Source organism: Dehalococcoidia bacterium, from assembly GCA_030018455.1.
Taxonomy (GTDB): Bacteria; Chloroflexota; Dehalococcoidia; order DSTF01; family JALHUB01; genus JASEFU01.
On the sequence record JASEFU010000002.1, the window covers coordinates 57,672 to 115,342 of the forward strand.

The following is a 57,671-nucleotide window of genomic DNA, read 5'->3' on the forward strand; positions in this document are numbered from 1 at the left end:
GCTCCGGCGTCGATCGCAGCGTCGGCGACGAGCTGGCGTCCGGGCGCGAAGGGCATCACCTGCACGGACTCGGCCATCGTGTGGCGGGGATCGTAGTGCCAGGTGGCGACGCCGGTGAACGCTTTGTGAGGGATGCGCACGAGGGATTCGTCACGCAAGGCGATGCGGCCGCGCACATCGTCCGGCGATTCGAAGTCAAAGCGGGCAAGCGGCCCTTCAACCACGCCCGGCGCCGTGTGCGGCAGCGGAAAGCATTCGAGCGTCAGGCGGGAGGCGTCCGGCCCGTCGCGCCAGGCCGTGACCGAAGCGCGGCGCGGCTCCCAGTACGGCAGCTCGACCGGCTCCGCGCGCACGTTCTCGAGACCGAGCTCCCGGAAGCGCTCGAGGCAGAAACGCTCCGTCCATCTGTCGGCGGGGGAGCCGGGCCGCCGCTCGCCCTGCGCGAAGATCTGCTCGACCCAGCGGAAGACGGCGTCGTTGTCCGGAATCAGCTCGTGGCGCACGTGCGGTCCCTCCTTTTTGCTCCGTCCGATGTCACAGGCCGCCCCGCAGGGGCACGCCCTCCCAGGCGTCGAGCTCCTCGCGGTAGGGGTCGGTCTCCACGCGGCACGGCACGTCGAATATCATTGTCGCGCGGTTGGCGGCAGTGTAGGGCTCCCAGTGCGGGATGGACGGGTTGTTGGGGTCGCCGCTGCGGGCGAAGGCGCGCCACGTGCGGCTCATGATGTCGCACAGCTCGTACTTGTCCTGCCGGCTGCCGGTCAGCGGCATGTGGTCGACCGTCTCAAACACGAAGGGGATCTCGAGAGCGTGGGTGGACTTGAACAGGCCGCCCAGGTAATCGGTCTCCCAGGTGAACAGGTACATGAACACGGGGGCTCCGCCCGCGGCCGCCTTCCGCTCGGCGAGGACGATGGACGCCCGCCGGAACCCTTCGCTGGTGATGCCGACAAGCAGGTCCCAGGGCGAAGCGCCTGGCCGCGTCCGCCTGTAAGTGTCGATGATCGTGTCCGTCCTGTCGCCGAGAACGGGCGCGAGGCGTTCCTTCAGCTCCTGCTCGGTGAGCCTGCGACGTTGCGGGTCGGCGGCGAGGAAGAGCGCCGCTTCGTCGCGGTTCGTGCCCACGATCACCGGCACGTCGACGGCGGTCGGCGCAGCGACGGGGTCGAACGGGTGGACGGGCAGGTAGCGGCCGTCCATTACAGGCGCGAACCCCATTAGCGGCGTTGTGGGCGTGATCATCAGGGCGCTGCGGCGTCGCGGCGGCGGAAGCCGGATGACGGCGTCGAGCAGTTGCCGCGGGGGCAGCGCCTGGAGCTTTTCGGTCTCGTTCGGGCGGATGTCGAGCTGTGCCAGCAGGCGCTCGGTGTACTCCGTGGCCTCGGCGGGCTCGAGCGCGCGGATGCCGGGTCCGCTCTGGATGATGGCGCGGTGGAAGAGGCCTTTCGCGGAGGGCATCGCGAGAAGATGGCTGACCTTCGCTCCGCCTCCGGATTCGCCGAAGATCGTAACGTTGGCGGGGTCGCCGCCGAACGCTTCGATGTTGTCGCGTACCCACTCGAGCGCGAGCACCACGTCGAGCAGCCCGGCGATGCCTGAACCGGCGAACGCCTCGCCCGCGAGGTCTGCCAGGTGCAGGTAGCCGAAGACGTTCAGCCGGTGGTTGATCGTCACGATGACGACGTCGCCGTGCGCGGCGAGGGCGGCGCCATTGTACGTCAGCTCGGAGCCGGCGCCCTGCGCGTAGCCGCGGCCGTGCAGCCACACCATGACGGGGCGCTTGCCGCCGTCACGTATGCCGGCGGTCCACACGTTCAGCACCAGACAGTCCTCGCTCTGCGGGAGGTGGCGCAAGACTCCCATCACGCGTTCGTCGATGGCGGCCTGGTCCCAGTCGGTCAGCGCCCCTATTTGCGGGCAGATCGGGCCGTAGTCTGTGGTGTAGCGCACGCCGGTCCACGGCTCCGGCGGCCGCGGCGGCAGGAAACGCCGGTCGCCGCCGGTGGGAGCGCCGTAAGGCACGCCCTTAAAGGAGAAGACTCTTCGCTCAATCGTGCCCCGGATGGTACCCGCCGTAGTCTCGACCGTAATGTCGTTCACGTTTTGCTCCCTTCTTCGGGGCCTGCCGTTCTCACTCCAGTTCCGACCACTCGAGGACGGAGTTGCCTGTTATCTCCTGGAAGACGGCCCAGATGGTGCTGCCCTGCGGGCCGAGCAGTCCCGCCCACGGCTCGCCGGGGTCGGCCCTGACCGTAGCCGAGCCGGTGGTGGTCGCCGTCTTCTGCTCGCCTGAGGGGGAAGACTTCACTTCGATGATGCCGGGCCCCTCTCCTGGCGGCATCAGGTTGAAGAGAACGCTCGTCTCCCCGGCGCCGGTCTCAGTCGACGGCTCGCCTTCGGGGGTGAACGTGACCTCCATTACGGTCCGTCCCCCGTGGACGACGCGGCCCGTCCAAACGCCATCCTTCTCCTGAAGCGTGATCTCATCTGCCACGTACTTGTCGAAGCCGATGGCGCGGCCGCCGGCGTTCGCTGTCTCGTCGTCGACGGGCATGGTGTAGGTGTACCAGCCGGTGCGCCCCTGGTACTCGCACTGCAAGAGCACGTAGCCCTCGCGGTAGGGCACAAGGGGGAGCGTCACGTCGTAGTAATCGGCGACGGTGACAACGACGAGGGGCTCGTCAGGCATGTCGAACTTATCGGGCAGGAGCGAGCGGTAGAGCGCGAGGTCGGCCGGTGGGAAAGCCGTCCTGACGAGGCGCGTTCCCAGGAACGCCCACGGCCGCTCCGGCTGCGACGTCGCGGTCGGCGCGAGGGTCGGGTCCGGTTGCGACGGCGCGGTGGCCGTAGCTTCAACGGCCGCCGGGCCCGACTCGTCGCCGCCGCCGCAGGCAGCGAGGAGGATGCAGGCGCTGGCCGCAAGCGCCATAATCATGGCCCACGGCGCCACCATGTGCGGACGGGTGACAGATTGCCGGACACCCCGACGTTTCATGCTGCCCACTCCTTTCCCGAGCGCTCGACCGGACGCCGACCGGCCCCGGCTCAAACCGTCGCCTGGATTCTACCACGTACCCTCGAACGTGCCACACGGCGCCGGTCGCATCTCCGGACAGGCGATGATGCGGGGATGGCAGTATCGCCGCTCTTCCAGTATCGTTCGTGGGTGGGAGCGCGAGTTCCAGACAGAGCATGGGGGTCAAGCATCATGCGCATCGTCACCGGCCGGCTTGTCCTGCGCGAATTCGCGGCCGATGACTGGGCCGACGTCCTGGCCTATCAGCGCGACCCCCGGTACCTTCGCTTCTACCCCTGGTCCGAACGTACGGAAGGTGACGTACGGGACTTCGTGCGGATGTTCGTCGAGCAGCAGCGGGAGGAACCGCGACGCCGGTTTCAGCTCGCCATCACGCTGCCGGACAGCGGTCTGCTGGTTGGGAACTGCGGGATTCGCCGCAAGCCTGAGAGCGACTGGGAAGCGGACATCGGCTTCGAGCTGGCGCCGGAGTATTGGGGACAGGGCTATGCCACCGAGGCGGCGCGCGCGATGGTCGACTTCGGCTTTCGGGAGCTGGGGCTGCATCGCGTCTCGTCCTGGTGCATCGCGGAGAACACCGCCTCTGCGCGCGTGCTCGAGCGGGCAGGGTTGCGGCTTGAGGGCCGGCTGCGGGAGAACGTGTTTTTCAAGGGCCGCTGGTGGGACACGCTGCTGTTCGGCCTGCTTGAGAGTGAATGGCGGGCCGCGAGGGACGGGAACGTCTGGACTATGCCCAGCGCCGGATTTGACAAACGGCGCGGGTTCTGGTAACGTGCCCACAGTCCTGTGGCGGGCGTAAGGGAGCGAAGGGAAGCCGGCTGACTAGCAGGAGGCGAGGAGCATTAGAGGCACGCTCGGCCCGCGCACTCTGAAGCCGGGCATCCGGTTGGAGTCGCGAAAACGCCCTGGGTCACGGTCCCCTATCGGCGTGGGAGTCTGTAGCGCCTACAGGCCTTTTCTCCATCTCTTCGTCCTGGCCCTTGTCCTCTTCGCCATTGCGTCTGCCGCTCTCTTCGCGGGGCGCCTCCAGTTCAACCCACGGGTCGCTTCCTTCGCCGCAAACAAGCTCTCCGTCTCCGGCGTCGCCGCTGCCGTAGTCGAACAAGAGGAGCACTTCCTCCGTGCGCCGCTTCTGCCCCTGACCGCCGCTTCGACGTTGCCGGCGGAGCCTTCGACGTCGCTGGAGGCGCAGGCGGCGTTCCTCCTGGGCGCCGTCGCCTCGCCGCTGCCGCCGCCCGAGGGCTTGTCAGGCGAGGGGACGATTGAAGCCGCGGCCGCCGGTCTTCCGCTCGAGGAACCCGAGCCTTCCGCTCCGCCGCCCGTCTACGTCGTCCACATTGTGGAGGAAGGCGATACGATAGGCGGCCTTGCTGCGGCTTACGGCCTGTCGTCGTCATCGATACTGTGGAGCAACCCGGGCATCAAGAGCGCCGACTCGCTTACCCCCGGCCAGGAGCTGCGCATCCCCCCCGCCGACGGCATCGTCTACGACGTCGCGGCCGGCGACACCCTGAGCGACATCGCGGCCCGGTTCAGCGTCGACGTCCAGGCGATTATCGACTTCGCGGGGAACGGCCTCTCGGAAGGCGACGCCATCGCTGAGGGCCAGACGGTCTTCGTGCCGGGCGGGACGATGCCGGACCCCGTCGCAACGCCCGAACCCGCGCCGCTGCCGCAACCCGAGCGCGTACCGGAGCCGCCCGCGCCGGAGCCGGTCGCCACGCCCCTTCCCGTGGCCCCATCGGGTGATCCGTCTGAGCTGGGGGCGCGGGCCGCCGATCTCGCGCGTTCTCGCATCGGTTCGCCCTACGTCGCCGGGGGCGCCGGCCCCGGCGCCTTCGATTGCAGCGGCCTCGTCTACTGGGTCTACCGGCAGCTCGGCGTGCCTGTGCCGCGCACGAGCTGGGAGCAGTACTCCTGGGCGACCCCTGTGGGGGCCTCGCAGATGCAGCCCGGCGACATCGTCTTCTTCACCAACACGTGGTCGGGCGGCGTCAGCCACGTCGGCATCTACGCCGGCGGCGGCATGGTAGTGATGGCTGTCGACGAGGGCGATATCGTGCGGGAGGTGGCGCTCGCCGAGGCGTACTGGAGCGCCCACTTCGCCGGAGCCGGCCGTCCCCCCTGATCCGGGTCTGCGTGCGGCCTCTGAGAGTCAACCCTTTCGTCCCCGCAGATAGTCGATGAGCGGCTGCGTCACGAGAGGGACGACGTCGCCTATCATGTGGGGCATCAAGCTGTCCATCACCTTCGGCATCAACTCCGGCACCTGTTCCGCCATGTAGTCGGGCATGGGGATGCGCTCGGCTACGCGGTCCAGCATCACCGGCATCACCTTTTGCATCATCAGCGGGAGGAGACGCGGGAAGAGGACGGGGAACATGGGCTTCATGAGGTTGAGGGCGCCGGGGACCTTGCCCATTACGCGCATCATCCGCCCCATGCCCAGGGGCATCGCGTCGACAAGCTCGGGCCACATTGTTGTCATGAGAGCGGCGAAGCCTTCGGGCGTCATCAGCGCGATCATCGCCTCGAAGACCGCCCACTGTTTCTGCACCTCAGGGTTTGGATCGGGGAAGTCGTAGCCCAGCGCCGACGCCGCGTACCGCGCCAGGTCGACCACCTCAAGGGGCAACTCCTTTTTCTCGGCGGTGACGCGGAACTGAAACTCGCAGCAGGGGCAGAGCGCGAGCACTTTGTCGGCGCCCGCTTCGATCGCCTCGTCGAGCCGCGTCTTGCCGACGTCTGCGGCGACCGGCGGGTCCTTGATGAGGGTGAGGACGCTGCCGCAGCAGTGCGCGGCCTGATGGTGGTGGCTCATCTCCACGAGGCGCGTGTTGGGCACCGCCTCGATGAGCCGGCGGGGCGCGTCGTAGACCCCCGACACGCGCCCGATGTGGCAGGAGTCGTGCCAGGTGACGGTGCCGCGCTGTTCGCCGCTCTCGGGGAACTTGAATTCTCCCGATTCGATCTTCTCGGCCAGTATCTCGCTGTAGTGCTTTGCCGTTATCCCGTACTCGATGCCCAGCTTCTCCGCCCACTGGGGATAGACGTGCCGCCACATCATGTCGCAGGCGGGGCAAGAGCAGACCACCGTATCGGCGCCGGCCTCTTTGACGGCGGCGATGTTCTTCTTCATTGTCTCCGCGAACAGCTCCCACTTGCCGGCGACGAGCATGGGAGTGCCGCAGCAGTTCTCCTTGTTACCGAGGGAGGTGAAATCAACGCCGGCGGCGTCGAGAAGGCGCACGGCGGCCATTGCGATGTCCTGCTCGACATAACTCGCAGTGCAGCCCGCGAAGTAAACCGCGTTCGCCCGGCGCTGCGGGCCGTGCGTCTCCTTGAGGTCTTCCGGCAGCCACGCTGAGCGGTCTCTGCGATAGCCCGCCCAGATGTCGCCCTCCTTACGCAGCGCCTCCGCCATCATTTCGAACGGTGGGAAGGTCATCTTCTTCTTCTCGTCCACAAGCTGCCCGCGCAGCTTCATCCACGAGGGCTCGATAGGCAGGGCGGCGGAGCAGCGCAGGTTGCACAGCTCGCAGGTGGTGCAGACGAGGATCGTGTCCACCATGAACTGGTTCCATTTCTCGCGCCCCTCCATGTACTCGCGGAGCCAGTACCACTTGCCGCGGGGGCTCTGGCTCTCCCAGCCGCGGCCATAGAACTGGTCGCACTCCTCGATGCAGTAGCCGCACTGGGAGCAGCTGTAAGCGTACCACGCGACATCCGACGGGATGTCGCGGACGGGCTTTGAGGGCCTCTCCCCGATCTGAGGAATAACGCGGTTGCCGAGCGGCCGCGCCAGGGCTTCGAACGGGCGGGCCAGCCCTAGGGCTGCGCCGACGAGCCCGCCGCCGAAAACCTTGAGGGGGTTCAGGATGCCCCTGGGATCCGCCTCGCGCTTGAACGCCTTGAGACGGCGGGCCCGTTCCTCGCCCAGCACCTCATCCGACTTCCGGGCGAAGTAGAGTCCCGTGGCATAGGGCCGGCCGCCGTTCTTCTCGGCGATCTTCATGATCGTCAGGACGAGGCTGAAAACGAAGTTGTAGCTGAAGCGGCGCTGGTCGCTGGGGATGAAGCCGAGGATCACGACCTCCGGCTCGCCGTTCAGGCCGTCGCGGATGACGACGCCCTCCTTAACGACCGGCTGATGCACCTTACGCTCGATCTCGGTCATCACGTCGCCGAGAGCGGAGAGGGGAATGACCACCTCCGCCGGGACGAGGCTCGGCCCGAGACGCTTGACCACCATCAGCTTGAAGCGGTGCTCCCATTCGTGCCGCGCGATGCGTTCGCTCAAGATCTCCGCCTCGCAGGCCTTCAGCACCTGCGTAAGTCCGTTCGAGACCGCCTCGTAGTCCCGCTCGCGCACGGCCAGGGTGACCACGTACGCGGCCGGCAGCAGGACACGCTCCTCTACAGGGTGTCCGTGGTGCTCCATGAGAGGCGCTCGGTTCTTCAGTTCCGCCATGCGCGGGTTGATGAATACGAGCGACCAGATAGGAAGCTTCTCGTCGACGAGGGAACGGAGGAGACGCTGGAGATCGTAAGCGTCGGGACAGCCGATGGCGATTAGCTTCAGCGCTTCGAGGGGCTGCACGCGGATGGTCACTTCGCTGATGAGGCCGGTGATCCCTTCCGCGCCCGCGATCAGGTCGAGCTCAGGGCCGGCGAAGTCCTTCACCGAGCCGTCGCCGAGAACGACGCGGGCGCTGACCACGTTATCGCGGAACCACCCCGCCTCGTAGGAGCCGATGCCGGCGCCGCCCTGAGCCAGCCAGCCGCCCACGGTGGAGGCCGGGTAGCTGGTGGGGTAAAGGCGCAACGTCAGCCCGTGCTTCGCAAGCTCGCGGTCCAGCTTCTCCCATACGACGCCCGCCTGGACGGTGGCCGTCCGGGCGCCGGCGTCGATTCCGATGACACGGTTCATGCGATAGAAGTCGATGACAAGCCCCTTTTTGACCGGCAGGACGCCGCCGTAGCCCGACGACGCCTTGCCCCGTGGCGTCAGCGGCAGGCGCCGCTCCGAGGCCCAGCGCACGAGCTCTACCAGCTCTTCTTCGGATTGGGGCTGGACGACGGCGTCGGGCGTGGTCCCTCCGATGAGCGGCTTGATCAACCCCGGCACGGCGGCGATGTCGTGCCCGTACAGCTTACGCTCCGTCTTGCGGAAGCAGGCCCTATCGCCGAACCTCTCCTCGAGCCACTTGCGCTCGTGCCTCCCGATCCTGCCCATTTCAGCGGCCTCCCTAATGCTAAGAAGCGGGCCTGCAAGAAGATCTCAGACCCCCTGGATCAAGCTTGCGACACTGGGAATGCCGCCGTCAAGCATCGGCTCGAGGGCGGACGCTCGCGTATCCGGAGAACGCTGGAGAGCGCGCCATGGGAGAACGATGCGGCGCGTGAGGGGGTAAGTCGGCGATACCCGTGCTCGCGCGTGCGGCTGATGACGCCTCGTTACCGCGCACGGGAAGACTCAGGGTAACGGCAGTTCTCCCAGCGACATCCGCGCCAGCTCTATGATGTGGTAGTTCGCCAGCCCTTTGCCTTCGGCATCGGAGGCGAGGACGCGGCGGCACATGGGGCAGAGGTAGGCCATCGCCCGGGCGCCCGCAGCCTTCGCGTCCTCGAGGTTGCGGGCGCGGATCGCCCCCGCGCGGTCTCCATCCCACTGGGCGATTGCACCCGAGCAGCAGAGAGCGTTCTCTCGGTCATAGCGTCGCTCTACCCGCTCGACGCCGATTAGCTGAAAGATCGCGTCGAGCGCCGGCTCCTTGCCGGGAGAAAGACGCGATGCGCACGGACGCTGATAGGCGACACGCAGATTCACGGGCCGCAGCTCACTCTTGTGGCTCTCCAGGTAGTCGCGCAGGTATTCGACCACGTGCACCGGGTGGAAGGGGACCTTCACGCCGATCTGCGGGGCAGTGTCAACCAGCGCGCCGTAGCAGTCGTCGTGGAAGAGGATGATCTCCTTCGCGCCGCTGGCCGCCAGAGTGTCCACGTACCCCTGGATGTGCTTCTTCGTGATGGAGCCCGCTCCCAGGTGGTCGAACAGGATGTAGCAGAAGAAATGCCGCCCCCTCAGCATGGGCAGGCCTTCGAAGAGGCGTCCCTGGAAGAGGTCCGCCTCCGTGTTGCTGAATACGCAGGCGGAGAGCACCTTCTCTCCGGTTTGTTCTATCTTGACGGGAGTGGCGGGAGTGAAGAACTCCTCCTGGCTGGCGACCATTTCGGCGGGAGCGGGAAACGTCTGGTACTGTTCCATGCGCTCCAGGATGAGATCGAACGGCCGCGCCTCCTGCGGGCAGTACTCGTTGCAGGCGTAGCAGGTGATGCAGCTCGACAGTATGGGCGCCTTCTCGCCGTTAATCAGCGCCCGGATCTCGCTTGCCGCGCGCTCCTTGTCGTAATCGACGTAGGCGCATCGCGCCAGACAGTCGCCGCAGAAGTCGCACTTTTCCTCGTAGAACATCTTCCGCTCCTCTCTCTCAGATCGTCCTCGCCACCCGCAGCCCGTCGAGGGTCGACTCAAGCATCTTCCGCGGCGCCAGCGCCTGTCCGATCAGGTATAGCTCCTTGACCCGCCCCTTGAGTGACTTGTAGAGGCCGTCGTTGGCCTTGCTGCCGCGCGAGACGACTATCGTATCGATCCCTTCCCTCGCTTCGACGCCGCTGCCGAAGACGCCGCCCAGGACCAGTGTGCTGCCGTCGAACGACGATATGTCCAGGCCCATCGTTATCCTGCCGTTCTTGCGGGCGATCCTCATCATGATGAAGCCGAAGGTGATCTGCTCAGTCGCCAGCGGCGCTATCGGGTGGGGAATCAGCAACTCCACTTCGTGGCCGGCTTCCAGCAGGTAATCGGCGGCCGTGAATCCTTCGGTGGAGCGGTCCATGGAGTAGACAATTACCTTCTTGCCGACCTGCGCCTTCCCGGCCAGGACGTCCCTCGCGAGCACGACGTTCGGATTGTCGGAGCCGGGGAAGGACCCGCGGGCAGCGACGCCGCCGGTCGCGACGACCACGGCATCCGGCGCTTCGCGCTCGACCACCTCGGGCGTGACCTCTGTCCCCAGACGCACGTCGACGTTCAACAACTCGAACTGCCGCGTGTAGTAGCGCACGGGCTCCGCCATGTCCTGACGGCCGGGAGCGCGCGCCGCTATCTGGAGCTGGCCGCCGAGCTCCGGCCCCTGCTCGTACAGGGTGACGGTGTGGCCTCGCAGGGCGGCCACCCGCGCCGCCTCCATGCCGGCGATCCCTCCGCCGATGACCATCACCTTCTTCTTCAGCGGCGCTGGCGTTATCTTCATCTCCTCTTCGCGCCCCACCGAGGGGTTCAGCGCGCAGCTTATGGGGAGCTTTTGCTGCGACCTTCCCCAGCAACCCTCGTTGCAGCCGATGCAGTAGCGGATCTCGTCCAGCCGCCCCTCCTGCGCTTTGAGCGGCAGCTCCGGGTCGCAGATGCAGGCCCGGGTCATCGCTACCATGTCGGCCTGGTTCTTCGCCAGGATCTCCTCGGCCTTGAGGGGATCGACGACGCGTCCGGCGCAGAACACGGGTATGTCGACTTCCTCCTTGATACCGGCCGCCAGGTAGACGAAGGCGGCGGAGGCAACGTACATCGGCGGGATGACGGAGCCGCCGACGCCGATCGAGACGCTTATGTAGTCGACGTCCCCCGTGTCCGCGAGGGCGCCGCAGACCCGTTTCATGTCGTCGAGCGTGAGGCCGCCCTGCTGGAACTGGTCGCCGCTGACCCTCATGCCGACGGTGAAGTCAGGCCCGACCGCCTGCCGCACCGCGGCCAGAAGCTCCCGCCCGAACCGCAGCCGGTTCTCCTCGGAGCCGCCGTACTCGTCGGTCCGCCGGTTCGTGCGCGGCGAGAAGAACTGTTCCATCAGGAAGCCGTGCGCCCCCATCAGCTCCACGCCGTCGAACCCGGCGCCCTTCATCCGGACGGCGCAGGAGGCAAAGCTGTCGAGTACCTCCCGGATCTCCTCCTTGTCCATTTCGTGCGTGGACTCGACGTGAAAGCCGGCGGATATCGGCCCCGCAGACCACAGGGGCAGGCCCTCCTCCCGCGAGGGGAAGAAGTTGCTGCCGGGGTGAAAGAGCTGCGCCACTATCTTCGCGCCGTGCTCGTGGACGGCGGACGTGATCCGGCGGAACGGCTCGATGCACTCGTCGCGGTAGGCTTGGATCACGAACGACTCCGAGCCGCCGCTAGGATGCACCGCCTGGTCTTCCGTCACTATGAGCCCGACGCCGCCCTTCGCCTTCGTCACCCAGTAGTTGAAGTGGCGTTCCGAAGGCAATCCGGCCACGGCGAAATTGCTGAGATGACCGGTGCTGACGACGCGGTTCTTTACCGTGAATGCGCCTATCTTGAGGGGGGTGAACAGGTGCTTTAGCTGGGGAGCGGGCGTCGTCATCTTGTGCCTCCTCCGAGGGGCTATCGGCCGCGACTCGCATTCTATGCGCAACACCAATTCGCGTCAATTTGCAGCGCGCCTCCACGTGAGGTCCCACCGGTGCTACGAGCGGGGTTGCGGGCGTATAATCGGGCCGTGAACGGAGAGAAGAAGACGGAGGTCTGGGTCGTCATCGGCCTCAGGGACGGTGAGGTGGAGGACGCGTCGCTGGAACTCCTCGCGGAGGGACGGGGGCTCGGCGAACGATTGGGCGCCACCCTGGCGGCGGTCGTCCTTTGCGACGACGCGGGGCGCCTCGTGCCCGTCCTCGGCCAGCACGGGGCGCAAATTGCCTACCTCTGCGATCATCCCGACCTGTCGCGTCAGCACCCCGACGTCTGCCTGCCCCTTCTCGAAGCGGCCGTCCGCGAGCGCGGGCCCCGCGTCGTCCTGTTCCCGTCCGACCGCACGATGCGCGCGCTTGCCGCGAGGCTGGCCGCGAGACTGAACACGGGCCTGGCATCCGAATGCACGAAGCTGGACATCGACGGCGACGGTTGCCTTTTTGTGACCAGGCCGGTCTACGGAGGAAGGCTGTCGGCGCGGGTGGCGTGCAAATCGTTCCCGCAGATCGCCACCTTTCAGGCCGGATACGGAAAGCGCGCCGCGTCGCCCTGTGAGACGGAAGTGGTGCGGTTGCCGGTCTCGGCCGTCGGCGCACGCAGGTCGGTCGTGGAAGCGGAGGTGCGCGACCCGCCGGGCGAGATGGACCTGGCAAGCGCGGACGTCATTGTGGCCGGCGGCAGAGGCGTCGGCGGGCGGGATGGGTTTGCGTTGCTGGAGAGGCTTGCGCGGTGTTTGGGGGGCGCTGTGGCGGCGAGTCGCGCGGCGGTGGACGCCGGCTGGGCGCCGTCGCACCGGCAGGTGGGCCTATCGGGGAAGACGGTGGCGCCGCGCCTGTACGTGGCCTGCGGCATCTCGGGCGCGACGCATCACGTCGTGGGAATGAAGGACGCGAAGTCGGTGATAGCCATCAACAGCGACCGGGCCGCGCCCATCTTCAAGATCGCCGACGTCGCTATACTCGGCGACGTTCGCCGCGTCATTCCCTCCCTTCTGGAGAGACTGGAGAAAACAGTCAGCGCGGAAGAAGACGCGCGGCAGGCGTTGCGGAGCCTTTCGGGGGACGGCGTATGAGCCTGACGATTCTCGCCTGCATCACCAGCGCCGTCGACACCCAGGAGCCGCTGGAAGTCGAGAGGGGCGCTCTCAAGGCCGATGAGGCGGCGCTGCCTCGCGTCCTAGACCCGGCCGATGCCAACGCCATCGAGGCGGCCCTTCTTTTGCGCGACCGGCTCGCGGGCGCCCGCGTCGTCGCTGTCAGCGTGGGGCCGCCCTACCAGGAAGTCGCCCTGCGGGAGGCGATAGCCCAGGGCGTGGACGAAGCCGTCCGTCTCTGGGACGACGCCTTCGCCGGATCGGACTGCCTGGGGACGGCGCGGGTACTGGCGGCAGCCGCGGCCAGGGCGGTCGCGGACATCGTCGTGTGTGGGGACCTCTCGCTCGACGGCGGCAGCGGCGCGCTCGGCGGGCAACTCGCGGAGCTGCTGGGGATGCCGCTGGTGGACGGCGTGGCGACGGCAGAGTTCAGCGCTGAAGGCGAGACCCTGTTGACGGAGCGGCGCGCCCGCGGCGGGCTTCGCACGATGGAGAGAACGCCGCTCCCCGCGCTGATTACGGTGCCGGCGGGCGCGAACGTCCCCCGCTACCCGACGGTTCGCGCCAGACTGAAGGCGCGCTCGTCTCCCATCCCTTGCTGGGGAATGACTGAACTGGGACTGCAACCGGCCGCTGTAGGGGAAGCCGGATCGACGTTGCGGGTGGTCGCGCTGAGACGCCCTCCTCCCGACCCCCGCGGCCTCGTCGACCCCGGGAGCGATCTGCCGCCGGAACAGCGCTGGATGATGGCCATAAGCGGCGGCGTGCGCGAGCGGGAAAGCGCGCTCATCGAAGGCGAGCCGGATGAGGTTGCAGGGCGTCTGGCGCGGTATCTGGAACAGGGCGGCTACATCCACAGGGCAGGCGGGAGGACAGCGTGAACGCCGCCGCCGACGAGGCCTACGCGCGCAAGCTCCTCCTTTCGGACGTACTGAGGGAGCCCGTCATCCGGGCGGCCATCGAGGCGCTGGAGCTTCCCCCGGGCAGCCGGGGGCTGGACGCGGGATGCGGCATCGGCAGCCACACCCTGTTGCTGGCAAAGGCTGTGGCGCCGACGGGCCACGTCACAGGGGTCGACATGTGTCCCGAATTCCTGGCCCGCGCGAGGGAGCGGGCGGCGAAGTCACGCCTGTCGGAGCGCGTCACCTTCCGAGAGGGCGATATCAGCAGCCTCCCCTTCGCAGATGACTCCTTCGACTGGGCGTGGAGCGTGGACTGCGTCGGGTTCATTCCCACCGAACCCGTGGCGTTGCTGAAGGAGCTGATGCGCGTCGTCAAGCCGGGCGCCAGCGTGGCCGTCCTCGTTTGGTCGTCGCAGCAGTTGCTCCCCGGGCACCCCTTGCTGGAAGCGCGGCTAAACGCCTCCTCTGCGGGCATCGCCCCCTTTCGAAGAGGCGACGGCCCGGAGTCGCACTTCCTGCGCGCCCTCGGCTGGTTTCGCGCCGCCGGCTTCGAAGCGACGGTGGCCCGCACCTTCGCCGGCGACGCTTGTGCCCCGCTGAGCGGCGACATCCGCGACGCGCTGCTCTCGCTGATCGAGATGCGTTGGGGAAAGCCGCAGTCGGAGCTCGCGGCGGCAGAGTGGGAGGAGTTCGCGAGGCTTTCCAGGCCGGAATCGCCCGACTTCATCCTCAATCTCCCCGACTACTACGCGTTCTTCACGTATTCAATGTTTCGGGGCAGGGTACCCCGATAGTCCGGCGGGCGTTTCCCGGCTTGCCGCTTAGCTTAAGATACGTCGAGATGGTAACGGGGCGTCCCGTTGTCGTCGTAGACTGTGAACGTGACCTTGCGGCCGCCGGCCAGTAGCGGCTCCGAGATGCGCCGCAACTCGCGGAAGTCGGCGGTCTCGAGGAACCGCCGCAGCAGCTCAGTCCGCTCCGCCAGGCCCGGCGCATCCTCTCCCTCGAGGAGCAGACGCATGCCGCGCTCGAACTCTTCCCGCGCCACCGTTTCGACGCAGCGCGCCAGGTCCGGCTCCAGCGTAATACGAGTTGGGGACGACGGAGGCATCATCGGCGCGTTTCTCACCGTCCGGCCATTGGAGGCCTCTGCTTGTATCAAACTACTCCCTGACTCGCGGGTCAATCCGGCGAAGGCGGGCAGCGTATCGCTTCTTGTCTCCCGCTCTCTCTGTTAATATTCGACTACGCCGACCGATGGCGGCGCGCCCGTCGCTGTCCCCTGGGCTGGAGGCACGTGCAATGAAGGGGTATGCACACCCGGTGTCACAGAACACGGTGGTCTTGAGACGCCTGCGCGCAGAGCACGGCCGGGACGGCTTTACCCGCTATCTCCCGCTCGGAACTGAAGTGGTGGGCGAGATCGAGAAGGCCGTCAAAGACGTCTTTGACGCGCTCGGCGGCGCCTCCCTCATCAAGTCCAGCGGCGAAGTCTACATCAAGCCGAACGGGGTCGGCCAGCAACCGTACGCTTTCACCAGGCCCGAGGTCCTCGAGGCTGCCATCAGGTACTGGCAGTCCGCCGGCGCGAAGAGAGTATACGTGCTCGAGAACAGCACGCAGGGCGCCTTGACGAGGACGGTCTTCGAGTTCACCGGTTACGGGGAGGTCTGCAAGCGCACGCGCGCGCAGCCCGTATATCTGGACGAAGAGAGAACGGTGCCCTGTCTCTTCTCAGGCAAGGGCCCGGCGGGCGAAGGAACTCCGGACGGTTACCACCGGACCAGCTTCGGCATGCCGGCAGTCGTTGCGGAGAAGCTCATCGAGGAGAAGGAGCGCAACCTTTACGTCAACATCCCCAAGCTTAAGACCCACCCCATGGCGGTGGTGACGCTGGGGATCAAGAACCAGTGGGGACTCGTCCCTCACGGCGACCGCATCGCCGACCACAACTACAACCTCCACAGCAAGCTGGTAGACGTTTTGGCGCACGTGCGGCCCGACGTGACGCTCATCGAGGGCGTCGAGGGAACGATCTACGGGCATTATCCGCCCCTCGCTCTCGCCGACAAGTGCGTCAGGCCGTTCCGGGTCCTGATTGGCGGGCTTAACGTCGTCGCTGTCGATGCCGTGGGCGCGAAGGTCTTCGGGATGGGGATCGAGGACGTGCCCCACATCAAGCTGGCGATCGAACGGGGACTCGGCGGCGGCGTTGGAACTCTCGACGACGTTTCGCTCGCCGGGGACTTTGACGACGTGCAGCGCATCGACCTTCTCGACGAATTGGCCGATTTCGGCGGAAGGTACCCCCATGCACTGTATCCGGCCTTCCCCACGGATGTCGCGGTCGTAACCGGAAAAGAGATGGCGTGCAACGACGGCTGCCTTGGCGGGGCGCTTTCCGGCATACAGCTTCTTTACCTGGACAGCGGAGGAAAGGGCGGCTGGACGCTCGTCGCGGGGAAAGGCTTCGACGCCCGTGAGATCGACGGGCTTGACGGGCCCGTCATGGTAGCGGGCGGATGCGCGGTCGAGGAAGTCGGCGATAGGCTGGCGAAGCGGCTGGGAAGAAAGAAGGTCTATCTCGTCGACGGCTGTTGCGACCTGACGGGAACGACGGAAGCCCTGTGTCATCTAATGCGGGTCGACGCCGTCCGGGTCGGCAGCAGCCCCCGTCGCATAGGCCTGCTCAAGGCTTTCGAGATCCTCCTGCGGGCGAGGCTGAACCGCTCGAGCGGCAGGCAGGTCAGCGTGTTCAGCAAGGCCTTCAAGAAAAGGTAACCAAAGACCGGTGGACAGCGTTTTGAAGGGGACTACTTGAAGTGAGACAGACCGCTGGAGATGACACCCTGATTCTTTCCATCGACGCCGGCACGCAGTCGGTCCGCGCGGCCCTCGTCGACCTCGCCGGCCGCATCCGCCATCTCGTCAAGACCCCCATCGAGTCGTACTTTTCGCAGCGCCCCGGTTGGGCCGAGCAACAGCCGGAATACTACTGGCAGACGCTGTGCGAGACCTGCCGGAGGCTGTTCGACGCCGCTGGTTCCCCGAAAAAGAGCATCGCCGCTGTCACGCTGACGACCCAGCGCGGGACGTACATAAACGTCGACCGCCAGGGCAAGGCGTTGCGGCCGGCGATCCTCTGGCTCGACCAGAGGAAGGCTAGCACGAAGGGAATCCTCGATGCAGGCCTCGTCTCTTTTCTCAAGAGCGCGAAGCTCTATGACCTCGTCCGCTTCGCCGTCCGTTACTGCCGGTCGAACTGGGTCCGGCAGAACGAGCCCGACATCTGGGAGAAGACCCACAAGTTCCTCGGCGTCTCCGGCTACCTGACGCACCGGCTGACGGGCGAGTTCAGGGACTCGGCGGGGGGTATCGTCGGCACGATGCCGTTCGACGTGAAGACGTTCAACTGGGCGGCAAAGGACGACTTCACGTGGAGGCTGTTCCCGATCGAGGAGGAGAAGCTCCCGGCTCTGGTTCACCCCGGCGACCTGCTGGGGCACGTGACGCGCGAGGCCGCGGAAGAGACGGGCATTCCCGGCGGCCTGCCGTTGATCGCGGCCTCAAACGACAAGGCGTGCGAAATACTGGGCGCGGGCTGCCTCACGCCGGAGACAGCCTGCATCAGCTTCGGCACCATCGCCACGATCAACACCCAGAACAGCGAATACGTTGAGCTCCGCCCGTTGATGGCCCCCTACGCGTCGGCGATCCCTTTTCAATTTTACTCGGAGGTCGGCGTGACGAGGGGGCTGTGGATGGTATCGTGGTTCAAGGAGGAGTTCGGGCTGCAAGAGAGACTGCTGGCGGCGGAGAAGGGAATGCAGCCGGAGGAGCTGTTCGAGGAGCTTATGCGGAGCGTGCCGCCGGGCTCGATGGGCCTCGTTCTCCAGCCCTACTGGACGCCGGGCCCCGAGTTGGCATCCTACGCGAAGGGCTCGATAATCGGCTTCGGCGACATCCACACGAGGGCGCACCTGTACCGAGCGATCATCGAGGGGGTGGTCTTCGCGCTCAAAGAGGGAGCGCAACTGACGGAAGAGAAGAACGGCGTTCCCATCACGCAGGTCAGGGCGTCCGGCGGCGGCTCTCAGAGCGATTCGATCATGCAGGTGACGGCCGACATCTTCGGTCTGCCCGTTCAGAGGCCGCACACCCACGAGACGTCGGTCGTGGGGGCGGCAATCGACGCCGCCGTTGGGCTCAAGCTCTTCCCCGGCTTCGAGCAGGCGGTCGCCGCGATGACGCGGGTGCGGGACGTCTTCGAGCCCGTTGGGGAAAACGTGGAGATATACCGGAAGCTGTATGAGAGGGTCTACCTGAAGATGTACAAGAGGCTCCTGCCGCTGTTCCGGGAAATCCAGCGGATTACGGGCTATCCGGACTGACCGTCGCGCCGGATAGGACGTCGGCGGCTACGCCGCGCGGGCCGTCCCTTTCTGGAGCCGCTGCAAGAGCTCAGCCAGTCGGCCGTAGATCTCGTCCATGACCTCGGCGGGTCCGCGCCCTTCCTCCTGCATCGACTGGAGCATCCCGTCGCGATCCTCGACCGACTGGAAGACAGACTGAGCGATCAGCCTTGTCTTGCCGTCGATGTCCTCCAGTCTCACGGTCTCGAAGCTCACGTGCCCGGGCATGCCTTCCCATTCGAACGTCTGGACGATGCGTTCGGGCGTGACGTCGTGGTAGACGCCGTGGAACCAGTACTCGTTCCCCTCGGCGTCACGGTTCACGATTCGCCAGGAGCCGCCGGGCCTGGCGTCCAGCTTCTCGACCCCGATCGTGTACATTGCCGGGCCCCACCACTGGGATATTAGGGCGGGGTCGGTGTACGCCTTGAACACGAGGTCGCGTGGCGCGTCGAACACCCGCGTGATGACGACCTCTTGCTTCCCGGGTTCGGCAGAAAGCGTGATTTCCGACATCTCTCTTTCTCCGTTCTCCGTTTCCAACGGCCAACATAAAAGTGTAACGGCGCGCCGTGCAGGAAAGGTGAAACCGCGGGTGTGCGGTGTGCAATAAATGTGAAAGCGAGCGCGCGTCCGCAGCCGGGAGGCCTGACGGGGGTGGGCAAGAGGCGGCGGCGACGTCCGGGCAGCGGGCCGGAACAAGCGCTGGGCACGCCCCCATTGTCGGGTTCGGTAGACTAGGTAGAAATACTTAGAGAAGTAGGCCAAATTACCTAGTCGCCACTAGGCAAGTAGCACGTCTCCTTAGCGGTTCCCCTTGCGCTTATTGACATCAAGGTGACACCATGTGATACTGTGTGAAGAACGTCACAAAGTCCTCTTGCTCGGGCCGCCTCCCAGGGGAAGGCGGGGTGAAAGGCGCAAGGCCTGGCAAGAGGATGAGGGGGGACGGAGGCCTGTATGAAAGCTCCACCTTTTCTTCAAGGCAAGATCACGTTTGAGAACCAGGTAGTCCCCGGCTTTGCGGCTGAGGTGGCCGCCATCCCCGGGGGGGAGGGCATCTTCGAGTGCCTTCAATGCGGAACATGTAGCGGCGTATGTTCTGTGGCGCCCTACATGGACTATACGCCGCGCCGCCTGATCAACATGGTGCGGGCCGGCTTCAAGGACGAGGTGCTTCACAGCCGCACTGTCTGGCTCTGCACCGGCTGCTACGCCTGCGCCGTGAACTGCCCCGCCGGCATCCACATCACGGACGTGATGTATGCCCTCAAACGGCTCGCAATCAGAAACGGCAGCCACCCGAGACGTTTTCCCATTCCCGTCCTCGTATCCGAATTCATAAGAAATGTGCGCCGGACAGGCCGCAGCAACGAGGCGGAACTGGTAGTGCGCGTCGCGATGAAAGTGAACCCGCTCAGACTGCTCAGGGCTGCGCCCACCGGGCTGAAGCTGCTGCGTACGGGCCGCATGCACATCCGGGGAGCGAAGATCGAGGACCCGCGTCGCCTGGACAGCATGCTGGAAAGCGTTTCGGAGGCAGGGAAATGAAGTACACCTACTATCCCGGCTGCAGTTTGAAGGGGACGGGCCGCAACTACGGCGAGTCGCTTACCGCCGTCTACCGGGCGCTTGACCATGACCTTGAGCCGCTGGCCGACTTCAACTGCTGCGGCTTCATCGCCTACATGTCAATCGACCAGGCGCAAGCCCTCGCCCTCGCGGCGCGAAACCTGAGCCTTGCCGAGCAGGGCGGCGTGAAAGACCTGCTGACGCCCTGCACCGCCTGCCAGGTCGTCCTTAACCGGGTCGACGACTTCCGCGTGCGCTACCCGAAGCTGATGGACCAGGTGCTCGGGACGATGCGCGAATGGGGGCTTGAGTACCGCGGCACCGTCAAGATCAAGCACCCCCTCGAAGTCCTTTACGATGACGTCGGCATCGAAGCGATCAAGGCGCGGGGGCAGGGGAAACTCTCCGGCTTTCGGGTCGCCTGCTACTACGGCTGTCTCTACAACCGCCCCCACGGCATCACCGAGGAGCGCTTCTTCCCCACAAGGATGGAGGAGATGTTCAGCGCCCTCGGCATCGAGCCCGTCGACTATCATTTGAAGACCAAGTGTTGCGGCGGATCGCTGAGCAACACTGTGGAAGCCGTGGGACTACACTCGATATTCCTGCTGCTGCAGGGGGCAAAGAGGCTTAATGTCGATGCCATCGCCACCACCTGTCCCCTCTGCCAGTTCAACCTCGAAGCGTACCAGGACAGGGTCAGCTCCATGTTCGGCGAAGACGTCCGTGTGCCGGTGATGTACTTCTCGCAGGTGCTCGGCATGGAATTCGGGCTTTCAGGGGAGCAGCTGGGTCTGCAGAGGCTCTTTGTGCCCGCCAAAGTGGCGACGGCCTAGGCTAAGGAGGTTCCTCGTGACACAGCAAAACGGTCATCCGAAAATCGGGGTCTACGTCTGCCACTGCGGCATCAACATCGCCGACAAGGTGGACATCGAGCAACTGGTCGCGTTCGCCTCGTCGCTGCCCTTTGTCGCCGTCGCCCGCGAGTACAAGTTCATGTGCTCCGACCCGGGGCAGGAGCTTATCGAGCAGGACCTCCGCGACGGCCTCATCGATAGGGTAGTCGTCGCCGCTTGCAGCCCCCTCATGCACGAAGGCACTTTCCGGCACGCCACTGAAGAGGGAGGAGCGAACCCGTTCCTTTACCAGCACGCGAACATCCGCGAGCACGTATCCTGGGTGACGCAGGACGGCAAGCTGGCGACCGACAAGGCGAAGGCGCTCGTCGCCGCCGCTGTGCGACGCGTCGCGCTGGCGGAGCCGCTGGAGCGCAAGCGCGTGCCCATCAAAGACGAGGCGCTGATTGTCGGCGGCGGTATCGCCGGCATCGAAGCGGCGCTCGTCCTCGCCAGCGCCGGCCGCAAGGTCTACCTCGTCGAGCGTGAGCCTTCCATCGGCGGCCACATGGCCATGTTTGACAAGACCTTCCCCACGCTCGACTGCGCGGCCTGCATCCTCACCCCCAAGATGGTGCAGGTGGGCCAGCACCCCAACGTCGAGATCCTCTCTTACAGCGAGGTTGAAGAGGTCTCGGGGTATGTGGGGAACTTTAAGGTGCGCGTCCGCCGCAAGGCGCGCTACATCGACGAAGAGCTGTGCACCGGATGCGGCGTCTGCATCGAAAAGTGCCCCTGGAAAAACGTCCCCTCGGAGTTTGACCAGGGACTGACCGAGCGGTCCGTCGTCTACATGCCCTTCCCGCAGGCCGTGCCGCGCATCCCCGTGATCGACCGCGAGAACTGCGTCTACTTCAAGAACGGAAAATGCGGCGCCTGCAAGAAATTCTGCCCCCGCGACGCAGTCGACTTTGAGCAGGAAGACAGGATCGTCGAGCTGGAGGTCGGCGCCGTCATACTTTCCACCGGCTTCAAGCCGTTCGACGCGACCCGGATTCCGCTCTACGGCTACGGCCGGTTCCCCAACGTTATCACCAGCCTCGAGTTCGAGCGCATGCTTAACGCCGCCGGGCCCACGGGTGGGAACGTTGTCATGAAGGATGGGCGCGTACCCCGCCGGGTGGGCATAGTCCACTGCGTCGGCTCTCGTAACCAGAACTATAACGCCCACTGCTCCACCGTCTGCTGCATGTACTCGCTGAAGTTCGCCCACCTCGTCCACGAGCGCACGGGCGCCGAAGTCTACAACTTCTACATCGACATGCGGACGGCGGGCAAGGGGTACGAGGACTTCTACCACCGGTTGATGGCGGAGGGGACGCACTTCGTGCGCGGCCGCGTGGCGGAGGTGACCGATGTGCCGCAAGTGCCGGAGGAGGAAGGCCACCTCGTCGTGCAGGTGGAGGACACTCTCATCGGCGTGGTGCGCCGCATACCCCTCGATATGATCATCCTCTCCGTAGGGATGGAGCCGCAGGCCGACTCGGCGGACGTGCGCCGTCTCTTCGGCGTCTCTGCCAGCGCCGACGGCTTCTTCCTCGAAAAGCACCCGAAACTCGCCCCCACCTCGACGCTGACGGACGGCGTGTTCGTTGCAGGGGCCTGTCAGGGGCCGAAAGATATCCCTGCAAGCGTCGCCCAGGGACAGGGGGCGGCCGCTCAAGCCCTCGCCCTCATCGACGGGGCCTTCATGGAACTGGAGCCGAATACGGCGTACGTAACGGAGGAGTTGTGCTCCGGATGCAAAACGTGCATTGGGCTCTGCCCTTACAACGCGCTGGAGTTCAATGAGGAGCGGAAAGTGGTTGTCCTGAATGAGCCGCTGTGCAAGGGCTGCGGCACCTGTGTCGCCGCGTGCCCCAGCGGAGCCCTTCAGCAGCACCTGTTCAACGATGAGCAGATCCTGGAGGAGATAAGGGGGGTACTCGTCAGTGGCTGAGAATAACTACGAACCCACCATCGTCGCGTTCACCTGTACCTGGTGCACCTATCTGGCGGCGGATCTCGCCGGGACATCGCGCATGAGTTACCCGGCGAACCTGCGCATCGTCCGCGCGATGTGCTCGGGCCGCATCGACCCGCAGTTCGTCCTGACCGCCTTCCAATGGGGCGCCGACGGCGTCCTCATCGGCGGCTGCCATCCCGGCGACTGCCACTATCAGGAGGGCAACTACAAGGCGCTGCGACGCTTCAAGTTACTGAAGAAGCTAGCCGCCGAGCTGGGCATCGAGGATGAGCGCCTGCGCCTGGAGTGGATATCGGCGTCGGAGGCAGACAGATTCCGCGATGTGGTGAATGAGATGGTCGAAGACCTGCGTCGCCTCGGTCCGCGTTCAGGCGTCGGAGAGGCGAAGCCGGTTTCGGCGTCAGCAGCAGAGGAGGCCATCCATGCCTAAACCGAAGGTAGGACTCTACTGGTGCGCCAGTTGCGGCGGCTGCGAGGAAGCCGTCGTCGACCTCGCGGAGAAGATACTCGACGTCGTCGCCGCCGTGGACATCGTCTTCTGGCCCGTCGCGCTCGACTTCAAGAAGGAGGACGTCGAGGCCCTTTCCGACGGAGAGATGACCGCCGCCTTCATCAACGGCGCCGTGAGGCTGTCGGAGCAAGAGGAGATGGTGCATCTCCTGCGGCGGAAGGCGCAGTACGTCATCGCTTTCGGCAGTTGCGCTCACCTCGGCGGCATTCCCGGCCTGGCCAACCTGACTGACCGCCAGAGCATCTTCCAGTACGCGTACAGGGACGCCCCCACCGTCGTGCCCGACGACGGCATCGTTCCGCGCCAGCAGGTCACCGTGCCGCAGGGCGATCTAAAGCTGCCCGAATTCTGGGAGAGGGTGCGCGCGCTCGACCAGGTAATCGACGTGGACTACTACCTGCCGGGCTGCCCGCCCACGCCGACGGTGATCGCCAACGCGCTGACGGCGCTGCTGGAAGGGAAGCTGCCGGAGAAGGGCGCCGTGCTGGCCGGCACAAGGGCGCTCTGCTACGAGTGCGACCGCGCGGCGACAAAACCCGAAAAGGGCTGTACGCTGAGCGAGATCAAGCGCCCCTGGGAGATCATCGCCGACCCGGAGAAGTGCCTTCTTGCTCAGGGCATCCTCTGCCTGGGCCCCGTCACGCGGGGAGGTTGCGATGCCGTGTGCGTGAAGGGCAACATGCCCTGCACCGGCTGCTTCGGCCCGCTGGACCGGGTGCGCGATTTCGGCGCCAAGGGGCTCTCGGCTATCGCCTCGCTCCTCGATTCCAACGACGAGGCGGAGATCGAGCGGCTGGTGAACAGTATCCCCGACGTCGCGGGGGTGCTTTACCGCTACAGCCTGCCGGCGTCGGTGCTGTTCAAGAGCGCTCAAACGAAAGGTGATGCGCCATGACGAAGGTGACGATCGACCCGATTACCCGCCTGGAAGGGCACGGAAGGATCGAAATCTTTCTGAACGACGCGGGAGACGTTGACCGCGCGTATTTCGTCGTGCCCGAGTTGCGGGGGTTTGAGAAGTTCGCCGTCGGCCGCCGCGCCGAAGACATGCCACAGATCACTTCGCGCATCTGCGGCGTCTGCCCGACCGCGCACCACATGTGTTCCACCAAGACCCTCGACGACCTGTTCCATGTCGAGCCCCCGCCCGCCGCCAAGAAGCTGCGGGAGATGCTCTACAACATCTTCATGCTCGAAGACCATGCCCTCCACTTCTACTTCCTCGGCGGCCCCGACTTCATCGTTGGCCCCAAGGCCCCAAAGGCCGAGCGCAACATACTGGGCGTGATCGGCAAGGTGGGCGTCGATGTCGCCGGCCAGGTCATCGCCATGCGCAAAGAGCTGCGCGAGCTCATCGCCTACTTGGGGGGCAAAGTGGTGCACCCCGTGTTCGGCCTCCCCGGCGGCGTGGCCAAGGGCATCAAGAAAGAAGACCAGGAGCGGTTCGTGAAAGCCGCCGAGCAGGGCGTCGACTTTGCCCTGTTCACCCTCAAGGCGTTCCACGATCTTGTCCTCTCGAACAAGGAGTACGTCGACCTGATCCTGTCCGACGCCTACACCCACCGCACCTACTACATGGGTCTCGTCGATGACCAGAACCGCGTCAACTTCTACGACGGGATGCTGCGGGTTGCCGACCCCAACGGCAAGGAGTACGCGCGCTTCGATGTCCGGGACTACGTGCAGCACATGGCCGAACACGTTGAGCCCTGGACGTACGTGAAGTTCATGTTCCTGCGGAACGTGGGCTGGAACGGCTTCGAGGACGGCGAGGGAAGCGGCATCTACAGCGTGGCGCCGCTGGCGCGCCTGAACGCCGCCGACGGCATGGCCACGCCCAAGGCGCAAGAGGCCTACGAAGAGTACGTGTCGACCCTTGGCGGCAAGCCCGTCCACCAGACGCTGGCGAACCACTGGGCGCGGATCGTCGAGATGGTGTACGCGGCCGAGCGCTTCCTCGAGCTGGCGCGCGACCCCGAGATAACGAGCGACGACATCCGCCGCGTACCGACGGAGACCCCGACGACCGGCATCGGCGTCGTCGAGGCGCCGCGCGGCACCCTGGTCCACCACTATGAGACGGACGAGCGCGGGGTCCTCACGCGCGCGAATCTCATCGTCGCCACGCAGGGCAACTCCGCGCGCATGGCGATGTCCGTCGACAAGGCGGCGAAGGCGCTGATTCACAACGGCAACGTCGACGACGGGCTGCTCAACATGGTCGAGATGGCCTTCCGCGCCTACGACCCCTGTCACGCCTGCGCGACGCACGCTCTCCCCGGCCAGATGCCGCTTCTGCTGTCCCTCCGCGATAGCAAAGGCAACATCCTCAAAGAGATCCCACGCGGAGGTTAGCCGTGCGTGCGCTCGTGCTTGGTATGGGCAACGACCTCTTCGGGGACGATGCCGTCGGCCTTCGCATCGTCGAAGAGTTGGCGCGACGCCCTGAGCTGAAGGGGTTCGATTTCGAGATGTCGGAAAGCGGGGGTCTCGCCCTGCTGGACGTGCTGGCCGGCTATGATAAGGCGTACATCGTAGACTGCGTTCCCGACGACAGCGAGAATACGGGCCGGGTGCGGCGGCTCGGTCCCGACGAGCTTTGCTGCCAACCCATGACGCTCTCATCGCACTACGCCGGTCTCCCCGAAGTGCTTGCGCTCGGAAAGACGCTGGACATCCCCCTGCCCAAAATCGAGATACTGGCCGTTAGCGTCGACGATCCCTTCTGGATAATGGAGGGGCTGTCCGCCAAGATGCGCCGCGCCCTCCCGTCCATCGTCGACGAGGTGAGGGAGATCCTGCTGACAAGCCGGGAGCGAACGCCGGAGAAGTAAGCGGGGACCGCCAAGCATGTCCGGCGGCCCGGTCGCGCCGCTGTCAGACGTGACGGGGGTCGCGGTCGAACGGAACGTCGTCGCCCGTTTCGAGGAACCAGCGGAGCAGCCTTTCGCGCATCTCCCGGACGACTCCTTCGAGCGCGGCGTCATCGATTCTGTTGACAAGCTCGCAGGGGTCGGCCTCCAGATCATACATCTCCTCTTTGCCCTCGAGCCGCGCGACGTACTTCCACCGCTCAGTGCGTACCATCGCCGCCTTTGCCAGTGTCGTCGGGTCATCGTGCTGAAGGCGCGTCTTCTCATGGTAGATGGTGCCCTCAGGCCAGACGTCCTCCAGCGTGTGCGTCTCGCCCGGCGCGTGGCCTCCTTCGGCAAAGACGGCCATTCGATGCTCGTTTGTCTCTCCCCAAATCAAGGGCAAGAGGCTGCGTCCGAATTGAGTGTGGCGCGCCTCTAGGCCGGCGAGCTCCATGACAGTGGGAAAGAGGTCGACCGTCTCCGTCAGGGCGTCGATGTGGCGCGCCCTCGCGTCCGGCACCCGGATGACGAGCGGCACGCGAACGATGCAGTCCTGGAAGCCGGTCCACCACTTCTCCGTCAGCCCGTAGTCACCGACGTAGTCGCCGTGGTCGCTGGTGATTATGACGACGGTGTTCCCGGCCGCAGGGGAGGCGTCGAGGGCCGCCATCAGCTCGCCTACCAGGTCGTCGAGGCGAGTCACCATCCCCCAGTAAGTGGCGACGATCTCCCGCTGGTCGTCCTCGCTCAGCCGGTCGATGCCGTAGGCGCGGTGAAGCTCGCGCATGAAATGCGGCTTGTCGTCGAGCCGCGCGGGGAGCGGCGCCCTCACTTGCCCGCGGTCGTACATCGAGAAGTAAGGCTCTTCGACCGTGTAGGGAGGATGGGGAAAGATGAGCGGGAGGTAGAGGAAGAACGGCTCCGGCGGCGACGCCAGGAACTCAACGGCGCGTTTTATCCAAAGCGAGTCGTAGTCCTCATAGGGAGCTTGGCCGCGGCAACCGAAGTAGAAGCTCTTAAAGTGGCGGTGGTCCGTCGGCCAGGGGTTGACGGGCCAGGGCAGCGTCGGCAACCGTTCGCGGCACCGGTCGGAGACGCTAAGCGGAAAGGAGTCCGCGGCCAGCAGGTCGTTCTTGCCGTTCCACTGGACGTGATAGCCGGCGTTTTTCAGGTACCGCAGCAGGTTCGGCTCGTGCGGTCTGAGGAGGTGGGTGAGGGTACGATGGCCCCGCGTGTGGGGGTACCAGCCGGTCATGAAGCTGACCCGCGAGGGGCCGCACACGGAGTGCTGCGCGAAACAGCGGCTGAAGACGGCGCCCCGCGCAGCGACGGCGTCGATGCTCGGCGTTTTTACCGGCAGCGCATCGAGGCAATGCACGGCGTCGGCGCGAAGCTCGTCCGCCATCAATAGGATGAAGTTGGGGCGTTTCCGGGCCATGTCGTACCTCCAGTCTGGAAAGTGACCGCATCGCGGCAGGTGCCGCCCGTGCGTCTAGCGCCCGTCATCGAAGCGGAACAAATAGCTCTGTTCAATGCGCGGGTCGCCGCAACACGCCTTATACTTGCGCCCGCTCCCGCAGGGGCAGGGCTCGTTGCGGCCCGTCGCCGCCGCTCCCGCTATCGCCGCCGTCGTGCCGCGTCGTTCCAGCCGCTCAGCAAGCGCGCGCAGCCGGGCGTCGGCGTGAGCAAAAAAGCGGCGGTGGCTCTCGCAGAAGTATTCGGGCGGCCCGGACGCCGGTCCGTTCGAGCGGTTGCGGGGGCAGCCGCCGCGGCACAGCCGGCGCCACTCGCATGCCTGGCACACGGGCGGCAGCGACGCCTTCCGGGCAACGAACGCCGCGCGCTCGGATTTGGCGAGGATGGCATGGAGGGGTTCATCCGCGACGTTTCCCAGGCGCCAGTCCGGGTGCACGTAGAAGTCGCAGGGATAGACATCGCCGTTGTACTCGACGGCGATAGCGCCGTCGCAGCGTTCGCTGTACGAGCAGAGATCGTTCGGCATCCCCAGATATGATTGCAGGATGGCGTCGAACGTGCGCACGGAGGTCCGCGGAAGCCCGCCTTCGTACCACTCATCGAAGAGCGCGACCAGGAAGTCGCCGTACTCTTCGGCCGTGACGAGGTACGCCGCCAGGGCGTCGGGCTCGACAGACTGGAAGGACATGGCGGGGATGAACTGAAGATGGGTGAAGCCCTCGCGGCGGAAGAAACGCATGAGATCGACGGGGCGGCGGACGTTGTGCGGGCCGATGACGCAAAGGACGTTGAAATCGACGCCGTGTCTGCGCAGCACGTCGATCCCCGCCATCACGCGGCGAAAGGAACCGTGGCCGCCCCGGTCGCGGCGGACGCTGTCGTGCACCTGCTGCGGACCGTCCAGGCTGACGCCGACGAGAAAGCTGTACCGGCGCAGGAACTCGCCCCAGTGGTCGTCCAGCAGCACGGCGTTCGTCTGCAGGGCATTGCCGATGGTCGTGCCCGGCGGCGCGTACTGCGCCTCCAGCGCCACTGCCCGCTGGAAGAAGTCGAGGCCGGCCAGCGTGGGCTCTCCGCCCTGCCAGACGAAGGAGGCGACGCCGCTGCCGGCGACGCACGCCATATACTGTCGCATGAAGGCCGCGAGCACGCGCTCGTCCATTCGCCGGCGCACCCGCTCGCCTTCAAGCGACTGGCGATAGTAGCAGTAGCTGCAATCGAGGTTGCAGTCGCTGGAGACGGTCTTGAAGAGAACAGACAGGGCCGGCATCCTTCTGTCCACACAGGGCCGACCGCGGTCCGCTGCGCGCGCACGCGTCCCACCGCGCTGACCCGTCCTCAGTATAGCGGGCGCCTTCCTCTGGCGGCAAAGGCGGGCCGTTGATTAGAATAGGCGGCGCATCAGTCGGACAGGAGCTCGCCCAGGGGCGAAGGAGGTAAAGCATGCCGCAGGAATTCAAGGGCGTGATCGGGCGGAGCGTCGATGAGTCGACCCCCTGGTGGCCGGAGCCGGTGAGGCCACCGGAAGGGGCGCCCAACGTGCTCTTCATCGTCCTCGACGACGTCGGCTACGGGCAGATCAGTTGCTTCGGCGGGCTGTGCGAGACCCCGAACCTCGACCGTCTGGCGGAGAGAGGGGTCCGGTTCGGCAACTTCCACACGACGGCCCTCTGCTCCCCTACCCGCTCCTGTCTCCTGACGGGGCGGAACCATCATTCCAACGCCATGGCCGCCATCGTCGAGATCCCCAGTGGCTTTCCCGGCTACACGGGCCAGATACCGCCCGAGAACGGCTTCCTGTCGGAGATGCTGCTGCCGCACGGGTACGCCACCTTCGCCGTCGGGAAGTGGCACCTGACACCTCACTGGGAGATGAACATGGGGGCGCCCCGCGACCGCTGGCCGCTGGGACGGGGCTTCGAACGGTTCTACGGCTTCATGGGCGGCGACACCAACCAGTGGAGCCCCGCCCTCGTGCGCGATAACCAGCACGTCACTCCTCCGAAGACCCCCGACGAGGGATATCACCTCTCGGAAGACCTGGCCGACCGGGCGATCGAGTTCATCACCGACCTGCGGAACGCGGCGCCGGACAAGCCGTTCTTCATGTACTACTGCACCGGCGCAGGCCATGCCCCCCATCACGCGCCGCGCGAGTGGATTGAAAGGTACCGCGGCAAGTTCGATATGGGCTGGGAGAAGGCGCGCGAGATGGTCTACGCGCGGCAGAAGGAGATGGGCGTCATCCCGCCGGACACGCAACTGACGCCGCGTCCGCACTGGATCGCAGAGTGGGACAGCCTCTCCGCCGATGAGCGCCGGCTCTACGCGCGCATGATGGAGGTCTACGCCGGCTTCCTGTCGCACGCCGACCACCACATCGGCCGGCTGCTGCGCTTCCTCGAGACGACGGGCGACCTCGAGAACACGCTCATCGTCGCCATCTCCGACAACGGGGCGAGCGCCGAAGGCGGGCCTCACGGACGTTTGAACGAGGGGAGTTTCTTTAACGCCGTGCCGGAGAAGCTGGAAGATATCCTGGCCCGGATCGACGAGCTGGGCAGCCCCACAACGTTCAACGCTTACCCGTTCGGCTGGGCCTGGGCGGGCAACGCGCCGTTCCAGAGGTGGAAGCGCGAGGTGCACGAGGGCGGCGTCGCCGACCCCTGCATCGTCCACTGGCCGGCGGGCATCAGGTCGCAGGGCGAGGTGCGGCGTCAGTACGTGCACGTGATCGATGTGGTGCCGACAGTGCTCGACGTCCTCGGGATCGAGCCGCCGCGCTCGATCCGCGGGGTCGATCAATCGCCCATTCACGGCGTCAGCTTTCGGCACACCTTCGACGACCCGGAGGCGCCCTCCCGCCGCCAGACGCAGTACTACGAGATGCTGGGCAACCGAGCTATCTATCACCAGGGCTGGAAGCTGGTCACCTACCACGGCACCCAGGGCGCAATCTACGACGGCGTCACCGACCCCAGGAAGCCCTTTGACGAGGACCGGTGGGAGCTTTATCACGTGGAAGAAGACTTCTCGGAGTCCGTCGATTTGGCGGGCGAGTACCCTGAGAAAGTGCGTCAGCTTGAGGCGCTCTGGTGGGCGGAAGCGGGCCGCTACCAGGTGCTGCCCCTCGACTACCGCGGCATCCTGCGCGCGCTGGGACAGCGGCGGCCGGGCGCGAGACGGCGTCGGTTTGTCTACTACCCGAACGGGGCCCCTGTGGAAGCGGCAGCGGCGGTCAACGTGAAGAACCGTTCGCACAGCATCACAGCAGAGGTGGAGATACCAGAGGGCGGCGCGGAAGGCGTGCTTCTGGCAGACGGCGGTCGCTTCGGCGGCTATTCGCTGTACGTGAAGGACGGCAGGCTGCGGTATGCCTACAACTTCCTTGACCACGAACGTCACGTCATCGTCTCTGATTTCGACGTGCCCGCCGGGACACGCGAGTTGCGGTTCGAGTTCGAGGCTGACGAGCCGCGTACGTTCGGAGTCGGCGGCACAGGCAGGCTGTACATCGACGGCAGGCCAGCGGGCGAGGGACGGATACCCCGCACTGTCCCGTTCGTGTACGAGATCGGCAGCGGGCTGCAATGCGGCCGCGACGAGGGGAACCCGGTGACGGAGGAATACGCCTCTCCCTTCGCCTTCACGGGGAAGATCACGCGCGTGATAGTGGAGCTAGGGGGCGAGCCGGCGCCGCGCGATACCGATCAGGAGCGGCGCATCGGCATGGCCCGTCAGTGACGTTGCGAGCGGCCGGCGTCACTGCGGCAGAGCGTCCGATGGTGAAGCAGGGGACGGGTCCGCGTCGTGGCGGGTCATGCCCGACCAGCGCACGAAGCTCAGGCCCTCCGCCCGCGCCAGTTCCGCCAGGTGCTCCATCTTCTGGTCGGTGAGGAGGGCTTCCCGGGCCAGCGGGAAGTCCCGGCCGAGCCTCTGGTACTTGCCGGCGCACGTGTTGTTGAAGGCGAGGAGGTCGTAGCGTCCCGCGGTTGGGAGCTCGTCCCGAATGAACCGCGCGACGCGGCGTATGTTCTCATCGTCGTCCGTGTAGCCGGGGATGACCGGCGTCCGCACCCACATGGGCTTGCCCGCCGCCGCGATACGCCGGGCGTTTTCGAGCACCAGGTCGAGGGGTATCCCCGTGTGCCGTTGGTGCCTGTCCTCGTCCATAATCTTGAGGTCGTACAGGACGAGGTCGGCGAGTTCCACCAGGGGCGCCAGCCGCCGCCAGCTCACGCCGCCGCAGGTATCGAGGGCGATGTGGACTCCCTCGCTCCGCAGGCTGCGCATGAGCGCCGCTGCGAACTCCCCCCACATCGAGGGCTCGCCGCCTGAAAGGGTGACCCCGCCACCGGAAGTACCGTAGAAGACGCGGTCTCGCAGGGCAACCTCAGTCACCTCCCCGACCGTCCTTCGTTTTCCGATCACCTCCAGCGCGGCCGCAGGGCAGGCCTCGATGCAGTCGCCGCAGGCGTCACAGCGCTGGCGGTCGACAAGCATACCCTCCGGGGTGAGGGTGAGGGCCTGGTGAGGGCAAGCGGCAAGGCACTCCCTGGCGCCGATGCAGCGCGCCTCGTACCAGACAAGCTGGGGCTCCGGCTGCGTTCCTTCCGGGTTGTGGCACCAGGGACAGCGCATGGGGCAGCCCTTCAGGAAGACCGTCGTGCGGATTCCCGGGCCGTCCTCCGTGGAGTGGCGCTGGATGTTGAAGATGAGGCCGGTGGGGGCCTCCGCTTCGGTTGTCATGTGATGAGCTTGCGATTCGCGCGGTTGCCGGCCGGAGCGCGGGGTACCCGGCCGCAAGCTAATTGTCCCCGCGCCTGGCCTGGCGCGTCAAGCCCGCCCGATGGGAAGCCGGCCACGACGGCGGCAGTGGCCCCGTCGCGCCACTCGTGCGGCCGGAAGGCGGGGTCTGTTGCGCTGCTTCCAGCACCACCTCAAGGATTCGGCCATTCGCCGAGGGTAACGTCCAGGTCGATTTTGTCTCCTCCTCGAATGACGTGGAGGGTGACTTTGTCACCGGGTGACTTCGAATCAATGTAGCTGATCAGGTCGTCCGAGGTCTTGATGGTCTGGCTGTCGACCCCGGTGATTACGTCGCCGCCCGGCGGTATGTCGAGCACGGTTGCTCCCGGGGGTTCAGCACCCACCAGGCCCGCCTGCGCAGCCGGCCCACCCGGGTCTACCTGGACGACGTAAACTCCCTCACTGACCGACAGATCGAGACTCTGCGCCAGGTCCTTGTTTATCGTCTGGGTGGAGACGCCGAGCCGCGCGTGGACAATCGTCTGTTGAATCCGTGGGCCTTGAGCTATTGAGCCTGGCAATCGCCATAGTCAGCCTTTCGCTGCTATTCTGGCTCGCCAACGAAGCCGCGAGGAAAGCCGGCGCGCGGAAGGGCGGCGGCCTGTGAGGGCCGTAGTGGGCGATCAGCTCTATCAGGGCAGTGGTTCAGGGGATGAGACCCGTTAGCCCCAGCGCCAGAATCGCCAGCACAATCCCTGTAAGCACGGCAAACGTCCTGTCGCGTTCGCGCAGAAACAGGAGCATACTCAGGGCGACACGGGCAGTGGGCGTGAGGCAAAAAGCTCAACGACGAAGACGTCAAGGTTGCCCATTCGCACCGCCACCGGCAGACGCCCTCCGGCATCGACTCCACAATCATAACACGCTCACGCGGCGGGTGCCTCGTGACTCCTCTCGGGGCCGCCAACCAGCGCCCCGGCGGTGTCTGGCCGCTGTGCTATGATGAATGAAAAGCCCCCGGCGAAAGGGAATTACTCAAGCCCGGCCTGCGTTAAGTCTCGTGTTTGCCTCGCTGCGCGTCAGGAACTATCGTCTTTTCTGGTTGAGTCAGCTGATATCTTTGACCGGCACCTGGATGCAGGTCATTGGCCAGTCCTGGCTGGTGCTCGACCTCACCCACTCAGCTCAGGCGCTGGGAATAGTGACCATGCTCCAGTTTCTTCCCCTCACCCTGCTTGTCCTTTTCGCAGGCGTGATCGCCGACCGCGTGCCCAAGCGCGGCTTTCTCATCTTCACCCAATCCTTCGCCATGCTGCAGGCGGTGCTCCTCGCCGTCCTCGTGATGACGGGCGCTGTGCGGCTGTGGCATATATACCTTCTGGCGGCGCTTCTGGGCCTCAACAACTCATTCGATAACCCGACGCGCCAGGCGTTTGTCCCGGAGATGGTGGGGAGGGAGCTTGTCCCCAATGCCGTTGCCCTCAACAGCGCCCTCTTCAACTCGGCGCGGATCGCGGGCCCTGCTCTCGGAGGGGCCACCATCGCTACCATCGGCATCGATGGCACTTTCTTCTTGAACGCCGCAAGCTTCCTCCCCGTGATTGCGGCGCTGCTGTTAATGCGGCCGGGGGAGCTCCACCCGGCTGTCCGGTCGGGCGCGCCCGTTGACGTCTTGCAGGAGGTCCGGGCAGGGCTCCGGTTTGCGTTCAGGTCGCAGCAAGTGCTGCTCGTGGTCATCGTCCTCGCCATCGTCGGCACCTTCGGATACAATTTCACTGTTGCCCTGCCGCTTCTCGCGCGAATGGTCCTCCATGTGGGGTCGGTGGGCTTCGGCGCGATGACATCGGCGCTCGGCGTCGGTTCGCTGGCGGCGGCGCTTACCATCGCCTACACTCACCGCGCCAGCGAGCGTCAACTCCTGCTGGGGGCCGGCGTCCTGAGTGTTACCTTCGCGCTTGTCGGTGTTTCGCGGTCGTTTCCGCTGAGCCTCATTCTCCTGGCGGTGCTGGGCTACGCCAGCATAATGTTCACGGCCACCGCGAACACCCGGATGCAACTTTCCGCCCCCGATTATCTGCGGGGACGCTTGATGAGTCTCTACGTTTTGCTTTTTGCGGGCACGACGCCCTTGGGCAGTCTTCTCCTGGGTCAGACGGCCCACCTGCTCGGCGTGCAGGGCGCCGTGGTGCTTTTCGCCGGCCTCTCGGCGCTGGGCGTGGCGATAGGAGTTGCCTACAAGTGGTTTGGGGAGGTCTCCAGGGTCAGCCCGCCGGCCGTCGGCTGACGCGCGTGGGGGCTTCAGGTCGGCGGCCTGCGGGCGACGCCCTGCGCGGCGAAGCCGGCGAGCAAGGCCGCGTTGAGGTGTGCGAGCGTGTTCAACGACGCGAAGGATGCACCCGCCCCGCCATCGGCCGTTGATTTGGGCGCGCGCGAAGGCGGGTGGCAGGCGCTGGAACTTGCCCTGGCCGCCCGCCTCGAAGCGCCGGCGGTTCTCAAGCGTCTGGGGAGCACGGAAAGCGGCCTGGACGCAGCCGAGGCGGCGCGCCGCCTCCGTCGGGCCGGCCCAAACGCGGTGCGCAGCCATGGCGCCAATGCCCTGAGCGTCCTGCTGCGCCAGCTCCAGAGTCCCCTGCTGGTGCTGCTCGTTGCGGCGGCGGCTATCTCGCTCTTCGTCGGCGAGAAGACCGATGCCCTCATTATCTTCAGCATCATGGGCCTGAGTATTGGGCTCGGTTTCTTTAACGAGTACAGGGCGGCGCGGGCTGTAGAAGCCCTTCATTCCCGTGTTCGGCACGCGGCGGTGGTTTTTCGGGATGGGGAGGCCGCAGAGGTAAACGTAACCGAGCTTGTCCCCGGTGATGTGGTGCGTGTCAGCGTGGGCGACGTCGTCCCCGCCGATCTGCGCCTACTGGAGGCGAACGACCTGACCTGCGATGAGGCTGTGTTGACCGGCGAGGCGACGCCTGCCGAAAAGAGCGTCGTTCCCGCGCCTCCCTCCGGCTCGCCTCTCGATTTGCCTTCGTGCGCCTTCATGGGCACCGTGGTACGCACCGGCGCCGGCCGTGGGGTCGTCGTCCAGACAGGGAAAGCGACCGCCTTCGGCCGCATCGCGGTCCGCCTCGGCGAATCGCACGAGGAAACAGGCTTCCAGCGGGGGCTCCGCCGTTTTTCATTTCTGCTGGTACAGGTCACGACCGTTCTCACCGTTTCTATCTTCGTGATAAACGCGGCCCTGCGGCGGCCGCTCCTCGAATCGGCGCTCTTTGCTCTCGCCATCGCCGTGGGGCTGACACCACAGCTCCTGCCGGCCATCGTCACGATCAGCCTGTCCACCGGCGCCCGGCGCCTGGCGCGGAAGTCGGTAATCGTAAAGCGGCTCGTGAGCATCGAAGACCTGGGTAACGTCGAGGTGCTGTTCACGGACAAGACAGGCACCCTCACGGAAGGCGAGATCACCTTTTCAGCGGCAATCGACAACGCGGGCAATCCTTCGGAGCGGGTGCTGCTCCTCGGGTTGCTGTGCAATTCGGCGACTGTCGAAAGAGGGGTTATCGTTGGCGGCAACCCCCTCGACCGAGCGCTCTGGGATGCGCCTCAGGCTGCAGGCGTGGGCGCGGAGGACTACGCGCGCATCAGCGAGGCCCCGTTCGACTACGACCGGCGACGGATGTCGGTGCTGGTCGAGGACAAGAGCGCGCGCCGCCTGATGGTGACGAAGGGCGCGCCGGAATCGGTGCTGGGGCTCTGCCGCAACGTTTCGCCCGCCGCGCAGCAGTTGCTGGACGCCCAGTTTGCGGCCGGCGCCCGCATAATCGCCGTGGCGACGCGTGATTGGGACGGGCCCGGCACGCTCAGCCCTCAGGACGAGCGCGACATGGAGCTTTCCGGCTTCCTTACGTTCGTCGATCGGGCAAAGCCGGACGCGGGCGTTTCTGTCGAGCAGCTCTCCTCGCTCGGCATCGTGGTCAAGATCGTCACCGGAGACAACGAAAGGGTGGCCAACAAGCTCTGCAGCGACCTCAAGATTCCGGTGGCGGGCACGTTGACGGGCAGCGCGCTGAACAAGCTCAGCGACGCTGAACTGGCGGCAGCGCTCCCCCGCACGACGATCTTTGCCCGCGTGAGCCCGGAGCAGAAATCGCGGATCATCCGCGCCCAGCGCAGCCTTAAGGCTGAGGTTGGCTTTCTCGGCGACGGCGTCAACGACGCGGTGGCCCTCCACGACGCGGATGTGGGCATCTCCGTTGATTCCGCCAGCGACGTAGCAAAGGACGCTGCCGACATCGTTTTGCTGGACAAAGACCTGGGCGTTCTGGCGGGCGGCGTAATGGAAGGCAGACGCATATTCTCCAATACCATCAAGTACGTGCTGATGGGGACATCATCCAATTTCGGCAACATGTTCAGCGCCGCCGGCGCATCTCTTCTGCTTTCGTTTCTGCCCATGCTGCCGTTCCAGATACTGCTGAACAACCTCCTTTACGATATAAGCGAGATGACCATTCCCACCGACAACGTTGACGAGGAGATGCTGCGACGTCCTTCTTACTGGGACACCGGCTTCATCCGCCGGTTCATGGTCTTCTTTGGGCCTATTAGCTCCGCCTACGATTTCATCACCTTTGGGGTCATGCTGTGGGTCTTTCACGCCGGCGAGGTGCTCTTTCACTCGGCCTGGTTCGCAGAGTCGCTCGCCACGCAGACGCTTGTGATTTTCATCATCCGCACCCGACGTATTCCCTTCTTTCGGAGCCGTCCCAGTCCCCCGCTGGCGGCAACGACGCTTGCCTGCGCGCTCGTCGGGCTGCTTCTGCCGTTCTCGCCTCTGGCGGGTGTGCTCGGTTTCACCGCCCTGCCGGTGGGCTTCCTGGGGATCCTGCTGCTGATGGTTGTGACCTACCTGGGCCTGGTGGAGGTGGGGAAATCGCGGTTCTTTCACCCTGAGCACACTCGACATCCGCTCGCGGAGCGCAGCGAGCGCCGACAGAGACGGATCCACCGGGTCGCGGCGCGCTGGAGCCGGAGGTCAGGCGCCGAGGTCAGGTGACACGAGCGCGTCCCGAGCGCCCAGCCGCGGGGGACAGGTTCAGGCCCTCTGCGCGCACCGCGCCCGCACGCCAGCGGAATACGCTGAAGTTGCCGGGGTCGTGCCGGACGGACTGGAAGGACTCCGGGGGCGCATCCGTTAACAGGCAGGTTGCTATCTGGCAGAGGACGTTGTGGGTCACCACGGCAACGACCTCACCCCGATAGCGCTCGACAACCTCATCCAGGAACGACCGCAGCCGTTCGACCACGCTCTGGAGGCGCTCTCCTCCGGGGAACCGCAGTGTGAGGTCGCCCGCCAGCCAGGCGGCATAGTCCTCGGGGAACTGCTGCGCCACCTCCGCGAAGGGCCGTTCCTGCCAGGCGCCGTAATCGAGATCGATGAGTCTGGGCTCCACGACAACGGAGAAGCCCAGACCGGCTGCGAGAGGGCGGGCCGTCTCCAGACACCTTCTCAAGGGGCTGCTGTATACATGGTCGGGCGCGTAGCGCGGCAGATGTCGCGCCAGCGCCCTGGCCTGTTTCCGGCCGCGGTCATTGAGGTCCACCTCGGAGTGGCCTCGAAACCGGGATTCAGCGTTCAAAGTCGTTTCGCCGTGGCGAATGAGGAGTATGGTCGTGGTGGTCATGGGCCGCGACTGTTTCACTTGCCAACCCCCGTGCGCCAAACATGGGGGGGTTGCCTTAGTCACATACTATCACAGATCCGGGTGTTGAAAGGGCGTCAGGCGGAGCGCTGTCTGCGGTCGTGGCGCTGCACCTGCCGGCGGCCCCGTGTTCGATGTACAATACGCGCGACCGGGCTCCCCGGCGAAATCAGCGGGGCGCGCCTCAGGGAGGTTGCCATGAGGTTCATTGTCTTGGGCGGCGCCGGCGACATGGGCAACGAGGCCGTGCGCACGCTCGCCAGCCATCAGGGAGTCGAGGAGGTGATGGTCGCCGATCTTGACTTTCAGTCCGCGCATCTGCTGGCCGCGGAGCTAGGGGACCCCGTCCGCGCCCGCCGCCTCGACGTGCTGGACCCTCCGGCGCTCGTCGACAGCATCCGCGGCTACGACGCGGCCCTCGGTTTCGTGGGGCCGTTTCTTGACTTTGAGGGGCGTCTGATAAGGGCCGCGTTGGAAGCTGGCACCCATTACGTCAGCATCGCCGATGATTTCGAGGCCGCGCGCGACGCGCTTGCCCTCGGCGAGGCGGCAAAGGCGGCGGGGGTCACTGCCGTGACCGGTCTCGGCAACTGCCCCGGTCTGACGAACCTTCTCGCCAAGAAGGGGGCGGCGTTGCTGGAGTCGCCCCGGCGCGTAAACATCGCCTGGTTCGGGGGCGCCGACGACGCGGGCGGCTACGCTAATTACCGCCACGCCGTGCACGTCTTCTGCGGCAAGGTGCCCACCTTTCGCGGAGGGCGGGAAGTCCTGGTGCCGGCGGGCAGCGGCGGGCAGATTGTGGAGTTCCCTGCCCCCTGTGGGCGCTTGCCCGTCTACCATACGGGACACGCGGAGCCCGTGACGCTCCCGCAGAACATGCCGCAGTTGCAGGAAGTCACCCTGAGAGGAGGGATCTGGCCCAGCTGGCTGTCGCGGATGGGCATTCTGCTCGTGCGGGCCGGCCTCGTGCGGGGCGAGCGCAGCCAGAGGTTCTGGGCCAACTTCTTCTACCGTGTGCTGCCCCGCTTGCCGAAAGGAAAGTGCACGCAGTCGGGCTTCCGGGTTGACGTGTGGGGAGAGAAGGACGGCAAGGAGGCGCACGTATGGTACGCGGCAATCGATCGCATGAAGCGGATCACGAGCATCCCCGCGGCGCTGGGCGCGGTCATGCTGGCGCGCGGCGAGATCGGGGAGCGCGGCGTGTTCGCCCCGGAAGCCGTGATCAACCCCGACGTCATGTTGTCCCGACTGGAGCCGTACGGCATCCGGATTGAGTCCAGCGGACCGTAGCGCCGGGCCCGAGCGCGGGGGACAGGATAGCCCCGCCTGGGCGCGCCCGATGCCGGATTGGCCGCAATTGGTGATGTGGTCTATTATGTCGCCCGCGGAGAAGGAACGCTGAGACCCGCGTCCTGTTGCCCATCGGCGGCGCGATTCTGAAGGAATGCGCGATCATCAGCGGCAGCGAGTCCGGAGGGAATCCATGAATCTGCGAGACACACCGGAGGAGGCGGCCTGGCGACAGGAAGTGCGGGAGTTCATCGAAAAAGAGCTTCCTCAGCAGTTTAAGGATAATCCGCTTGAAGACGAGAGCGCCGCTGCGCTCTGGAATGACCCCGACATGCAGGCCTGGCGTCGGAAGCTCGTGGAGCGAGGGTGGATCGCCCCTTCCTGGCCGAAAGAGTACGGGGGCGCCGGCCTCTCCCTCATGCAGCAGTTCATCATGGGCGAGGAGATGGCGGAAGCGCGCGCCCCTTCCGTGGGAGGCGCTGGCATATCAATGGTCGGGCCAAGCCTGATAGTGCACGGCACGGAGCAGCAGAAGAAAGACTTCCTTCCCAAGATCCTCTCGGGCGAGATCCTGCTCTGTCAGGGGTTCAGCGAGCCGGAAGCCGGCTCCGACCTCGCGTCACTCCGCACCAGGGCAGTGCGGGACGGCGACGACTTCGTGATCAACGGCCAGAAGATATGGACGAGCGTCGCTCATCACGCCAACTGGATGTTTCTCCTCGCGCGCACCGACCCGGACGTGCCGAAACACAAGGGGATTACCTACTTCCTCCTCGAAATGAAGACCCCGGGAATCGACGTCCGGCCGCTGCCCGACATCACCGGCGACGTTCTCTTTAACGAGGTCTTCTTCGACAACGTGCGCGTCCCGGCCAAGAACATTGTGGGGGAGGAAAACCGCGGCTGGTACATCGCCGCGACGACGCTGGACTTCGAGCGCGCGTCCGCCATCGGCGCCGTCGTGCAGCTAAGGCAGACGGTGGAGCGCCTTATACGCCTGGCGAAGCAAGGCGGCAAGGGGAGCGCGTTGAGCCGTAACCCCCTGCTCCGACTCGAGCTCGCCGACCGGATGATCGAGGTGCAGGTGGTGCGGATGATGGCCTATCAGATCGTGTCCATGCTGGGGCGGGGCCTCATCCCCAACTACCAGGCATCGATGCTGAAGACATTCGCCACGGAGACGGCGCAGCGCGTTGCCAGGACGGGCATGAGCGTGCTCGGCATGCGCGCGAACCTGTACGGGGATGACGCGCCGGAGAAGGGGATCATCCCTCGGAGCTATCTCAGCACGCTCGGCCTGACAATTGCCGCAGGGACGTCGGAGATACAGCGCAACATCATCGCCCAGAGAGGGCTGGGCCTGCCGCGGCCGTAGCCGTCGCGGCGAGAGCGGTCTGGCCGCAGCCGGCCGGGGAGCGCCGGGGCCGGGGACACGTGCGCCGGGACGCACGATTCGTTCTGCCCCTCATCGATTCGCCGAGCGGGAAATCGCCCCTTTTTATCGTAATGACCGCCTTGACAAGCGGTTCGATACCGCCATAATTGCCCCGCTGGTGGCTTTTTGCTGAGACCCCGCCGAGATGCGCAGGAGGCGCATTATGCGCGGCCGACGTCTCGTTGTAGCCATATCCGGCCTCTTATCTATCGGATGCGCATTGTTCTCCTCGGGATCGTTACCTGCGGCGGGTGGGAGGCCGGCGTCACCAGAGCTTCCCCCGGGGCGATAACCTTCCGCGAGCGGAGCGGACCCGGAGCACCCCAACGGAGGCTTTCAGTTCACCCTCGAGCTCGCGGTCGCGGTTGGCGTTCTGGAGATACGCGACTTCGGCAGTGAGAGCTTCTCCGAGGTCTCCCGTCTTAACGATCTGAACGACCTGCTGGCGAAGTTCCCGGCCACCGGGGCTGAGATCTGGGACGAAGCCGCCCGAGAAGTCGCCGCCGGCGAAGGCCGCGGTATCGGTGAGGGAGGTGGCCGTCGCCGACTCGACGGCGGCGGACACGCGTCAGCGGCTCAAGCGTCGTCATCTGGCGGACGCACGAGCGGGCAGGCAACGGTGGCTCGCGGACGGTAGAGGCGTTCCAGGGCGACGTTGCCATAGCGGGAGGCGCGGGCGCCGGCCAGATGCGTCCTATCGCCTCCAACACCGATGACACGCTGACACTGGCTGGCGGCGACGCATGGACAACCGTTCCTGACAGCACCTCCAGGTACGTCGCCGTGAAGCCCGGGCATGACCTCATTGCCATCTCGCGTGACAGGGTCTTCTGGCTCGAAGAGACGACGACACTTCTCGGCTTTGCCCGGCTGGAGCGCGCCGAGAATATCCTTGACATCCGCCGTGCCGTGAGGCTGATGCCCAACACCCACAATTTCCTCGCCGCCGACAACAAGCCGTTCAACGACATCGGCACCAATTTGGGCCCCGGCACCGGCAATACCGGCGAGGACAGAGACGGTGACGGCGTGAAAAACAGCGTCGACAACCGCCCCCTGGTCGCAAACCCCGATCAGAAGGACGCGAACGGCAACCGCATCGGAGACGCCTGCTAGGTCGTGCCCACGCCGACGCCCACGCCGCGGCCGGGGGTCGACGGCGCCGTCAAGCTGTCAGCCGCCTATGCCGCCGCCGCGGCAGACGATGCCCCCGGGAGCTCGTCATTGCCGATGGCGGCCTATCTGGTGTTGGGCGCGGGCCTGTTCTGTGTGCTCCTCGCCGTCGCGCTTGGCGGCTGGCACATGGCAATGGTGCGACGGAAGAGCTAGCCGCGCGCTCAGGCGAAACGCAAGGCCTAACGAGGGGCGCCCGTTTCCGCGCCCCTCCTCGTCGATTGAGCGGCGCAGCGCGCCGGCGCGCGCGGCCTGCGCGGTCCGGCGTCCCATCGCCGGGAGTGCGGCGCGGCGTAAACATCTTCCTCTCACGCTCGAAATACCGCTTGCCGCCCTGATCGGAGTACAATCTCAATCGGAGCCGCCCACGACAACGGGAGACGCGGGATGACATCAACTCCTCAGGCGCCGTCAATCTGGTCGCCTTCCCCGGCCCTGTCGCCGCGCGTCCGGCGCCTTCGCGACGAGTTCTTCGCCTTCGCGGAGCGCGAGCACTTCCGCAATGAGGTCCGGCCCTACGGCAGTGGCGTCCCCTGGGACGCGGTATGGTCACCCTATCATTGGGGAGTCGTGCCGGAGATGTACCCGCTGTTCGACGCTATCGGCGATTGCCTGCTCGCCGCCGCCGAGTCCGTCCCGCTCCCCGACGGCTTCTGGAAGGAGCCGCTTGTCGTGCGCCGCGCCCTCTTCTTCCGCGAGGTTGTGGAGCGGCATCTGCCCGTGAAAATCCTGGACGGCGAGCTGATCGTCGGTTCCTACTTCAACACAGCGCTTTCCAAGACGCACACGAAGCGTGAGTCGCGCCAGTGGCGAAAGGGCGTCAAGCGCTGGCTGCGGGAGGCGCGGCGGCTGAACGATGCCGGCGTGGGGAACTGCGGCGCGGTCCCCGGACACCTCGTGCCAGACTACCCGAAGGTGCTCCGCCTGGGCTTCAGGGGCATTGCCGCCGGACTGGAGGAGATGCGCGGACGCGAACCACCGGGCGAAAGGCGCGACCTCCTCCGCGCCCTGATAGCCTGCTGCGAGGCGGCTATCGCCTTCGCCGCCCGCTATGCCGACGAGGCGCAGCGGCTTGCCCGCGAGGAAGGCGATCCGGCGCGTCGCGCGGAACTAGAGGAGATAGCGCGCATCTGCCGTCAGGTCCCCGCTGGGCCGGCGACGACCTTCCACGAGGCGCTGCAATCGCTCTGGTTTGCCCACATGCTCGTGATGGCCGCCGAGTCATACCCCGGCCCCGGCCTCTCACCCGGCCGCATAGACCAGTACCTCTTCCCCTACTACCGCGCCGATATCGACGCCGGCCGGCTCGACAGGCAGCAGGCCCGGGAGTTGCTCCGGTGCTTCTGGATCAAGCACAACTACGCCTACGACTATCAGGGCCGCATCGGCAACCAGGGGATCAACTCCGGGTTCGGCCAGCTCGTGACCCTCGGCGGCACGAACGCCGACGGCAGCGACGCCTCGAACGACCTCACGTGGCTGATGCTGGACGTCATCGAAGAGATGAACCTGCTGGAGCCGAAGCCCAACATCCGACTGCACGCGAACACGCCGGAGCCGTTGCTGCGCCGCGTCGCCGAGATGACGGCCCGCGCCCAGGGCTCGCCCTTCCTGCTGAACTTCGACGAGGCGGCCATCCGCGGCCTCGCCTGGCAGGGCCTTCCCGCCGACCAGCTCTGGGACTACGCCCCCGTCGGCTGCCTAGAGAATACCCTCCAGGGCTGCGACCGCTCGGGCACCGTCGACGTTAACCTCAACCTTGCGAAAGCCGTGGAACTCGCCCTCAACGACGGCAGGGACATGGCGACGGGCGCGCAGATCGGGCCGCGCACCGGCGACCCGCGGTCGTTCGCCGATTTCGGCGCCTTCTTTGACGCCTTCAAGCGACAACTCAAGTCGCTTCTCGGTCAGCTCGTCGCCTGCAACGACCAGGCCGACGCCCTTCGCGCCCGCTTCGAGCCTACGCCTTACCTGAGCGTGCTCGTCGACGGCTGCGCCGAGAGCGGTCGCGACGTCACTTCGGGCGGCGCAAGACACAACTACATCACCGTCGAGGGCGTCGCCCTGGCAACCACGGTCGATTCCCTTCTCGCGGTCAAGCAGGTCGTCTTCGAGGACAGGCGCGCCACGATGGAAGAGCTGCTGGCCGCCATCCGCGCCAATTTCGACGGATATGAGGCGTTGCGTCAGACGCTCTCCAACCGCGCGCCGAAATACGGCACCGACGACCCCGATGCCGACGGCCTGGCCCGCGAGGTCTCGCGCTTCTGGACAGAGGAGGCCTTCCGCCACGTCTCGCCCGCGACGGGTAAACGCTACCGGGGCGGCTATCTCTCTTGGAACTACTGGATTGGTTATGCGCCGTTGACGGCTGCCACTCCAGACGGACGCCGGCGCGGGACGTACCTCTCGAACGGGGTCTGCCCCGTGGTCGGGGCCGACCGCGAGGGACTCACGGCGGTCATCCGCTCCGTGGGGCAGCTGGGGCTGGAGACGGCGCCCAACGGGGCGTCGCACACCCTGACGGTCAGCCCGTCACTCCTCCGCGATGAAGAACATGTCGACAAGTTCGTCGCCCTCCTTCGCGCCTATTGTCGCGTGGGTGGCACTGCCCTCCAGATCAACGTCATCGATCCCGAGACGCTGCGAAACGCTCAGGCCGATCCCGAGACCTATCGCAACCTGCTGGTGCGCGTGACGGGCTACAATGCGTACTTCGTGACGTTGGGACGGGAGATACAAGACGAGATCATCGCCCGCGAGGCAGGAAGACTGTGATCGCCGCTGCTCCGCCGCAAACGAGTCTCACTTCCGAGGCGGTTCGCGCCCTGTCCGGCCTTCGGACGCCTAAGTTCCTCGCCACTCGCAACGAGGAGGGCGTCGCCAACGTCGTCCCCGTCCTCTCGCTCGACGCCTTCGACGACAGGACGCTGGTCTTCGGTGAAATGATGGTCTGGAAGACGAAGCGCAACCTGGAAGCCGATGCCCGCGTCTCCGTCCTCGTTCTCGCGCCCGACCTCCGCTGCTGGACGATCAGGGGCCGCTTTGTCGGCTTCGAGCGCAGCGGCCCCCGTTTCGACCGTGTCGCCGCGTCGCCGGACGCCCGCTACAATCCCTACGGCAGCTACCGGAGCGCAGGCGTAATCGAGGTGCTGGAGACCGCAGGCGCCTCCCGGGTTTCGCAGCGGGAACTCCTGCTGGGGACGCTTCGAGGCCGTGTGCTGGCGCGCCGCTTGGCCGCCGGCGGCCGGCCGGTCATGCCCGTCCAGGTGAAGGAAAAGTTCGACAGGCTGAAAGCGGTGAAGGCCCTCGCCTGCGTGGACCCGGACGGCGGGCCTCATTGCGTGCCCGCCATGCCGGCAGTCGCAGCGGGCAGGGGCCGGCTCGTCTTGGGCGGCGCCGCCGTCGATGCCGTCGCCGCTCTCCCCGGCGGCGCGCCGCTGGCGGCTGCTGTGCTCAGCCTGGAGCCGGTCGCGTACCAGGTGAAAGGGCGCTTCGCCGGCCTGCGGCGGAGCCTGGGACAGTCTTTTGCGGTCCTCGATGTTCTTGAAGCCTACAGCGCGTCGCCGCCGCTGCCGGGCCATCTCTTGCCTATGAAGCCTTGAGATCATCCCGGGCGCTCCGTCCTCGATCTTCGCGCTTTACCTGCGCTACCATCCTCTCATCTGGCCGGCCGTGAGGGCCGGACGCAAGGTCGAGCGCAGGAGGAGCTTCATGAACCAGAATCTTTCCAGACGAGAAGTGCTGCGCGCGTCCGCGGTCGCCGTCGCCGCGGGTGGGCTGGCGCTGGCAGCGTGTAATGACGGCGGCCGGAAGTCGCCTGGTTCGAACTCCGCGATTCCGGCAACGGGCGCAACGCCGACGCCATCGCCGGATGCCGGCCCTGCCGTGCACCCCCTTATCCGCGATGGGAAGGTGATGGTGGTGCCCGGCGTTTATGACGTCCTCTCGGCGAAGATTGCCGAGCGCACTGGCTTTCCGGTCGTGGTGGTGACGGGCTACGGGGCGTCGGCGAGCCACCTGGGCGAGCCCGACTTCGGCCTACTCACCCAGACGGAGATGCGGGACGTGGTGCGCCGGATCACGTCTGCCGTCGGAATCGCGGTGGTGGTCGACGGCGATACCGGCTACGGCGGCCCTCTCAACGTGCAGCGGCTCGTGCGTGAGCTGATCCGGATGGGCGCGAGGGGGGTCATCCTCGAGGACCAGCGCTGGCCCAAGCGGTGCGGGCATATGCGCGGCAAAGAGGTCGTCGATGCGGAGGAGCACGCCGCCAAGATCCGGGCGGCGCGGGACGCGATAGGCGACGCCCCGTTCTTGCTGACGGCGCGCACCGATGCCCTGGAGACGCACGGCCTCGACGAAGCGATCAGCAGGGCCCGCCGGTACAAGGAAGCCGGCGCCAACATACTCTTCGTCGAGGGGCCGCGGTCCCGTGAGGAGCTGCGACGCATCGGCCGGGAGCTGCCCCCGCCGCTCGCGGTCAATCTCATCGAGGGCGGCCGCACTCCTCTCTGCTCCCTGGAGGAGCTTGCCGAGATGGGGTTCTTCAGCATCGGTTTTGTCCTTTCCGGTCTTTACGCCGCTGCCCGCGCGCTCGAACGCACGTATGCGGAGATCCGGAAGGAGGGGACGACGATCGGCTTGGGCGACAGCATGTTCTCGTTCGACGAGTTCAACTCGCTCATCGGCGCCGAAACCAGGTACGCCGAGGACGAGCGCTATCGCCCGTGAGCCAGCGCGGCGAAAGGCGGTGCGGCCGGATTACTGTCCGGGAACGACAGACGCGGCGCGCCGGTTCTCGCGCCTCGAGGCAGAAGGCGTCCTCCGGTCTAAACGTCGGGGGAGATGATGCCGCGGCGGATGGCATGCTTCAGCAGCTCCAGACGGTTGTGCACGCCCAGCTTCTCCATCAGCCGCGCGCGGTGGTTGTGGACGGTGTGCTCGCTGATCATCAGGATCTGCGCTATCTCACGGTTGGAGTTCCCCAGCGCGACGAGGTGCAGTATCTCCCTCTCCCGATCGGTCAGGCCGTCGTATGGGGCCTTCTCCTCGCCGCTCTTGATCTTGTCAAGGTAGTCGTTGACCAGGAGCTTCGCCACCTTCGGGTTGAGGTAGCACTGGCCCTGGTGGACGGAGCGGATTCCCGTGAGCACCTCCCACTCCGGCGCCGACTTTGTGACGTAGCCGTCGGCGCCCGACTGGATCGCCTGGAAAAAGTACTCCTCGTTGTCATGCATCGTGAGAAAGAGGATGCGCACGTCTGGCCGCGCGCTCTTTATCCGACGGGCCGCCTCCAGCCCGCTCAGGCCGGGGAGGCTGATATCCATCACGACTACGTTCGGCGAGAGTTCTTCCACCATGCCGGCGGCCTCCATGCCGTCCCTGGCTTCGCCGACCACGTCCATATCGGACTGGGACTCGATGATAAGGCGAAGTCCGGTGCGCACCACCAGATGGTCTTCCACTATGAGCACCCGGATTCTTCGCGCGTTCTCCATGGAGCGGTCTCCCTCAAACAGATGCGCCGGCGGCGCCTATTCCGGCATCTGCGGATGGCGGGGGCGGTACGCTGACAACGAGGCGCGTGCCCTGGCCGCTGGCTGACGACAGATCCAGACGGGCGCCCAGGAGCAGGCAGCGCTCCTGAATTCCGAATAACCCCAGATGCTTGCCGCTATCGGGCCCGAGGGCCTTGTCGACGTCGAAGCCGACGCCGTCGTCTTCGACGATAAGGACCAGCGGTCGGCGGGACCCCGCGTACAGACAGACGCGAGCCTTGCTCGCCTGCGCGTGCTTTGCGACATTGGTCAGCCCTTCCTGGGCGATGCGGAACAGGGCGATCTCGGTCTCGGCGGGTAGCCTGCCGTTAATGCCCGAGGCCTCGAACTCGACAGGCAGGCCGACGCGGCCGGAAAACGTCTTTACATAATCGCGGAGAGCGGGCACGAGACCCAGATCATCGAGGGTACTGGGCCGCAGGTCGAGCGCCACGTTGCGGATCATGTCCATCGCCTCCACAGTGAGGCCGCGCAGGGAAGATATCTCCTCTCGAAGGCGGGCAGAGGAGACGGTCTGCTCCAGGCGGCTCAGCCCGAGGTGCAGGCCGGTCAGCGACTGGCTCGCCTGGTCGTGGAGCTCGCGGGCCACGCGCAGCCGCTCGTCCTCCTGTGCCTTGACCACCATCGTGATGTTCTTATGCAGCAGCGCAATGCGCTCCTCACGTGTGCGCAGCGCTTCGGCATGGAGGTGCACCAGCTCGTCCCGCACCTTTTGCAGCGTGTCCATCATGTCGTTGAGGGCGGCGGCGACCGTCTGGAATTCGTCGCCCCCGGAGAGGGCGAGCCGCTCGCCGAAATCGCCCCGTCGCACCCGCTCCGTCGCCCCGATCAGCGCCTGCAGGCGGCGGTGGATGTAGGTGCTGAGCGGATGCCCCATCCCGAAAACCAGCGCCGCGACCGCTGCCAGCCCGCCGACGAGGACGTACCGCGCGCGCCCGAGCGTCGAATACTGGTCATCGGTGGCCACGCGGGCGTCCACGAGCGCCTGCTGGAAGACGCTGTCCGCCTCCTCGGTGAGCGAGCCGAAGGCGGCCGCCGAATCGGCGTAGAGGGCGAGGGCCTCCTCAGACTCCCCGGCGTCGGCCAGCCCGATCATCTTCTGATGCAACGAAAGATAGGAAGTGTACTCGCGGGTGAAGGAGGACGGCGGAGCCCCTCCGTTTTCCAGGCCGACCCAGTATTCCGCCATTTGCCTGCCGATGGAACTGACGGTGGCGGCGAGGTTGCCCGCGATCTGCTCATGGTCCTCGCTGGTGATGTATTGCAGTTCCAGCGAGCGCAACTGCGAAATCTCTTCGGCGATATCGCCGGCCTGCTCGATCCGCGGCCACTGGAGAGAGCTGAGGCGGGCGGAAGTGTCGTGCGCCTTCGAGAGGTCCTGGAAGACGAAATAGCCGAGGAGGCCGAGCGCCGCCAGCAGCACGTTGAACCCGATGACCAGCTTCAGGCGGATCGGCACGGTCACCGCCCTTCGGAAGTCTCGGGGAACTGCGGCATCGCGCGACGTTCGGCCCGCGTTCCGTTCGCGGCACTTCGTGGGCATCCTGCGCTCGTCGCCACGCTCATGCACGGCCCGCCGGCGCTGGAACTTGGCCGGCGCAGGCGAGCGGACGCCATTGCGGATGCCCTGAGACCGTCGGTTGTGGTTGCTATGGGCGAGTGTGTCGGTGCCATCACACTCATACGCCCCGTTGCCCTCCGTTCCCGAACTCTTCCCCCTCCAGAAAGCGCCTCCCGGCAGCCGGTGAGAGGAGGGGCACGGCGTAAAGATGCCCTAATATTGACATCTTAAGCTGTATTATGCCACAAAAGTACCCAAAAGTGGAGCAGCAGGCTGGTGGTGCCCGCTCCGCCGTTATTGTAAGATCAAAAGGCGAAGGAGCTGCCGTCATGAGCGCTGATGCCGCACAAGAATTCGTTGACGAGCTCCTGCGTGCTGATCGAGACGAAATCGTCCGTGGTTTTTGCCGCGGTTTCGCCAATCTGGACGCGGCTTCCGGCACCGCTCTTCTGTCGGAGATGGCAGGGGCTTGCCGCAACTGCTTCCTCCGCCGCGCCGATTTCCCCGATGGCCTCACCCTGGAAGGCCTGATCGAACGCCTGGAGACTGCCGGGCCGCACCGCATCGAAATCCGGCGCGTGGAGAAAGAGATCATCTGGAGCGAGCTCCTGGAGGGCCGCTGCGCTTGCCCCCTCGTCCGGCTCGGCACCGTACCCCTCTGTCCCAGACTTTGCGACTGTGCCGTCGAGTGGCTGCGTGGCCTGATCGAGAAGTACCACGGGGGAAATGTCACCGTGGAGCTCGTGGAGTCGGTGGCGGGCGGTTCCCAATCGTGCGTCTTTCGCGTCAAGCTCGGAGCGGCCCCCTAGACAAAATACCTCGTCCGCGCCTTCTTGTACTCCGTTCTGCTGAAGAGGACGGCGAAGTCCGGCGCGCGTGCCTCCTCTGATATCTGTGATGCGATGGCGCGGCACTCCTCGTCGTCTCGGGCGTGGATCATGGCGAAGAGATTGTACGGCCAGCCCGCGCCTGTAGCGCGCTCGTAGCAGTGACTTACCTGGGGGCGACGGCACGCCGCCGCCGCGATCTCGTCGACGCGGTCCGGCGCCGCTTTCCAGACGGCCATCCCGTTTCCCCGGTAACCTGCGCGCCGGTGGTAAAGAACGGCGGCAAATCGGCGCAGCCATCCCCGCCGCGTCGCCTCTCGCATCCACGTCAAGACCTCCTCCTGGCTGACGGCGAGAGCGTCCGCAGCGGCCGCGAAAGGCTCGGCGACGATGTCGCCGTTGCGCTGGAGGGCGCGGATGAATGCCTTGTCGCGGGCGTTCGGGCCGGAACCCTCGCGATTCAGGGTCGACGTCTCGTCGCCGGCTTCTTCAAGGAGCCCGTCATCTTCGATGCCCAGGCGGACGCCGATCTTGAACGTTCGCAGCGCGGGGAGGCACACGTGGGGGAAGCCGCCTGCCGCCCGCGCCAGACATCGCGCCGCGGTTTCGACGTCGTTTCCTGGGGGCACCGCCAGTGTGAACCAGAGGTTCCAGCGGTGCTCCCGCAGGTAGTTGTGGCTCACGCCCGGATGAGCGTTTATCACCGCCGCCGCTTCGTCGATGCGCTCGACGGGAACGGCCATGGCGACGAGCGTGCTGCGATAGCCCAGGGCGCGCGAATCGAAGATGGGGCCGATGTCGCGTATAAGGGAGCTGTCGCCCCCGTCTTTGAGGCGGCGGAGGCGGGCCAGCGCCTCGTTCTCAGAGAGGCCGGTCTGCGCGGCGATGGCGGCGTAGGGGCGCGTCACCAGCGGCAGTCCCCGCTGCAGCAGGACGAGAAGTCGACGGTCGGTTGCGTCGAGAGCGAGAGCCGTCACGCGCGTCGCTCCTAACTCGGGTGGCCGCCGTTCTGCACCGGCACCGGCCAGCGGGCCGCCTCTTCGGCCTCCGGCGTTCCCGGCGTGATGCCGATCTCCTCGTCGGTGAGGTAGCAGCCGGGATCGGGCGCCAGCAGGTTCTTGAAGTACCGCTCCGCCCGCACCCGGAGGTTGCCGTTGCAGATATCAAGCCAGCGGCAGACGCGGCAGCGCCCTTTCAGATAGCGCTTGCGGTCCTTCAGTATCGTCAGAACGGGGTCGCCGCGGCCGGACCAGATGTCGCTGAAGGAACGCTCGCGCACCTGTCCCAGGCTGTAGTGCCACGAGAATTGGTCGGCGTGCACGTGGCCCGCCGGGTCGACGCAGCTTATGGCGATGCCGGACTGGTTGCCGCCGTTCCACCGCAGCATCTTATAGACGTCGCCGGCCCTCTCCGGCTGCTCTCCGGCGAGCCGCATGTAGAGGTAGGCGTTGTCGGCGTGGTTATCGACGGTGAGGATGTCCTTCTCGATCCCGCGCCGGTGCAAGCGGTCAGAGCGTTCGAAGACCTGGTCGACCACGGCCCGCGTCTGCTGCGGCTCGAGGGAGAAGCGCTGCATGCGCCGGCCCCGTCCCGAGAAGGCGAGGTGGTAGACGCACAGGCGGGGGAAGTCTTCCTCTTCCAGCAGGTCGAGCAGCGGCGGCAGGTCGTCGATGTTCATGGCGTGGACGGTGAAGCGCAGCCCCACCCGGACGCCGGCGTCGCGGCAGTAGCGGGCGCCGCGCAGCGCCTCGTCGAAGGCGCCCTTCTTGCCGCGGATCCTATCGTTGGTCGCGGCCATGCCGTCGAGGCTCACCCCCACGTAGGAGAAGCCGGCGCGGCGGATGTCGGCAGCGGTATCGGGCGTGATCAGCGTCCCGTTCGTCGAAAGAACGCAGCGGATGCCCTTCGCGACCGCGTGCGCGACGAGGGGGAAGAGGTCGTCTCGCGTCAGCGGCTCGCCTCCCGAGAAGAGGATTGTGGGCACGCCGAACGCCGCCAGGTCATCGATGAGGCGCAGCCCTTCAGCGGCCGTCAACTCGTCGGGCAGGGACTTGCCGCCGGCGTCGGCGTAGCAGTGAACGCAACGCAGGTTGCAGCGGCGGGTGACGTTCCAGACGACGACCGGCTTCTTGTCGACCGAGAAGTGAAGCATGTGCGCGGGCACCCGCGACGTCCGACGCCCGTAACGGAGGGCATCGCCGGGGGTAACGGTACCGTTCAGCAGTCGAGAGACACTCAGCATCTCACGCTCCTTCCGTCACGGCACGGCGCATCGCCAGTGGCTCGTAGACGCAGAACGGCTCCTCCGCTAGGAAGTCGCCGCTCATTCCCAGGGCGCGGGCGCGGCAGCCGCCGCAAACGCGACGGAACTCGCAGACGCCGCACTTGCCGCCGACGGCGTCCGGGTCGCGCAGCGTGTGGAACACCGGTGATCGCTGCCAGATATCCCGCAGCGGCTGCTCGCGGACGCTTCCCACGCGGAGTGGCAGGTAGCCGCAGGGGAATACGTCGCCCCGGTGCGACACGAAGCAGACGCCGCTGCCGGCCAGACATCCCTTTCTTGCGCTGCCAAAGTTGCCCAGATGGCCGGCGGCGCCCGCGTCGGCCACTTGCGGCCGCTCATACTCGGGCGCGGGCTCGCGTTGGCGGGCGACGCGCAGGTAGTGGGGGGCGCAGGTAGCTTTCAGCTCCAGAGGGCCTTCCTGGTCTCGCTCCCACACCCATTCGAGCACGCGCTCGTACTCCTGCGGACTGATCATCTGCTCGGCGGCGATATCGACGCCGCAGCCGACAGGCACGAGCAGGAAGACGTGCAGCGCATCGGCCCCCAGCGAAAGGGCCAGCGCGAAGATGTCCGGCAATTCCTCAACGTTGTGGCGCGCCACAGTGGTGTTGATCTGGACGCTGATGCCCTCCGCCCGCAGGCAGTCGATGCCGTTGAGAGCGGCGGCGTAGGAGCCGGGAAGGCCGCGGAAGGAGTCGTGCGTGCGCGCCGTCGCCCCGTCCAGGCTAACGGCCACCCTCCGGACGGCGGCGGCAAGGACGCGCCGCGCCGTTGGCCTGTCGATGAGGGTGGCGTTGGTTGCCAGCGCCGTCCGGAGGCCCCTGTCGGAGGCATAGCGTGCGAGCGCGAAGATATCGGGCCGCAGCAGGGGCTCGCCGCCGGAAAGCACGAAGACCGGGCTGTCGAAGGCCGCGACCTGGTCGATGAGCGCCCGCGACTCGGCGGCCGTCAGGTCTTCCGGCACAAGTCTGTCAGCGACCTCGATGCGACGGCAATGGACGCAGCGCAGGTTGCAGCCGGCAGTGGCCTCCCAGAAGATAAGGCGCGGCGCTGACAGGCTTCTTATCATCGGCTTGGCGTGCTCAGGCAGGTAGACGGAACGCGAAGAGTCCGGTGAAACGGTCCACAACGTAAAGGGTGCCGTCGACGACTTTCAGGCCGTGCGGCGCCTGGAAGAGCGATGCCGACTCCTTGTTGTCGGGGTCTTCTCTGCCGATGAAGCCGGCGTACGTGCCGTCGGCCTCGAACGCCTCCACCGCCACCTGAAGGGTGTCGGAGACGAGCATGCGCCCGCTGTCGTCCACGGCCACGGCCTTAGGGCGCGAGAACGTCCCTTCGGTGTCGCCGGCCTCGCCCAGACTGAACAGGAACTCGCCGGAAGGGGAGTACTTCTTGATCTTGTAGTTGAGCATATCGACGACGTAGAGGTTGTCTTCGGCGTCGAGCGCGAGACCCCCCGGCATGTTGAAGCTGTAGTCGCCGGAGTCGCGCGTGCCGGAGCCGAGGACCGAGACGAGCTTGCCTTCGCCGTCGAGGCGCAGCACGCGGTGGTTGTCGGGGTCGCTCAAGTAGATGTCGCCGCCGGACGTCACGGCGATCCCGATGGGACGCAGCGGCTTCTCGGCCGCCGGGACCTGCGGGGCAATGACCTGCTGGACAGCGCCCGCGGCGTCGAGGACGATGACGTTGCCGGCGCGGGAGTTGGCGACGTACAAGCGGCCATCGCGGGCGGTGATCGCCATCGGAGTTTGCAGGGCGAGGCGTTCGTCGCTGCTGGAGTCAAGCATCCGTAGGACGTTGCCGTCTTTGTCGATCTCGATGATGCGGTTGTTGTTGGTATCGAGGACGTAGACGCGGCCGTCGACGACGGCGACATCGGCGGGCATGGCGGCAGAATCGGGCGTGGGCTTGCCGCTTGCGTCGGCGTGGGTCAGGGGAACATGCCACATTAGTTCCGCGGGAAAGACGAGGCCGCTCACCTTGTCCAGGGGATGGACCTCGCTGGAAGGGATCGGGGGCTGACTTTCGGACCCCTGTCGCAGCACAACACAGGTGCCCAGGCCGACGGCCGCGACGGCTGCCACGAGAAGACCGACGACGGCGCTGCGCCGCAAGCCCCTGTTCGTCCGCTCGCTTTGCGATTCTGATTCCACCAAGGCCGTTTACTCCTCTTCTGCTGCCGCGTTTCCGGGAAGCGCGAACAGCGGCCGTGCCGCCGCCTCAGCGCACCCGCCGCGTATCGGTACGGACACGTAAGCGGAAATGCTTACATCGAGCTTAAGGGGCCGCCGGCCGCGCTGCCAATGGGCCGGACGCACTAATGCCGGCGTCCGGACGTGCTATACCGTTTCCACGCCCATGCCATGCGAAGCGCGGGTCGCCTCACGCGCCAAGGGCCTTTCAACGCGGGCTTCGTGGTGTCAATCGTGGCAGTTCAGGCAGAGGGCATCGTACGTCATCGACGTGATGCCGCTGTCGACAGCCCCGTGCACGGCGTGGCAGGTCAGACATTTCATGTGGGCCTCGCCGGCGGGGACTACGGCCGTGCCTGTCTCGTCCCACAGACGCGTTCCACTGAAGTCGCCCGTGTAGGGGTCCCACGCGCGGTCGGCGGGGGCGTCGGTCATCCCCATCCAGTGGCTTATCGAGCCGACGCCGTGGCAGGCGAGGCAGAGGTCGGCGTTCTGCGATGCGGGAGGGAGCCTTGACGGATCGGCGAACTCCCACGTATCGGCGTGCGGGTCGTGACAGCGGTCACAGTCCTCCCCCTCGACGCCGGGCTCGACGTCGTGGTTCCGGTAGGCGGGGTCGGCGATGAATGCGCCGGTAGCAGTGACTGAGCCGTCGTGGCAACTGAAGCAGAGCGATTGCAGGCCGGACATGCCGGTCTTGGGCGCGCGGGCCCACAGATAGCTCCCCTGGGCGTTGTGAGGCGTGTGGCACTGCTTGCAGGTGGGTGTATCCGGCGAGCCGAGGTCGTGGGCGGTGCCGTAGATATCGCTCTTGCCTGCCGGCGCGCCCGGCTGGAATGTGGGAACGGGCGTAGGCGCGGGCGCTGTAGCCGTGGGCGCGGGAGTGGGCGTGTCCGGTGCGGGCGTGGGCGTGTCCGGTTGGGGGAGAGGAGTCGGCGTATCCGGCTCAGGCGTGGGCGTCGGGGCGCCCGGTTCAGTCGTGGGCGTGGGCGTATCCGGTTGGGGTGTGGGCGTCGGCGTATCCGGCTCGGACGTAGCTGTCGGCGTGGGCCCGGTCGTGGGCGCAGCAGGCACGACGATGTCCTCGAAGGCGGCGCCGCCCTTCGTGCAACTGGGAGGCGCCGGCGTGCTGTTGCAGGAGTCGGCGTCGTCCACCCAGTAGACGCGGTAGGTGGCCCCGTCCCTGGGAAGAGTGAACGAACCGGGTCCGTAGCCGTTCGCCACGTTGGAGCCGGCGGGACTGAAGACGGCCCAACCTTCACGGGCGTCGTAGGGGGTGGAGCCCGAGACGTCGTAGGTTGCGGTAGTCCCCGTCTCGCCCGCTGCGGTCACCGAGATCGAGGTTGCGGGCATGTCCGCCGGGTGACAGGAGACGCAGCCGCTCGACTGGCCGGGGTTAGCTTCGACCCACGTCGAACGCACAATCACCAGAGTGCCTGCCACCGCCGGCAGGGCCAGCAACAGGGGAAGCCACTTCATAACTTGCGCAACGACAACTCTTTAAGCTTCGTATTTGGCCTCGCCGCACCGCGGCGCGCTCTACCAGCCCATCAGCTCGCGGGCGCGCTGCGCGGGCGCCGAGGCGCCTGTCTCAGGGATAGGCCACGGCCCTTCCCGTCGACCGCGGGAGCGGGCTGCTTCCTCGGCGGTGACCGCGGGCGGGACCACCAGCACCGAGCACACCTTGGCCCGCACCAGCCGGTTCCAGACGCTGCCCTGCGTGCGGCGCTGCAGTCCGCGGCGGGTGCGGCGCCTCATGACGATAAGGTTGATCTCCTCGTCTCTTGCGAGCCCACCGAGCGCCTTCGCCACGTTGTCGCCTTTTACGGCCAAGCACTTCGTCTGCTCGGGAAGGCCTTGCCGCTCAACAAGGGCGTGTAAGTAGTCCGCCGTCTCGTTCAGCCTGGCGGCCACGTCCGGCTGGGAACGGAGCGGGCTGAAGGCGTCAATCGTCTCGACCACCCTCGCGAGGCACATGTCGGCCCCGAAGATCTCGGCCAGCCTGGCGGCAACCGGTATCGCCTCTTCCGATTCAGAAGTGCCATCAACCGGGACCATGATACGCATCTTCTTCGCCTCCTGTCCTTGCTGACTCTCTTCCCGCTTTCCGCGCTCGCCACGTGCAAGGAGCGCGTTGCTCACGCACGACCCCGCCACAGGGCAAAAGCTCGACCGCCCGGTCGGGCCAGCGCCGTGACCGAGCGGTCTGCCGGCTCATGCTTCTTGCGATGGTGAGGTGCCCCACCTCTGATTCCAGATTCCGTCATCGCCTATTCTGACATGCGGCTCAACGCCAGGTCATAAAAAGGCGGCGTTTGAAATGTGAACAATCGTTTACCCGATGGCCGAACGCTACGAGCCGGACGAGTTGTGGGGCGACGCGGGCCGCCGGGATGCGCCACGGCGGGAAAAAGCTCCGCTACTCGTGACAATTGCTGCACAGAGGCTGGAGGTGCCTCTCCGGCGGGCCCGCGTCCAGCTCGTACAGCGACATCGTGTTCAGCGTCTGCTCCCACTGGCCACCCGGGTTGCGTACCGCGCCGTGTGCGACGTGGCAGGTCTTGCACTTCACGTAGGCGTCGCCCTCTGCGACGGGGAGCGTGCCGCTGGAGTCCCACAGCAAGGTGCCGCTGAAATCGGGCGGGGCGGCGTAGGGGTCCCACGTGCGGTCGGCGGGGAGGCCGGTGGCCACGTCGACGGGGTGGGTGAAGGAGCCGGTATCGTGGCAGAGAGCGCACAGATCGGCGTTGCGGTAGGTCGAGGGAATGTTATCGCCGGCGAACTTCCAGTTGTCGCCTTCGTGCGGGTCGTGGCAGATGTCGCAATCAAAGCCGGGGATACCGGGCCTGGTCCAGTGCGACGCGTAAGCGGGATCAGGGATGAACCAGCCGACATCGGTCACCGACCCATCGTGGCAACTGAAGCAGAGCGAAAGGAGCCCCTGTCCCGCGGCCGGGTCGCGCGCCCACAGGTAGGCGCCCTGAGCGTTATGAGGGACGTGGCACAGCGAGCAGGCGGGGACGCCGGGCGATCCCAAATCGTGGGCGCTGCCGTAGACGTCGGACTTGCCCGCCTGGGCTATCGCCACCATCACGAGAGCGAGGGCCGCCGCCGCGACGGACGCGCTCAGCGGTATCAGCTTCCGGCTCACGATAAGCTTCGCCTCTCTTGCCATGAGTCACTGTAATCTTGACACGCGCACGTTCGCGGAGTCATAAAAAGCCGCCTGTCCTGCGGTGAACAATCGTTTACCTCTCGCGCCCCATGCTTGGCTGCGCACAAGGCTCGGCGCCGGTCTTGGGGGACCGACGCCGAGAGATTGCCAGACTTGTGTATTTGGTCTACTGGTGACAGTTGGTGCAGATCGGCTCCAGGTGCTCGCCCGACGGGCCTTGCTCGTATGTGCTCATCGTGTTCAGCGATTCGTTCAGTCCGCCGTGAGTGTCGTGGCACGTCATGCACCGAATGTCGCCCTTGCCGGTGCCGAGGACCTGCTTAGGGTTGGCCGGGTCGAATAGGCGCGTACCGCTGAAGTCGCCGGCGTCGGCGTCCCAGGCGCGGTCGAGCGGGAGGTTGGTGTTGGCCCCGTCGGGGGCTGTCACCGCTTCGGGGTGGGTCACGCCCAGGCCGTGGCGCGAGCCGCT

At 66.2% G+C, this 57,671-nt stretch carries 49 protein-coding genes (2 of these 49 cut by a window edge); 25 read left to right on the forward strand and 24 right to left on the reverse strand.

Annotated features, from left to right (window positions below; genetic code table 11):
* The 3 genes in view from QME71_03725 to QME71_03735 are tightly spaced (at most 31 nt apart) and all read right to left on the reverse strand, a layout consistent with a single transcriptional unit that may run on beyond the window.
* Positions 1–503 carry the start of a M28 family peptidase gene (locus QME71_03725; GenBank protein ID MDI6857408.1) on the reverse strand. The gene continues 862 nt to the left of window position 1, outside the view, so only the first 503 of its 1,365 coding nucleotides appear in the window; the start codon lies at positions 501–503; its stop codon lies off the left edge, out of view.
* Between the two features lie 31 nt (positions 504–534).
* Positions 535–2,100, reverse strand: coding sequence for a carboxylesterase/lipase family protein (locus QME71_03730; protein MDI6857409.1), 1,566 nt, complete (start codon positions 2,098–2,100; stop codon positions 535–537).
* A 31-nt stretch (positions 2,101–2,131) separates the two neighbouring features.
* Entirely contained in the window at positions 2,132–2,995 is an 864-nt protein-coding gene (locus QME71_03735; protein ID MDI6857410.1) for an acetoacetate decarboxylase family protein, read from the reverse strand.
* Positions 2,996–3,130: 135 nt separating this feature from the next.
* Here QME71_03735 and QME71_03740 point away from each other — a divergent pair, with 135 nt between their 5' ends.
* On the forward strand, positions 3,131–3,808 hold the full coding sequence (locus tag QME71_03740; protein ID MDI6857411.1) for a GNAT family protein: 678 nt from the start codon (positions 3,131–3,133) through the stop codon (positions 3,806–3,808).
* 157 nt (positions 3,809–3,965) lie between these two features.
* Positions 3,966–5,165, forward strand: coding sequence for an NlpC/P60 family protein (locus QME71_03745; GenBank protein MDI6857412.1), 1,200 nt, complete (start codon positions 3,966–3,968; stop codon positions 5,163–5,165).
* A 27-nt stretch (positions 5,166–5,192) separates the two neighbouring features.
* On the opposite strand, the gene QME71_03750 is transcribed toward QME71_03745, so the two are convergent.
* From QME71_03750 to QME71_03760, 3 genes are all read right to left on the reverse strand, one after another.
* Positions 5,193–8,273 carry an FAD-binding and (Fe-S)-binding domain-containing protein gene (locus tag QME71_03750; protein ID MDI6857413.1) on the reverse strand — a complete coding sequence of 1,027 codons (3,081 nt, stop codon included), beginning with the start codon at positions 8,271–8,273 and terminating at the stop codon, positions 5,193–5,195.
* A gap of 240 nt (positions 8,274–8,513) precedes the next feature.
* Complete coding sequence (locus QME71_03755) at positions 8,514–9,512, reverse strand: (Fe-S)-binding protein (GenBank protein ID MDI6857414.1); 999 nt, start codon at positions 9,510–9,512, stop codon at positions 8,514–8,516.
* Positions 9,513–9,528: 16 nt separating this feature from the next.
* Positions 9,529–11,475, reverse strand: a complete 1,947-nt coding sequence (locus QME71_03760; GenBank protein MDI6857415.1) for an FAD-dependent oxidoreductase — start codon at positions 11,473–11,475, stop codon at positions 9,529–9,531.
* Positions 11,476–11,610: 135 nt separating this feature from the next.
* Between QME71_03760 and QME71_03765 the strand changes: the two genes are divergently transcribed.
* From QME71_03765 to QME71_03775, 3 genes are read left to right on the forward strand one after another with little or no spacing between them, the layout of a single operon-like run.
* Positions 11,611–12,651, forward strand: coding sequence for an electron transfer flavoprotein subunit alpha/FixB family protein (locus tag QME71_03765; protein ID MDI6857416.1), 1,041 nt, complete (start codon positions 11,611–11,613; stop codon positions 12,649–12,651).
* The gene (locus QME71_03770) at positions 12,648–13,553 is read left to right on the forward strand and encodes an electron transfer flavoprotein subunit beta/FixA family protein (protein ID MDI6857417.1); all 906 of its coding nucleotides are present in this window, start codon (positions 12,648–12,650) and stop codon (positions 13,551–13,553) included. The genes QME71_03765 and QME71_03770 overlap by 4 nt, the downstream gene beginning before the upstream one ends.
* Positions 13,550–14,368: a methyltransferase domain-containing protein gene (locus tag QME71_03775; GenBank protein MDI6857418.1), complete on the forward strand. Its 819-nt coding sequence runs from the start codon at positions 13,550–13,552 to the stop codon at positions 14,366–14,368. Before QME71_03770 ends, QME71_03775 begins: the two co-directional genes overlap by 4 nt.
* A gap of 32 nt (positions 14,369–14,400) precedes the next feature.
* On the opposite strand, the gene QME71_03780 is transcribed toward QME71_03775, so the two are convergent.
* On the reverse strand, positions 14,401–14,736 hold the full coding sequence (locus QME71_03780; GenBank protein ID MDI6857419.1) for a hypothetical protein: 336 nt from the start codon (positions 14,734–14,736) through the stop codon (positions 14,401–14,403).
* 140 nt (positions 14,737–14,876) lie between these two features.
* On the opposite strand from QME71_03780, the gene QME71_03785 reads away from it, so the two are divergent.
* Both QME71_03785 and QME71_03790 read left to right on the forward strand, forming a co-directional pair.
* Complete coding sequence (locus QME71_03785) at positions 14,877–16,355, forward strand: DUF362 domain-containing protein (protein ID MDI6857420.1); 1,479 nt, start codon at positions 14,877–14,879, stop codon at positions 16,353–16,355.
* Between the two features lie 41 nt (positions 16,356–16,396).
* Positions 16,397–17,965, forward strand: coding sequence for an FGGY-family carbohydrate kinase (locus QME71_03790; protein ID MDI6857421.1), 1,569 nt, complete (start codon positions 16,397–16,399; stop codon positions 17,963–17,965).
* A 27-nt stretch (positions 17,966–17,992) separates the two neighbouring features.
* On the opposite strand, the gene QME71_03795 is transcribed toward QME71_03790, so the two are convergent.
* Positions 17,993–18,502, reverse strand: a complete 510-nt coding sequence (locus tag QME71_03795) for an SRPBCC family protein (protein ID MDI6857422.1) — start codon at positions 18,500–18,502, stop codon at positions 17,993–17,995.
* A 444-nt stretch (positions 18,503–18,946) separates the two neighbouring features.
* Here QME71_03795 and QME71_03800 point away from each other — a divergent pair, with 444 nt between their 5' ends.
* Genes QME71_03800 through QME71_03830 form a run of 7 tightly spaced genes read left to right on the forward strand, consistent with a single transcriptional unit; the run spans position 18,947 to position 25,765 of the window.
* Positions 18,947–19,537 (forward strand): 4Fe-4S dicluster domain-containing protein, encoded by a 591-nt coding sequence (locus QME71_03800; protein MDI6857423.1) that lies wholly within the window; start codon positions 18,947–18,949, stop codon positions 19,535–19,537.
* Positions 19,534–20,394 carry a CoB--CoM heterodisulfide reductase iron-sulfur subunit B family protein gene (locus QME71_03805; GenBank protein MDI6857424.1) on the forward strand — a complete coding sequence of 287 codons (861 nt, stop codon included), beginning with the start codon at positions 19,534–19,536 and terminating at the stop codon, positions 20,392–20,394. Before QME71_03800 ends, QME71_03805 begins: the two co-directional genes overlap by 4 nt.
* Positions 20,395–20,410: 16 nt before the next feature.
* Entirely contained in the window at positions 20,411–22,393 is a 1,983-nt protein-coding gene (locus QME71_03810) for a CoB--CoM heterodisulfide reductase iron-sulfur subunit A family protein (protein ID MDI6857425.1), read from the forward strand.
* Positions 22,386–22,850 carry a hydrogenase iron-sulfur subunit gene (locus QME71_03815; protein ID MDI6857426.1) on the forward strand — a complete coding sequence of 155 codons (465 nt, stop codon included), beginning with the start codon at positions 22,386–22,388 and terminating at the stop codon, positions 22,848–22,850. The genes QME71_03810 and QME71_03815 overlap by 8 nt, the downstream gene beginning before the upstream one ends.
* Positions 22,843–23,826, forward strand: a complete 984-nt coding sequence (locus tag QME71_03820; GenBank protein ID MDI6857427.1) for an oxidoreductase — start codon at positions 22,843–22,845, stop codon at positions 23,824–23,826. The genes QME71_03815 and QME71_03820 overlap by 8 nt, the downstream gene beginning before the upstream one ends.
* Positions 23,823–25,286 carry a Ni/Fe hydrogenase subunit alpha gene (locus tag QME71_03825; GenBank protein ID MDI6857428.1) on the forward strand — a complete coding sequence of 488 codons (1,464 nt, stop codon included), beginning with the start codon at positions 23,823–23,825 and terminating at the stop codon, positions 25,284–25,286. The genes QME71_03820 and QME71_03825 overlap by 4 nt, the downstream gene beginning before the upstream one ends.
* A gap of 2 nt (positions 25,287–25,288) precedes the next feature.
* Positions 25,289–25,765 (forward strand): hydrogenase maturation protease, encoded by a 477-nt coding sequence (locus tag QME71_03830; protein ID MDI6857429.1) that lies wholly within the window; start codon positions 25,289–25,291, stop codon positions 25,763–25,765.
* 43 nt (positions 25,766–25,808) lie between these two features.
* On the opposite strand, the gene QME71_03835 is transcribed toward QME71_03830, so the two are convergent.
* Both QME71_03835 and QME71_03840 read right to left on the reverse strand, forming a co-directional pair.
* The gene (locus QME71_03835) at positions 25,809–27,224 is read right to left on the reverse strand and encodes a sulfatase-like hydrolase/transferase (protein ID MDI6857430.1); all 1,416 of its coding nucleotides are present in this window, start codon (positions 27,222–27,224) and stop codon (positions 25,809–25,811) included.
* Positions 27,225–27,278: 54 nt separating this feature from the next.
* Positions 27,279–28,532: an anaerobic sulfatase maturase gene (locus QME71_03840; protein ID MDI6857431.1), complete on the reverse strand. Its 1,254-nt coding sequence runs from the start codon at positions 28,530–28,532 to the stop codon at positions 27,279–27,281.
* A 173-nt stretch (positions 28,533–28,705) separates the two neighbouring features.
* Between QME71_03840 and QME71_03845 the strand changes: the two genes are divergently transcribed.
* Positions 28,706–31,006, forward strand: a complete 2,301-nt coding sequence (locus tag QME71_03845; GenBank protein MDI6857432.1) for an arylsulfatase — start codon at positions 28,706–28,708, stop codon at positions 31,004–31,006.
* Positions 31,007–31,024: 18 nt separating this feature from the next.
* Here the strand turns inward: QME71_03845 and QME71_03850 are convergent, their stop codons facing one another.
* Entirely contained in the window at positions 31,025–32,011 is a 987-nt protein-coding gene (locus tag QME71_03850; GenBank protein MDI6857433.1) for a glycyl-radical enzyme activating protein, read from the reverse strand.
* Between the two features lie 191 nt (positions 32,012–32,202).
* Positions 32,203–32,592, reverse strand: coding sequence for a PDZ domain-containing protein (locus QME71_03855; GenBank protein MDI6857434.1), 390 nt, complete (start codon positions 32,590–32,592; stop codon positions 32,203–32,205).
* A gap of 425 nt (positions 32,593–33,017) precedes the next feature.
* Here QME71_03855 and QME71_03860 point away from each other — a divergent pair, with 425 nt between their 5' ends.
* On the forward strand, positions 33,018–34,295 hold the full coding sequence (locus tag QME71_03860) for an MFS transporter (protein ID MDI6857435.1): 1,278 nt from the start codon (positions 33,018–33,020) through the stop codon (positions 34,293–34,295).
* 87 nt (positions 34,296–34,382) lie between these two features.
* A complete protein-coding gene (gene mgtA / locus QME71_03865; protein MDI6857436.1) occupies positions 34,383–37,058 on the forward strand; it encodes a magnesium-translocating P-type ATPase in 2,676 nt (891 codons plus the stop codon).
* On the opposite strand, the gene QME71_03870 is transcribed toward mgtA, so the two are convergent.
* A complete protein-coding gene (locus QME71_03870; protein ID MDI6857437.1) occupies positions 37,051–37,686 on the reverse strand; it encodes a histidine phosphatase family protein in 636 nt (211 codons plus the stop codon). The two genes, mgtA and QME71_03870, sit on opposite strands and share 8 nt — an antisense overlap.
* A gap of 216 nt (positions 37,687–37,902) precedes the next feature.
* Here QME71_03870 and QME71_03875 point away from each other — a divergent pair, with 216 nt between their 5' ends.
* Positions 37,903–38,994 carry a saccharopine dehydrogenase NADP-binding domain-containing protein gene (locus QME71_03875; protein MDI6857438.1) on the forward strand — a complete coding sequence of 364 codons (1,092 nt, stop codon included), beginning with the start codon at positions 37,903–37,905 and terminating at the stop codon, positions 38,992–38,994.
* Positions 38,995–39,187: 193 nt separating this feature from the next.
* Positions 39,188–40,369 carry an acyl-CoA dehydrogenase family protein gene (locus tag QME71_03880; GenBank protein MDI6857439.1) on the forward strand — a complete coding sequence of 394 codons (1,182 nt, stop codon included), beginning with the start codon at positions 39,188–39,190 and terminating at the stop codon, positions 40,367–40,369.
* A gap of 325 nt (positions 40,370–40,694) precedes the next feature.
* Here the strand turns inward: QME71_03880 and QME71_03885 are convergent, their stop codons facing one another.
* Positions 40,695–40,994, reverse strand: a complete 300-nt coding sequence (locus tag QME71_03885) for a hypothetical protein (GenBank protein ID MDI6857440.1) — start codon at positions 40,992–40,994, stop codon at positions 40,695–40,697.
* Positions 40,995–41,116: 122 nt separating this feature from the next.
* On the opposite strand from QME71_03885, the gene QME71_03890 reads away from it, so the two are divergent.
* From QME71_03890 to QME71_03910, 5 genes are all read left to right on the forward strand, one after another.
* Entirely contained in the window at positions 41,117–41,545 is a 429-nt protein-coding gene (locus tag QME71_03890; protein MDI6857441.1) for a thrombospondin type 3 repeat-containing protein, read from the forward strand.
* Between the two features lie 3 nt (positions 41,546–41,548).
* The gene (locus tag QME71_03895) at positions 41,549–41,758 is read left to right on the forward strand and encodes a hypothetical protein (protein MDI6857442.1); all 210 of its coding nucleotides are present in this window, start codon (positions 41,549–41,551) and stop codon (positions 41,756–41,758) included.
* Positions 41,759–41,989: 231 nt separating this feature from the next.
* Positions 41,990–44,380: a pyruvate formate lyase family protein gene (locus tag QME71_03900; protein ID MDI6857443.1), complete on the forward strand. Its 2,391-nt coding sequence runs from the start codon at positions 41,990–41,992 to the stop codon at positions 44,378–44,380.
* Positions 44,377–45,207 carry a pyridoxamine 5'-phosphate oxidase family protein gene (locus tag QME71_03905; GenBank protein ID MDI6857444.1) on the forward strand — a complete coding sequence of 277 codons (831 nt, stop codon included), beginning with the start codon at positions 44,377–44,379 and terminating at the stop codon, positions 45,205–45,207. The genes QME71_03900 and QME71_03905 overlap by 4 nt, the downstream gene beginning before the upstream one ends.
* Positions 45,208–45,316: 109 nt before the next feature.
* A complete protein-coding gene (locus tag QME71_03910; GenBank protein MDI6857445.1) occupies positions 45,317–46,336 on the forward strand; it encodes an isocitrate lyase/PEP mutase family protein in 1,020 nt (339 codons plus the stop codon).
* A gap of 98 nt (positions 46,337–46,434) precedes the next feature.
* Here QME71_03910 and QME71_03915 read toward each other — a convergent pair whose 3' ends face one another.
* Together QME71_03915 and QME71_03920 are read right to left on the reverse strand one after the other, a co-directional pair.
* Positions 46,435–47,103, reverse strand: coding sequence for a response regulator transcription factor (locus tag QME71_03915; protein MDI6857446.1), 669 nt, complete (start codon positions 47,101–47,103; stop codon positions 46,435–46,437).
* A gap of 13 nt (positions 47,104–47,116) precedes the next feature.
* Complete coding sequence (locus QME71_03920; protein MDI6857447.1) at positions 47,117–48,622, reverse strand: MCP four helix bundle domain-containing protein; 1,506 nt, start codon at positions 48,620–48,622, stop codon at positions 47,117–47,119.
* A gap of 431 nt (positions 48,623–49,053) precedes the next feature.
* Between QME71_03920 and QME71_03925 the strand changes: the two genes are divergently transcribed.
* The gene (locus QME71_03925) at positions 49,054–49,533 is read left to right on the forward strand and encodes a hypothetical protein (protein ID MDI6857448.1); all 480 of its coding nucleotides are present in this window, start codon (positions 49,054–49,056) and stop codon (positions 49,531–49,533) included.
* Here the strand turns inward: QME71_03925 and QME71_03930 are convergent.
* The 8 genes from QME71_03930 to QME71_03965 form a co-directional block, all read right to left on the reverse strand.
* Positions 49,530–50,528, reverse strand: coding sequence for an AsnC family transcriptional regulator (locus tag QME71_03930; protein MDI6857449.1), 999 nt, complete (start codon positions 50,526–50,528; stop codon positions 49,530–49,532). The genes QME71_03925 and QME71_03930 overlap by 4 nt on opposite strands.
* A gap of 11 nt (positions 50,529–50,539) precedes the next feature.
* A complete protein-coding gene (locus QME71_03935) occupies positions 50,540–51,793 on the reverse strand; it encodes a radical SAM protein (protein ID MDI6857450.1) in 1,254 nt (417 codons plus the stop codon).
* Between the two features lies 1 nt (position 51,794).
* Complete coding sequence (locus QME71_03940; protein MDI6857451.1) at positions 51,795–52,904, reverse strand: radical SAM protein; 1,110 nt, start codon at positions 52,902–52,904, stop codon at positions 51,795–51,797.
* A 13-nt stretch (positions 52,905–52,917) separates the two neighbouring features.
* Positions 52,918–53,988 (reverse strand): NHL repeat-containing protein, encoded by a 1,071-nt coding sequence (locus tag QME71_03945; protein MDI6857452.1) that lies wholly within the window; start codon positions 53,986–53,988, stop codon positions 52,918–52,920.
* A 267-nt stretch (positions 53,989–54,255) separates the two neighbouring features.
* Positions 54,256–55,506 (reverse strand): cytochrome c3 family protein, encoded by a 1,251-nt coding sequence (locus tag QME71_03950; GenBank protein MDI6857453.1) that lies wholly within the window; start codon positions 55,504–55,506, stop codon positions 54,256–54,258.
* Between the two features lie 60 nt (positions 55,507–55,566).
* Positions 55,567–56,094, reverse strand: coding sequence for a universal stress protein (locus QME71_03955; protein ID MDI6857454.1), 528 nt, complete (start codon positions 56,092–56,094; stop codon positions 55,567–55,569).
* A gap of 352 nt (positions 56,095–56,446) precedes the next feature.
* Complete coding sequence (locus tag QME71_03960; GenBank protein MDI6857455.1) at positions 56,447–57,202, reverse strand: cytochrome c3 family protein; 756 nt, start codon at positions 57,200–57,202, stop codon at positions 56,447–56,449.
* Positions 57,203–57,368: 166 nt separating this feature from the next.
* Positions 57,369–57,671: the 3' end of a hypothetical protein gene (locus QME71_03965; protein ID MDI6857456.1), read on the reverse strand. It continues 600 nt past the right edge of the window; only the last 303 of its 903 coding nucleotides appear in the window; the start codon falls outside the window, past its right edge — the gene reads right to left on this strand; its stop codon occupies positions 57,369–57,371.

Excerpts from the sequence above, each read along its gene's own strand:
- QME71_03935 (MDI6857450.1), bottom strand. The coding sequence starts at position 51,793 with ATGCTGAGTGTCTCTCGACTGCTGAACGGTACCGTTACCCCCGGCGAT.
- QME71_03875 (MDI6857438.1), top strand. The coding sequence starts at position 37,903 with ATGAGGTTCATTGTCTTGGGCGGCGCCGGCGACATGGGCAACGAGGCC.
- QME71_03925 (MDI6857448.1), top strand. The coding sequence starts at position 49,054 with ATGAGCGCTGATGCCGCACAAGAATTCGTTGACGAGCTCCTGCGTGCT.
- QME71_03840 (MDI6857431.1), bottom strand. The coding sequence starts at position 28,532 with ATGCCGGCCCTGTCTGTTCTCTTCAAGACCGTCTCCAGCGACTGCAAC.
- QME71_03795 (MDI6857422.1), bottom strand. The coding sequence starts at position 18,502 with ATGTCGGAAATCACGCTTTCTGCCGAACCCGGGAAGCAAGAGGTCGTC.
- QME71_03800 (MDI6857423.1), top strand. The coding sequence starts at position 18,947 with ATGAAAGCTCCACCTTTTCTTCAAGGCAAGATCACGTTTGAGAACCAG.
- QME71_03770 (MDI6857417.1), top strand. The coding sequence starts at position 12,648 with ATGAGCCTGACGATTCTCGCCTGCATCACCAGCGCCGTCGACACCCAG.
- QME71_03900 (MDI6857443.1), top strand. The coding sequence starts at position 41,990 with ATGACATCAACTCCTCAGGCGCCGTCAATCTGGTCGCCTTCCCCGGCC.
- QME71_03825 (MDI6857428.1), top strand. The coding sequence starts at position 23,823 with ATGACGAAGGTGACGATCGACCCGATTACCCGCCTGGAAGGGCACGGA.
- QME71_03890 (MDI6857441.1), top strand. The coding sequence starts at position 41,117 with ATGCGTCCTATCGCCTCCAACACCGATGACACGCTGACACTGGCTGGC.
- QME71_03850 (MDI6857433.1), bottom strand. The coding sequence starts at position 32,011 with ATGACAACCGAAGCGGAGGCCCCCACCGGCCTCATCTTCAACATCCAG.
- QME71_03880 (MDI6857439.1), top strand. The coding sequence starts at position 39,188 with ATGAATCTGCGAGACACACCGGAGGAGGCGGCCTGGCGACAGGAAGTG.
- QME71_03950 (MDI6857453.1), bottom strand. The coding sequence starts at position 55,506 with ATGAAGTGGCTTCCCCTGTTGCTGGCCCTGCCGGCGGTGGCAGGCACT.
- QME71_03915 (MDI6857446.1), bottom strand. The coding sequence starts at position 47,103 with ATGGAGAACGCGCGAAGAATCCGGGTGCTCATAGTGGAAGACCATCTG.
- QME71_03870 (MDI6857437.1), bottom strand. The coding sequence starts at position 37,686 with ATGACCACCACGACCATACTCCTCATTCGCCACGGCGAAACGACTTTG.
- QME71_03955 (MDI6857454.1), bottom strand. The coding sequence starts at position 56,094 with ATGCGTATCATGGTCCCGGTTGATGGCACTTCTGAATCGGAAGAGGCG.
- QME71_03735 (MDI6857410.1), bottom strand. The coding sequence starts at position 2,995 with ATGAAACGTCGGGGTGTCCGGCAATCTGTCACCCGTCCGCACATGGTG.
- QME71_03805 (MDI6857424.1), top strand. The coding sequence starts at position 19,534 with ATGAAGTACACCTACTATCCCGGCTGCAGTTTGAAGGGGACGGGCCGC.
- QME71_03960 (MDI6857455.1), bottom strand. The coding sequence starts at position 57,202 with ATGGCAAGAGAGGCGAAGCTTATCGTGAGCCGGAAGCTGATACCGCTG.
- QME71_03940 (MDI6857451.1), bottom strand. The coding sequence starts at position 52,904 with ATGATAAGAAGCCTGTCAGCGCCGCGCCTTATCTTCTGGGAGGCCACT.
- QME71_03820 (MDI6857427.1), top strand. The coding sequence starts at position 22,843 with ATGCCTAAACCGAAGGTAGGACTCTACTGGTGCGCCAGTTGCGGCGGC.
- QME71_03750 (MDI6857413.1), bottom strand. The coding sequence starts at position 8,273 with ATGGGCAGGATCGGGAGGCACGAGCGCAAGTGGCTCGAGGAGAGGTTC.
- QME71_03785 (MDI6857420.1), top strand. The coding sequence starts at position 14,877 with ATGAAGGGGTATGCACACCCGGTGTCACAGAACACGGTGGTCTTGAGA.
- QME71_03760 (MDI6857415.1), bottom strand. The coding sequence starts at position 11,475 with ATGACGACGCCCGCTCCCCAGCTAAAGCACCTGTTCACCCCCCTCAAG.
- QME71_03740 (MDI6857411.1), top strand. The coding sequence starts at position 3,131 with ATGGCAGTATCGCCGCTCTTCCAGTATCGTTCGTGGGTGGGAGCGCGA.
- QME71_03835 (MDI6857430.1), bottom strand. The coding sequence starts at position 27,224 with ATGGCCCGGAAACGCCCCAACTTCATCCTATTGATGGCGGACGAGCTT.
- QME71_03755 (MDI6857414.1), bottom strand. The coding sequence starts at position 9,512 with ATGTTCTACGAGGAAAAGTGCGACTTCTGCGGCGACTGTCTGGCGCGA.
- QME71_03910 (MDI6857445.1), top strand. The coding sequence starts at position 45,317 with ATGAACCAGAATCTTTCCAGACGAGAAGTGCTGCGCGCGTCCGCGGTC.
- QME71_03860 (MDI6857435.1), top strand. The coding sequence starts at position 33,018 with ATGAAAAGCCCCCGGCGAAAGGGAATTACTCAAGCCCGGCCTGCGTTA.
- QME71_03845 (MDI6857432.1), top strand. The coding sequence starts at position 28,706 with ATGCCGCAGGAATTCAAGGGCGTGATCGGGCGGAGCGTCGATGAGTCG.